The following is a 54,390-nucleotide window of genomic DNA, read 5'->3' as shown; positions in this document are numbered from 1 at the left end:
CGGAAGGCGTCCGTCCACTGCGTCGCCCGGATCTGCTCGGCCGCGGTGTGCCGGGCCGCCCCTTCGGCCATCGCGCGGTTGCGCGGCTCCAGCTCGGCCAGGTCCACCGGCCGGCCGCGCCACTGGCCGACGTTCTCCACCTCGGCGGCGACGTTGTTGGCCACGATCGCGCCGAAGTACAGCGGGAAGGCCGGATCGGCCAGCGGCGCCGGATGGGCCTCCACCACGTCGTGGCCCAGGCTCTCCAGCAGGTGCGCCGCCCCGGTCACCGCCGCGACCAGCTCGGGGGACGCCGGGACGTCCTTGCGCGGGTGGGCGGTCACGAAGCCGATCCGCAGCCGGCCCGGCTCGATTCCCACCTCCTCGGCCAGCGGCCGGGGCAGCGCGGGCGCCACGTACGGGTCGCCCGGCTCGTAGCCCGCGACCAGGTCGAGGGCCGCCGCGGTGTCCCTGACCGTGCGCGTCACGAAGCCCGAGCAGGAGAAGCCGTTCCAGCCCTCGCCCATCCCGGGCCCCGAGCTGACCCGGCCGCGCGACGGCTTGAGGCCGACCAGGCCGCACAGGCTGGCCGGGATGCGAATCGACCCGCCGCCGTCGCTGGCGGTCGCGATGGCCACCATGCCCGCGGCGACGGCCGCCGCCGAGCCTCCGCTGGATCCGCCCGCGCTGTAGGCCGGGTCGTAGGGGTTGCGGGTCGGGCCGAAGGCGACGGGCTCGGTGGTGATCGTCGTGCCCCACTCGGGGGTGTTCGTCCGGCCCAGGACGACGAAGCCGGCCTCGCGCAGCCTGGCCACGCCGTACCCGCTCTGGAGCACCCGGACGCCGTCCAGGGTCCTCGACCCCGCGTTGTACGGCTCGCCCGCCTGGGCCCAGCCGAGGTCCTTGAGCAGGATCGGCACCCCGCGGAAGGGCGCGCTCTCCGGGATGGCGTCGAGCTCGCCGAGCGCCTTGTCGAAGCGGCGGTGCACGACCGCGTTGAGCTCGGGGTCGAGCGCCTCGATCCGCGCGATGGCCGCCTCGACCAGCTCGCGGGGCGAGACCTCGCCCTTGTGGACGGCACGGGCCTGGGCTAAGGCATCCTGTTCGAGCATGGCGGGATCCTCTCTAGCGGGGGGCGAGGGCCCGGACGGCGTCCTGGATCGACACCTCACCGCCCGGGATGAGCGCGAGCACGGGCGTGTCGAGCCCCGCGTCCACGTACTGCTGGACGCGGGCCCGGCAGGTCTCCGCGTCGCCGTGCACGACCAGGGCGTCGACCACCTCGTCGGGCAGCGCCTTGAGCGCGCCCTGCCGGTCGCCGGCCGCCCACGCCTCGTGCATCGGCCGGAGCAGCTCGCCGCGGCCCAGCCAGTCGTGGAAGGCGGCGTAGACCGGCACGTTGAGGTAGGTGGCCAGCATCCAGCGGGCCATCTCGCGCACCTTGTCGACGTCCTCGCTCACGCACACGAACAGGCGGGCGATCAGCTCGGTCTCCGGGCCGATCTCTGCCCGCACCTTGCCGACGTCCTCGGGCGCGAGCCAGTTGGTGATCGCGCCGTCGGCCTCGGCGGCGGCCAGGTGCAGCATGCGTGGCCGGAGCGCGGCGAGCACGATCTTGGGGGCGATCTTCGGCGCGCGCTCCAGCTTGAAGCCCTTCACCGCGAAGGTCTCGTAGGTCTCGCTCACCTTCTCCCCGGCCAGGGCGCGCTTGAGGAAGCGCAGCGTGTCGCGGGTGCGGGCGTACGGCTTGACGAACTCGCCGGCGTTCCACTGCTCGACGATCGCCGGGGAGGAGGCGCCGATGCCCAGCACGAACCGCCCGGGCGCCAGGTCGGCGAGGGTCGCCGCGGACATGGCCAGCAGGCCCGGCCCCCGGGTCGAGACCGGGACGATCGCGCTGCCCAGCCGCAGCTCCGGCGCCCATTCGGCGGCCAGCGCCAGCGGCGTGAAGCCGTCCACCCCGTTGACCTCGGCCGACCAGGCGTCGGTGTAGCCGAGCGCGGCCAGCTCCGTGACGAGCTGTTTCGACTGGGCCAGCGAGCGGTCGAAGAACGGGATCGTCATGCCCCATGCCATGGCCAACCTCCAGAGAGCGGTCCGGTGCCTGCACCATACCAACCGGTATGTAGGGGTGCGCCAGAGCTTCAGCGCCCCCAGAACGGCCCGGCGGAGCACCGGCGACCCCGGAGACGCTCCCAGCCGGCGCCAGGGCCGCACGGGCGTTTCTGGGACGGCTCAGGCCCTGAGCTCCTGGATCGCCGCCAGGAAGTCCTTGGTGATTCCCCGCAACCCCGGCAGATGAGACAACCCCACCAGCCGATCCACCATCGCCACCGAAACCTCGATCAGCCGATACGTCTTCTCGCAGCCCGGCGAATTGTCATGCACCCAGAACAGGATGATCCCCATCGACATCAACCACAGCAGCTCGGGCAACTCCCGCCGCAACTCCGGATCCATCCGGCCTTTCGCCCCCTCGACCACCCGCCGGTAGATCGAGATCGCCGCCTCCCGCACCGGCGAGGACTGCGCGCTGAACGGGCTCAACGGATTGTCCGGCTCGGCCGCGTGCTTGAAGAACTTCACCGCGAACCCGTGATACGGCTCCGACACCTCGACCCACGCCTTGAGCACGCCGCTCAACCGGGCCGCGAAAGCCGTCTCGGTCGCGAGCAGCTCCCGGCAGGCCTCCTCGTGCGCCGCCTGCGCGCGGTCGTAGTACGCCTGGATCAGCGCTTCCTTGGAAGCGAAGTAGTAGTAGGCGTTCCCCACGGAGACCCCCGCCTCGGCGGCGATCGCCCGCATCGTGGTCGCCTCGTACCCGCGCTCCCGGAACAGGCGCAGCGCCGTTTCGACGATCACCTCGCGGGCGTTCCCTCGGGGTTGGGACACACCGCCCAGCCTACCGAAAGTCATGAATTGGCACGGTGATCACGGTCACCTGGCAAAGATCGCCACGGTACAGGAATGAACCACTGTGCGCAGTGGGATTGATGTTTCTGGCGGAAGGGCTATGTCCGCAGAGAAAGCGATAGACATGTGGATACGGCTCCTTGGAGTAACCCTTCTGGGCGCAGTGGTCTCTGTCAACGCACTGGCTTCGGCGGCCTCGGCCGCACCGGTGACACCCCGGCACGACTCGGGACGGCATGCGCCGCCGCCGACCATCCGTACCTACGACTTCTCGGGCGTCGTCCAGGCCGCGCGCTGGTACGCGGGAAAGGTGGCCACCAAGGCCGCGGCCGCTGAGCTCGCCCGGCGACCACGCCCGGCGCCACGGACCGTGCGCGTCTCGCACGGCCACGCCATCCGCGCCCTGAGCTCGGCCGGGTTCCGCTGGAAGTCCAGCGGGCGGTGCGTGGACCGGCGGGTCCGCTGGTGCACCTCGCTGCAGGCGGTCCGGTCCGACACCATCCACGACGCCATCGCGCTCAAGCGGGCCAGCGGGTGCCCGATCATGGTGACCGGCGGCACCGAGGCGGGGCACGCGCCCGGCCACTTCAGCCACGCGCGGGGGTACAAGCTCGACATCGCGCACAACGGGTGCATCGACCGGTTCATCACCGGCAACTATCCACGGGTCGGGGTGCGGAGCGACGGGTCCCGGCTGTATCGCTCACCAGGCGGCACGGTCTTCGCCGACGAGAGCGATCACTGGGACATCCTGTTCCGCTGACCGTTCCCGGCTCGTCGACACCGCCTGCCGTACGGCAAGCACAGGCCCGGCTCGGCCACCGCCTGCCGTACACCCGGAAAAGGCCGAGCCCGGCACCCCTTCTCAGAGGTGCCGGGCTCGGCGGGGACGGTCAGAGCTCGGCCGCGATCAGCTCAGCGATCTCGGCGGCGTTCAGCGCGGCACCCTTACGCAGGTTGTCACCGCACACGAACAGGTCGAGCGTGTTCGGGAAGTCGATCGCCTGGCGGATCCGCCCGATGTAGGTCGGGTCGGTGCCCACCACGTCGATCGGCGTCGGCCACACGCCGTTGGCCGGGTCGTCCACGAGCACGACGGTCGGCGCGGCCTCCAGGATGCGGTGCGCGTCGGCCACGGTGATCTCCCGCTCGAAACGGGCGTGGACCGCCAGCGAGTGGGTGGTGACGACCGGCACCCGGACACAGGTCGCGGAGACCTTGAGGTCGGGGATGCCGAGGATCTTGCGGGACTCGTTGCGGAGCTTGAGCTCCTCGGAGGCCCAGCCGCCGTCCTTGTAGGACCCGGCCCACGGGATCACGTTGAACGCGATCGGCGCGGGGAACGGCGACTCCTCGGTGAGCTTGTTGCCGAGCGCCTTGCGCACGTCACCGGCGGTCGAACCGACCGTACGGTCACCGGCGAGCGCCTCGATCTCGTCGTAGAGCCGCTCCGGACCGGCCACACCGGCGCCCGAGACGGCCTGGTAGGAGGCCACGACGAGCTCGGTGAGCCCGAACTCGGCGTGCAGCGCGCCGATCCCGGCCATCATCGACAGGGTGGTGCAGTTGGGCGTCGAGATGATGTTGCGCGGCCGGTTGCGCACGTCCTGCGGGTTGACCTCGGGCACCACCAGCGGCACGTCGGGGTCCATCCGGAAGGTGCCGGACTTGTCGACCACGATCGCGCCACGCGCGGCGGCGATCGGCACCCATTCCTTCGACACCTCGTCGGGCACGTCGAAGATGGCGATGTCGACGCCGTCGAAGACCTCGGGGGTCAGCGCCTGGACGACCAGGTCCTCGCCGCGGACCGGCAGAAGCTTGCCGGCGCTGCGGGCCGAGGCGACGAGACGGATCTCGCCCCAGATGTCCTCGCGGTTGGTCACCAAGTCACGCATCACGGTGCCCACGGCACCGGTCGCCCCCACCAGGGCGAGAGTGGGCCTGCTCATCGTCCGCTACCTCCGTACACCACTGCTTCAACCTGGTCCGAGTCGAGGTCGAAGGCCTTGTGGGCGGCGGCGACCGCCGTGTCCACGTCACCCTGACCCACGATCACCGAGATGCGGATCTCCGAGGTGGAGATCATCTCGATGTTGACCCCCGCGTTGGCGAGGGCGGCGAAGAAGGTCGCCGTGACACCGGGGTGCGAACGCATCCCCGCGCCGATCAGCGAGATCTTGCCGATCTGGTCGTCGTACTGCAGCGACTCGAAGCCGATCCGCTCCTGGATCTTCTTCAGCGCGGTGAGCGCCGTCGAGCTGTCCGTCGTGGGCAGCGTGAAGGAGATGTCGGTGCGTCCCGTGGCGGCGGCCGAGACGTTCTGCACGATCATGTCGATGTTGACTTCGGCGTCGGCCAGCGTTTTGAAGATGGCGGCAGCCTCTCCGACCTTGTCGGGAACCCCGACAACGGTGATCTTGGCCTCGCTCCGGTCGTGCGCGACGCCGGAGATGATGGGCTGCTCCATCTCGGTTCCTTCGGTGTAAGGGTCGGCCACGACCCACGTGCCTTCCTTGGTGCTGAAAGAGCTGCGCACGTGGATCGGCAGGTTGAACCTGCGAGCGTACTCCACGCAGCGCAGGTGCAGGATCTTCGCGCCGCAGGCGGCCATCTCCAGCGTCTCCTCGTAGGAGATGCGCGGGATCTGACGCGCCGCGGGCACGATGCGGGGGTCGGCGGTGAAGATGCCGTCGACGTCGGTGTAGATCTCGCAGACGTCCGCGTCGAGCGCCGCGGCCAGGGCGACGGCGGTCGTGTCGGAGCCGCCGCGGCCCAGGGTGGTGATGTCCTTGGTGTCCTGCGAGACGCCCTGGAAGCCGGCGACGATGGCGATCTGGCCCTCGGTGAGGGCGTCCTGGATCCGGCTCGGCGTCACGTCGATGATGCGCGCGTTGCCGTGCGAGGAGGTCGTGATGACCCCCGCCTGGGAGCCGGTGAAGGACCGCGCCTCCGAACCCAGGTTGGCGATCGCCATGGCCAGCAGGGCCATCGAGATGCGCTCGCCGGCGGTCAGCAGCATGTCGAGCTCGCGCCCCGGGGGCAGCGGCGACACCTGCTCGGCCAGGTCGAGCAGTTCGTCCGTCGTGTCACCCATCGCTGAGACGATCACGACGACGTCGTTGCCGGCTTTTTTCGTCGCGACGATCCGCTGCGCGACCCGCTTGATGCAGGACGCGTCGGCGACGGACGAACCACCGTACTTTTGCACAACGAGCGCCACGAGAGTCTCCCGGTTTGGACTGTGAACGGCCAGTCTACCGGCGACCTCCCGGACGCCCGCTGAGCCGGACCACTATGTGGACAACGCCTCTTCGGCCACGTCAAGACGGGTGTGCGCGGCCAGAGCCTGCAACGCCCGCATGGCGGCGCCCGCGTGGTTGCCCCAGGTGTTGAAGTAGGAGTACTGCCACCACCACAACGCCTCCAGCGGGCGGCCGGCGCGGAAGTGCCGCAGCCCGTGGACGAGGTCGGCGGCGACCGCGGTCAGGTCGTCGGACAGGCGGTAAGGGGTGACGCCCGTGTCCTTGTACGGGTCGAAGACCTCCGCGTAGTCGTCGACCGCGCCCAGCCGTTCGGCGAGAGCCGTACGGACGCCGTCGAGGTCGGGGTCCTCACCGATCGCCGGTTCGAGGTTGCCCGCCAGGATGACGTCCTTGCTGGCGCCCAGCTTGGCGCCGGCCAGGCTGACCTGGGCGACCTCGACGAGCAGCAGCGACCAGATCGCGTCGCCGCCCTCACCGCAGGCGACCCGGGTCAGACCGTCGATGAAGTCCTGCGCGTGACCTGCGGTCTCCTCCGCGAGCGTGCTCCAGTGGTCAGACATCCAGCAGCCTCCGTCCTTCGAAAGCTCGGCCGAGCGTGACCTCGTCAGCGTATTCGAGGTCACCCCCGACCGGCAGCCCGCTGGCCAACCGTGTCACTTTGATGCCCATAGGTTTGATGAGGCGCGCGAGGTAGGTCGCGGTCGCCTCTCCCTCCAGGTTGGGGTCGGTGGCCAGGATCAACTCGGTCACCCGGCCGTCGGCCAGACGCGTCATGAGCTCCCTGATCCGCAGGTCGTCGGGGCCGACGCCGTCGATCGGGCTGATCGCGCCGCCCAGCACGTGGTACGTGCCGCGGAACTCGCGCGTCTTCTCGATCGCGACGACGTCCTTCGACTCCTCGACGACGCAGATGACGTGCGTGTCGCGCCGCGGATCGCGGCAGATGCGGCACTCCTCCTCGGAGGCGACGTTCCCGCAGGTCCGGCAGAACCGGACCTTCTCCTTGACCTCCAGCAGCGCGTGCGCCAGCCGCTTGACGTCGGCGGGATCGGCCGCGAGCAGGTGGAACGCGATCCGCTGCGCGCTCTTGGGACCGACGCCCGGCAACATGCCCAGCTCGTCGATCAGATTCTGGACGACCCCTTCGTACATGGCCTAGAACCCCGGCAACTGGCCGAGGCCGCCGCCGCCTAGCCCCTGCGCGAGCGGGCCGAGCTTCTCCTGCTGCAGGTCGGCCGCGGCGCGTACGGCGTCGCGGACGGCCGCGATGACCAGGTCGGAGATCGTCTCGGCCGTCTCCTGCGGGTCGGCGGCGTCGATGACGGTGGGGTCGATCTTGAGTTCGAGCAGCTCGCCGGAGCCGTTCACGACCGCCTTGACCAGGCCGCCGCCGGCGGAACCCTCGATCTGCGCGTCGTTGAGCTCCTGCTGGGCGTTCACGAGCTGCTGCTGCATGAGCTGCGCCTGCTCCAGCAACTGCTGCAGGTTGACATCCCCTGGGTTCACCGGTGTGCGCTCCTCGTGGCTCCGACTATTTGCAACTCCCACGAGCCTACGGTGTTTGAGCGCCGCCACGCACTGCGGCACTGAGGTGTCGGCGCGACGGCCGGTCGGCGGGCCTTTTCATGGCCGGGTGGTGCGGGCATTTATGGCCGGGTTCCGGCCCCCCTCCAGCGTCCGGAACCCGGCCAAGCGTCGGCCGGAGCGGCCGCACCATGCCGACGCGCCCAAAGAGAAGGTAGCGACTCCAACGTTGCGCACACGTTGCACTCAAGCAATCACCAAGCGCAATCTCCGGAATCGGTTGCGGCGGCACACCAATCGTCCGATGCTCACACATGTGACTGCCGACCTCGACGAGTACTCACGTCGGCTCCGCAACGCGCACGAGTCCGACGCCCCCTATCCCGGCCCGCGCCCGGAGATCTCCGAATCCTGGGGTCGTTCGTTCCAGGCGGGCGTCAGCATGCAGACCGCCGTCGCCCCGCTGGTCTACGACTCGGGCACCGTCGGCGACGTCCGCCGATCACACCCGCTCGACCCGCTCCTGCCCACGATCACCGGCGCGCTCCGGCGGATGGCCGACGAGACCGCGCACATCATGGTCATCACCGACGCCGGCGGCGGCATCCTGTGGCGCGACGGCCACGCCGCCACCATGCGCATGGCCGACCGCGTCGGCCTCGCCGACGGCCACCTGTGGGCCGAGGGCAGCGTCGGCACCAACGGCATCGGCACCGCCCTCGTCGCGCGCAAACCCGTGCACGTCTACTCCGAGGAGCACCTGCTGCCGGCCCTGCACGTCTGGTCCTGCAGCGGCGCCCCCATCGTCGACCCCGACACCGACCAGGTCCTCGGCTGCATCGACGTCTCCGGCCTGTCCCGCAGCCTCCACCCCGCCACCGTGGCCCTCGTCGGCACCGTCGCCCGGCTCGCCGAGAGCCAGCTCGCCCTGCGCATGTACGAGCGTGACCGCGTCCTGCGCGAAGCCTTCCGGCACCGGGGCGGCGTCCTCATCAGCTCCACCGGCCGCGTCCTCGCCGGCGACCCCGACGGCCGGCTCGGCAACCGCATCGCCGTGCCCGGGCCCGGCGGCTACACCGTCCTGCCCGACGGCGCGCTCGGGCTCCTCGAACCCTTCCACGACGGCTTCCTTCTCTTCCGTCCCCCTGCCGCCGCCGACCCGCCGCCGCTCCGGCTCACCTTCCTCAACGACGGCGCCCCCACCGCCCAGTACGGCGAGCGGACCCTCCTGCTGTCGCCCCGGCACGCCGAGATCCTCGCCCTCCTCGCGCTCCACCCCCACGGCCTCACCGGCGAGCAGCTCTCGTACTACCTGTACGGCGACGAAGGCAACCCCTCCACCCTCCGCGCCGAGATCCACCGGCTCCGTGCCCAGTTCGGCGGCATCGTCGAGGCCAAGCCGTACCGGCTCAACGCCCGGGTCGAGGCCGACTTCCTCGCCCTCAAGGACCTGCTCGCCACCCGCCGCACCACCGCCGCCGTCACCCTGTACGGCGGGCCGCTCCTGCCGCGCTCCGAGTCCCCCGAACTGCGGCGCGAGCGCGACGAGCTGGAGATCCAGCTCCGGGGGTGTCTGCTGGCGTACGGCACGCCGGAGGACCTCTGGACCTACGCCCAGACCCTCAACGGCCGGGAGGACTTCGAGGTGCTCGAACAACTCACCCAGGACCTCCCCGCCCACGACCCCCGCGCCTTGGCCGCCCGCAGCCGCCTCACCTTGGACTGACCGGCGGGTATCGGGCCTTGCGAGATGCCGTAAGGGACCCTCTGGGGGCCGCCGCGACCTGACCGATCTTCGGCCGGCCCCGCTGCTACGTGTGGTCGATCTCCCCGATCACCACGGCGCCCAGTTCCCGCTTGAGCAGTTCCATCCCGCCGACCTCGTCCACATCGGCGTCGGCGTCGTTGAGCGGATCGACCTCATCGGCATCCGCCCCCTTGCCAGGCACAGCATCCGGCCAGGCCGAAGCCCCACCCTTACGCGGCGCAGGCGGTCGCGGCCCAGCCTGTGCAGCGGCCCGCGCAGCCGACCTGGCCGCCGCCAGCCCAGCCCCAACCACCGGCGCACCGGCAGCCGCCCCACCCGAAGCGGAACCACCCGACGCGGGAGCCCCCGAAGCCGAGGAGAACCCGTTCGCCGCCCCCATCGGCGGACTACCAGGATCAGGCTCATCCGGCGCATCCGGCCACGACTCATCCGTCGTCGGCCGAGCCACCGCCTCCGGGGCCACCCCAGAGCCACCGTTCCCCTGCCCAGGGCCACCGTGAGCCGCCCCAGCCGACTGCCCCGGCCCACCCGCGGCCTCAGCACCCCCCGAACCGGGAGCACCCGAACCAGCCCCAGGCCCACCATCCGCCCAACCCACCGAACCCGGCGCGGCCGGCGAACTCACCGCACCCGGAGCACCCGGCGACGAAGGAGAACCCGCCGAAGCCGGCGCGCCCGTAGAGCTCGGAGCGTAGGGGGCCGGCCTAGCCGACCCCCCGGGTTGAGCCCTTGGCGCAGGCGACCCCCCAACCACGGCCTCAACTCGCCAGTGCCCCCCGAGCACATCGTTGAGTACCGCCGCAACAACCGCGTCCTTGCCACCACCGGTGAAGTTCTTCATCGCCCCGACCTGGGTGAACCCAAGCGTGACGATGTTCCCCTCAACCCCCACCACCTGGGCGTTGGTGTTGACGTTCGCCCACACCACGATGCTGCGCGACTTCAAAGCCGCCAGAACCGCAGGCCACTGCGCCTGAATCCCCGCCAGCGCACTCCCACCACCCTGCGGAGCCGGAGCCGGAGCCGGAGCCGGAGCCGGAGCCGGAGCCTGGGGAACAGACGGGGCCGCCGCAGCCGCCCCCGGCCGCACCGCCTCAGGCCAGTCCCCCTCACCTTCGCCTGCCGTACCGGAGCCGGCACCCTCAACCCTGGCAACCACCTCAGCCACCGGAGGCGGAGAAGCAACCGGTGCCGGAGGCTGCGCGGACACCGGCACCTGCGGCGAGATGGCCCCCGAATGGGACGCCCCAGCGGAAGAAGGAGAAGCCTGCAGCGCCACCTGGGAAACCACGCCGCTCCGCTCAAGCCGTTCAAGGCGAGCCAGCAGCGCCTCCTCCCCCTGCGCCGCCCCGGGCAACAGAACCCGCGCACACATCAGCTCAAGCAACAACCGAGGCGAGGTGGCCCCCCGCATCTCGGTGAGCCCGGTGTTGAAGATCTCCGCCGCCCGCGTGAGCTCCGCCGGCCCCATCGAGGACGCCTGCTGAACCAGCCGCTCCAGCTCATCGCCGGGCCGGTCGAGCAGCCCGCTGCTCGCCGCCTCGGGCACGTTGGCCAGGATCACCAGGTCGCGGAACCGCTCCAGCAGGTCGGTGGCGAACCGGCGCGGGTCGTGCCCGCCCTCGATCACCCGGTTGACCGCCTGGAACACCGCCGCGCCGTCCCGGGCCGCGAACGAGGTGACGATCTCGTCCAGCAGATCGCCGTCGGTGTACCCCAGCAGGGACACCGCCCGGCCGTACGTGATGCCCGTGTCGTCGGCCCCGGCGAGCAACTGGTCGAGGATCGACAGCGAGTCACGCGCCGATCCCGCGCCGGCCCGTACCACCAGCGGCAACGCCGCCGGCTCGAACGGTACGTCCTCGGAGACCAGGATCTCTTCCAGCAACGCCTTCAGCGTCGCGGGCGGCATCAGCCGGAACGGGTAGTGGTGGGTACGCGACTTGATGGTGCCGATGACCTTTTCCGGCTCGGTCGTCGCGAAGATGAACTTCAGGTGCGGCGGCGGTTCCTCGACCAGTTTGAGCAGCGCGTTGAACCCTTCGCGGGTCACCATGTGCGCCTCGTCGATGATGTAAATCTTGAACCGCGCGGACACCGGCGCGAAGAACGCCCGCTCCCGCAGGTCACGCGCGTCATCGACACCACCGTGCGAGGCGGCGTCGATCTCGATCACATCCAGGTGCCCCGGCCCCGTCGCGGCCAGCGCCACACACGACTCGCACTCGCCGCACGGCTCAGGCGTCGGACCCTTTTCGCAGTTGAGACTTCTCGCAAGAATTCGGGCACTCGACGTCTTGCCGCACCCACGCGGGCCGCTGAACAGATAGGCGTGGTTGATCCGCCCCGACCTCAGCGCCTGCCTCAGCGGCTCGGTGACGTGATCCTGCCCCTTGACCTCAGCGAACGTCCCGGGCCGGTATTTGCGATAAAGCGCAAGGCTCATGCGACCATCCCGCCTGCAAGGGGTTCAACGAAGAGACCCCCCGCACACCCATCAGAGCCCGCTTATCCTTGCTGCCTTCCGGCCCTGGGGAGGTTCACAGGATGACGCCGCGCGAGGGGTCCCTGAACAGTCTAACGCCGTCCGGCAGTGCTCGGACCCCCGAATTCGTGGTCACTTCACCGCCGGAAGTCCGGTAAGCTCGTCGGCGGAGGATTCGCCTAGTGGCCGAGGGCGCACGCTTGGAAAGCGTGTATAGGGCAACCTATCGGGGGTTCAAATCCCCCATCCTCCGCCAGCCAAGAGGGCCCCTGCCGGGAACACCGGCCGGGGCCCTCTTGCATTGCCCCCGTTTTGTCGGCGCCTGCTGCGATCATGCCGCTCACATCGTCAAACGAGGAGCGATCATGACCGAGGCCCCCGAATCCCCCTGTTTCCCCGACTACGAGACGCTGGGTGAGATCTACTGCGTGTCCTTCGTCCGCGGCATCTCCCCGGAAGAAGCCCTCCGCCGGTTCGGCGTGGACGAGGAGACCCTGGAGGAGGTCGACTTCGACGAGCTGGGCCATCGCTCGGTGGAGGCCATGAGCGAGGACGCGGCCGGTTTCGTCGGCGCCGCCCGGATCGGCGACTGGACCGTGCTCATCGAGCCGGGCGGCTGGCAGGTCGCCGTGGACGAGGACATCTACACGCGGGTCTCACGCGGGACCGAAGTCGTGTCGGTCTGCCGCCACGAGTACGCCGAGGACTCCTTCGCCTACATCGTCGACGGCGCTCCGGTGGTCCACTTCACCCCGGACATGCCGGACGACCGCTCGGGCAGCGACCCCGACCGCTTCGTCGACCAGATGCGCGAGGTCGGGCTGGACCCCGACCACGACATCGAGGGACCGGACATCGTCGACTCACTGGGAAGCGCCTTCGCCTTGGCCGGCCACATCACCGGCCTCCCCACCTCGACAGACCTGCGCACCCTGCGCTTCCTCGGCGCGGACCCCCTCGAAAGCTGAGCAGCTAGCCGGCCACGACCGTGTCGAGCGAGGCAGTCTCCAGCGGGTCCAGGCGCACGCCCTGACCCGTCTGTACGGCATGCATGATCTCCACCTCGCTCAGCGTCGCCCGGCCCACAACCAGCCCACGCCGCTCCTCACACCAGCGCAGCAGCGAGCGAGGCTTGGCGACAGGGGCAGCGAAGTGCACCAGGCTGACGTACCAGCGGTCACGGACCAGCTGATCCCGCGTCTCGTACTCCAGATCATGGACCCCACGCTCCAGAAGACCCTGGGCGAGACGTTGCTGCAGGGTGACGATCGTGTCGCCGACCGGGCGGCCGGCCACCAGGACACCGCCCGGATGCGGCACGATCCCCACCAGGTCGATCTCGATCGGAGACAGCCCCGCGACAGCCGCCCGCAGACACTCCGCGTAGACCAGACGCCGAGGATCATCCGCCGAGATCACCGACCGATAGCGCTCCAGAGCCCTGAGCGTGAAGTGCAGCACCCGCCGGTCATGCACCCACTGCCCAGGCCCCGCCGCAACACCCGCAGAGGCCGCCAGCTCAGCCAGGCGATCCAGAACCTCCCCCGTAGGCCGGAGGATGGCCGAGGCCCCCCACCGCCCGCCTTCGTGCAGCGGCTGCTCCACGAAGGTCTGGCCAGTCTCGATGGCTTTGCGCCCGTCTTCGTACATCTGGGCGAAATCGTGCATCGAGGCATTATGTCAACGCCCTGATCATTTCGCCCGCGTCTTGAACGGCGCGGCCATGACCGCGGCGAGCACGGGAAGGGCGGCGGCGAAGGAGAGAACCGTCTCCCACGGGGTGTGGAAGGAGCCCCGGGGCGGAACCTCGAGGTAACCGACCGGGGCCGTGGCCGGCCACACCAGGAGCATCCCGACCGTCACCCCGATGACGACGCCGGGCAGCGCCCCGCACAGCGTGGCCAGCCCGGTCCGCGTGACCGCCGACAGGCGGAGGGACGGCCTGCCGGTGACGCGCGTGAGAGTGCGGGCCGCACGGCTTCGAAGGCCCGCGCGGCGGCCGGCGACGAGCCCGGCACTGAGCGCGATGGCAGCCGCTGCCGAGACGGGGACGATCCCCCTCGGGGACGGCTGGTACCCCCGCTCGACATGGACGTCCTCCTCGCCCAGGTGCCCCTCGAGCCGCGCCTGCTCCGCCTCGGTCGTGCGGTGGAGGGCGGGGTCGATGATCAGCTCTTCCGGCTGCGGGCGCATGCCCAGCTCGTGCAGGAGCTTCGTCGGAAGGAAGATGCCCTGCGTGGTGCGGTCCGAGGATCTCGCCGGGTAAGCGGGGATGGTCTTGGTCGACAGTGTGTCGTCGGGGTTGGACGGGGCGGGCTTGTATTCGATCGTGATGGCGTCGACTCGGCTGCTCAGGACCGTCGCGCTGAACGATCGGCACGCCCGGCAGCTCCCGCTCGATGGCCGCCCGGACGGGCGCGGCGTCCAGCCAGACGCGGGCGACCAGAGCGCCGGGCCGTGCCTGGGGGCGGTACTCGACCCTGTCCCGCTCGGACTCTGCGGCGGCGACGACGATGACCGTGACGGCGAAGGCGGTCGACATCAGCACGACGGCGATCCGGCCAGCCACGTGGCGCGCGTTCCGGGCCAGGTCGGCGGCCGCGAGCCGGATCACCGGAAAGAGCCGGGAGGTGCCCCTCCGCACCATGGTCAACGCGGCCGGGATGAAGGCTCCTGCGCCGGCGACGACCATCGCGCCTCCCGTGAAGCCGGCCCACTCCGCCATGGCGGTCCCGAAGTCATCGTGGCTCTCGTCGCTGCTCGTCGACCGGGCGATTACTGCCGCCACCGAGAAGCCCGTCACCATCAGGGCCGTCCCCCACCCCCGGATCCGCCACCTCCGGTCGGGGCGATCGGCCGACGCTCTCGCCAGAACGACCGCCAGCCACGAGAGCGCCGCAGGCGCCCCAAGGAACACGCCCACGAACAGGGCGGACATTAAGTCGGTGCCATCATTCGCCGAGCGTACGGAGCCACCTCCGACCGATCAAGGGCGGGCGAACCAGCGGGCCGCTGACGGGGTGAGGAGCAGGATCACCAAGGTCAACGGGAGGAGCAGCTGCGGAAACGCCGCGGCCCAGCGGAAGGGGCCGTCGACGGTGAGGGCGGCGAGTCGGACGGCTTCGCGGAAGGCGACGACCGCGATGATCCCCCACCGCCCCGAGGGCCAGAGGTAGAAGAAGCGGATCAGCAAGATCGTGGTCACGACAAGGGCGATCAGGTAGAGCACACCCGCGACACGGAAGTCCTGGCCCATGGACGCGAGAACGGCAGGGCCGGCCACGAGCCAGACCGTGCTGAAGAGGATCTCGAGCAGCAGCAGGCGACGGCTGACCCGGACGGCCAGGGGCGGGGTCAGCGGTCGAACCAGCGGGCGGCCGGGGTGCGGCTGAGCAGGATGACGACGATGAGCGGGAAGCCCAGGCTGAACAGGTTCCCGATGCCGTTCTGGCCGCCGTCGAGCTCGATGAGCTCGTAGATCCAGGTCAGCACGCTGAAGCCCTCGGCGGCCAGGGCGACGTAGCGGGCCCAGCGCTTGCGGGAGCGGAAGCGGAGGGCGGCGAAGAGGAGGAGCAACAGGCCGAGCAGGGCGGGAATGAGCATCAGCAGCTCCAGCCCCACGCCGGCGCTGAGCAGCGTGGGGATGACGAAGGCCAGGGCGAGCAGCCCGAATCCCACCTGGACGAACATGATCACCCGGGCGGTGGACACCTCCGAGGGGAGGTACTCCTTCGCCGGAGCAGGCGGCGGCAGCTTCGGGGTTTCCGACATTCAAGACCTCAAGGGAGAAAGCGCGACTGGGGGGAGCCTGATCATAAGAGCCGCCCAGCCGGCCCGGCTAGGCCAGCGAGGTCACGAGTTCTCCCTGCTCGAAGCGGCGGACGGCGACGAGCCGGCCGGCGGAGAAGCCCTCCACCCGGATCGGGCGGGAGCCGAGGTCGAGCGAGACCTTGGCGACGCCGTCGACGTCGACCGAGGCCCGGGGGCGGCCGTCGACGTAGACGTCCGCGCGGTCCACGCCCTCGGCGGTGATCTGGAGGTCACCGGTCCCGAGCGTGACCTCGAAGCTTCGCCGTACCCCTCGGGAGAGTTCGGCGCCCGCACGGGCGAACAGGTCACGCGAGCCGTGCAGGACGTCGTCCCGGGTGGTGGCGTGGACGAGGTCGGCGGCCACGCCGAAGTCCTCGATGGCGACGCCGGCGGCCGGGCCGACGCGCAGCAGGCGCATGATGGCGACGGACAGCCCGGCCCCGCCGGGCAGCGGCCGGTAGGGGAACTCGCCGGGCGCGTTGAGGACCTGGAGGAAGGTGGTGTGCTTCCAGACCGCCGCGCCTCCGGCGCCGGTGGTGGGGTCGGTGCCGATGACGGGCCCGAGCCGGTGGTCCTGGAAGCCGGCGGCGAAGATGTCCGCGGCGGAGTAGCTGCGCGCGTCGGTGAGCAGGACGAGCGGCCCGAGGTAGGACTGCGGGACACGGGCCAGGTCGCGCGCGTCGGTGATCGGCAGGCCGGCGGAGTACGGCGAGCCGGTCTCGATGGCCTGTTCCAGCGACGGCACCCAGCCGCCGAGCCAGTCCTGGCTCCGGCAGATGCGCAGGTTGAGCTCGGAGCTGAGGAACTGCAGCGGCTCGGAGGCGAGCGGCCCCGGGGTGAGCGCCTGGAGGCAGAGCTCGGCGGCTTCGGCGTATCCGCCCCCGTTGCCGCGGATGTCGAGGATCACCCCGGCGGGCGGCATCTGGCCGAGCAGCCGGATGAACTCGTTCACGAACAGCGGGATCGCCACGTCCCCCGGCAGGTTGTCGGGGTGGAAGCTGCGGATGCGCAGGTGGCCGAAGTCGCCGCTGGGCGTGGTGAGCACGCGGGCCTCGAACATCTCGGCCAGTTCGCCGCTGACCGGGATGTCGCCGGGGCCGGCGACCACGGTGGCCCCGGCGTCCTGCTGTTCGGCGATGTGCGGGGCGAACAGCAGGGTGCGCAGCCGGGCGAGCTGGCGGCCCTCGATGTCCACCGCGAGCGTACGGCCGGCCCCCACCGAGCCGTCGGCGGCGGCCGGGGCGAGCCCGGCGGGCACGAGCCATTCGGCGGCCACCGCGCCGGGCTCGCCGTCGAGGTCGAGGAAGTCGATGAGGATGAACTCCTCGTCCGGCGGCCCGCCGAAGGCCAGCGAGCGCACGGTGAAGGTGTCGACGGCACGGGCGTGCCGCGCGGCCGGGTTGGCGCCGGGCAGCCGGTCGGCGTAGAGCTGGACCGCCCGGTCCATGGGCACGCCGTTCCAGCGCAGCAGCTCGACCCCGGGACGGAAGCGCCCGGCGGGCGGCGGCCGGCCGTCGGGCGCGTAGAGGTAGCGCCGCCGCCCGCCGGCCGCGAAGTCCTTGATCCGGAAGGGCAGGAAGGCGGCCGCCCCGGAGAAGGGCGCGGGCAGCGAGTAGCGAGTGTGCAGGTCACGCAGCGAGTTGAAGATCGACACCAGCTCGGCGTGGAACTCCCACTCGGGCGTCTCCGGGCGCAGCCGCGCCAGCAGGAGCCGCAGCCGCTGCACCGGGTTGATCGCGTACCGCGTGGTCTTGAGCGGCAGGTTGACGTAGTTGCGCTCCAGCACCAGCAGCGCCTGCTCGGCGATGGCCCGGCGGCCTTCGGGGGCCAGCCGGCCCGCGGTGGCCAGGAACCGCGCCAGCGGGACGGCCGCGACGGTGTCCTGGAGCGTGATGGTTTCCACGGTCATGGCGCGATTGTGGGCACCGGCCCGCCGCGGCTACATGAGTAAGCCCCTACTCAAGCTCAGGCGGCGACGGCCTTCGACCGGTCGGTCGCCATCAGGATCGCCATGCCGCCGAGCACTGAGCCGGTGACGTAGCGCTGGATGCGCAGCCAGGCGGGCCGGGCGGCGAGGAAGGCGGCCAGCGCGCCCGCCGAGATCGCGATGAGCCCGTTGACGGTGGTGGCGACCACGATCTGCACCGAGCCGAGCGCGAGGCTCTGGCCGAGCACGTTGCCCGCCGCCGGGTCCACGAACTGCGGCAGCAACGACAGGTAGAGGATCGCGATCTTGGGGTTGAGCAGGCAGGTCAGCAGTCCCATGGAGAACAGCCGCCGGTTGGAGGCCACTTCGAGCGCCTGCGGCTCGAAGGCCGAGGCGCCACCCGGTCGCAGCGTCTTCCAGGCCAGCCACAGCAGGTAGGCCGCGCCGCCGAGCTTGAGCGCGGTGTAGGCGGCCGGCACCAGCGTGAAGATCGCGGTCAGGCCGAGGCAGGTGGCGGCCAGGTAGAGCGTGAAGCCGAGGAACACCCCCGTCAGCGAGATCAGGCCCGCGCGGCGGCCCTGGGTGATCGACCGGGAGATCAGGTAGATCATGTTCGGTCCTGGCGTCAGCACCATGCCCAAAGAAACCAGGGCAATTCCCAGCAATCCACTCGACATGGGCCAAGCGTAACGAAACACGGAGGGTAATCACGCCATTACCCGGGAACACGGACCGCATGCAGTTCGACGACGATGCCAAGCTCGACCCGTCCCAGATCGAGGACGTGCGGGCGTCCGGTCAGCGGCCGGGCCGCAGCGGCGGTGGCCTGCCCGGCGGCTGCGCCGTACCCATCGGGGGCAAGGGCGGCTGCCTGCTGCTCCTGGTGGCGGTCGCCGCGCTCTTCCTGTTCAAGCTGGTCCCGTCCACGCTGACCGACGAGCCCGCGCAGCCGCAGGGCGGCCAGCAGGTGCCCGCGGCCAGCCCCTCGGGCAACCTCGCCGCCCGCTGCCAGACCGGCTCGGACGCCGACCAGTCGGAGGACTGCCGCATCGTCGGCATCGTCAACAGCATCCAGGCCTACTGGAAGCAGGCCTTCAGCCAGCGCGGGCGCCAGCCGTACACGGCGGCCAAGACCGTGCTCTTCTCCGACCGCGTCCGTACGGCATGCGGCACGGCGGACTCCAACGTGGGCCCCTTCTACTGCCCCGGCGACCAGAAGGTCTACCTCGACCTGTCCTTCTTCAACACCCTCCAGCGCCAGTTCGGCGCGCAGGGCGGCCCGTTCGCCCAGGCGTACGTGATCGCCCACGAGTACGGTCACCACGTCCAGAACCTGCTCGGCACCATGGACCGGGTCGGCAACGACCGCCAGGGCGCCACCAGCGGCGCGGTCCGCCTCGAACTGCAGGCCGACTGCTACGCCGGCGTCTGGGCCAAGAACGCGGTCGAGACCGGCTTCTACTCAGAGCCCTTCACCCAGGCCGACATCGACCAGGCCCTCGACGCCGCCGCCGCGGTCGGCGACGACAGCATCCAGCGCCGCTCGCAGGGCATGGTCGTGCCGGACGCGTTCACCCACGGCACCTCCGCCCAGCGGGCCAAATGGTTCACCACGGGCTACGAGTCAGGTAACCCCAGCCGCTGCGACACGTTCACGGGCGCGATATAGGGCAGTTCCCTCCCTATGGACTTCAGGGACGAAGCCGAACTAGACAGCTCACAAGTTCAGGACGCCGGTCGGGGCGGCGGGTTCCCCGGCGGCGGTCTCGCCATAGGCGGCGGCATCACCGGCATCATCGCGCTCATCGTCGCGCTCGTCTTCGGCGTGGGCGGCGGAGGCGGAGGCGGCGAGGGCGGCCAGCCGGCCGGCGTGCAACCCACTTCCAACCTCTCCGAGCAGTGCCGCACGGGCGCCGACGCCGACCAGTCGGAGAAGTGCCGCGTGGTCGGCGTGGTCAACAGCATCCAGGCCTACTGGCGTGAGGCGCTGCCCGGCTACGAGCAGGCCAAGACCACGCTCTTCTCCCAGGCGGTGCAGACCGGGTGCGGCGACGCCACCTCGGCGGTCGGGCCGTTCTACTGCCCGAGAGACCGCCGCGTCTATCTCGACCTGACCTTCTTCGACCAGCTCCAGAGCCAGTTCGGCGCCAAGGGCGGCCCCTTCGCCCAGGCGTACGTGATCGCTCACGAGTACGGTCACCACGTCCAGAACCTCACCGGCGGCCTCAGCGGCGGCGGTTCGGTCGGCACCGAGCTCCAGGCCGACTGCTTCGCCGGCGTCTGGACCAAGAACGCGGTGGACACCGGCTTCTTCGAGGCCCCCTTCACCGACGCGCAGATCGCCGAGGCGCTCGACGCGGCCGCGGCCGTCGGCGACGACCGGATCCAGGAGCGCACCCAGGGCCGGGTCGACCCCGACTCCTTCACCCACGGCAGCTCCGAGCAGCGTGTCAACGCCTTCAAGACCGGTTACGCGGGCGGCGACCCGAACGGCTGCAACCCCTCGGGACTGCAGTGAGCGCGCGCGAGCGGATTGTCTCCTAAACTCGATGAGGTGATTTTTAAGTTGGTGGGCGACGGCCGCCCCTATCCCGATCATGGGTTGAGCAATCGGGAATGGGCGCAGATTCCGCCTCGGCAGGTGCGGCTCGATTCGCTGATCACCACCAAGGCGATGCTCGACCTGCACTCGTTGCTCGCCGCCGACTCCACGTTCTACGGCGACCTGTTCCCGCATGTCGTCCAGTGGCGCGGCGAGCTCTATCTGGAGGACGGGCTCCACCGGGCGCTCCGCGCGGCCCTGCACCAGCGTTCGATCCTGCACGCCCGCGTGCTGGACATCCAGTGACACCTGACCCGCGGTAACACCTGCGGAAACGCGTCAGGGCCCCTGCCGGAGCAGGGGCCCTGATTCGTCTGGCGGTGGTGGAGGGATTTGAACCCTCGAAGGAGTTGCCCCCTTACGCGCTTTCGAGGCGCGCGCCATCGGCCACTAGGCGACACCACCGTGGAGCAGCTTACCGGATCCGGCGAGCGGCGAAGAACTCCTTGAGCAACCCGGCACATTCCTCCGCCAACACGTCCAGGATCACCTCGGGGCGGTGGTTGAGGCGGCGGTCGCGCACGACGTCCCACAACGAGCCGGTCGCGCCGCCTTTCGGGTCCGCCGCGCCGTACACGATCCGGTCGATCCGGGCGAGTACGGCGGCGCCGGCGCACATGGTGCAGGGCTCCAGAGTGACGACGAGGGTGCAGCCGCCGAGCCGCCACGTCCCCAGCCGGGCGGCGGCGGCGCGCAGGGCCAGCACCTCGGCGTGGGCGGTGGGGTCGGCCGTGGCCTCGCGGTCGTTGCCGGCCTCGGCCAGCACGGCGCCGTCCGGGCCGAGCACGACGGCGCCCACGGGCACCTCGCCGCGCTCGGACGCGAGCCGTGCCTGGGCGAGCGCCAGCCGCATGGCCGCGTCGTAGGTCACCGCAGGCGGTCGAGCTCGTCGGCGAAGCCGAGCTTCTCGGCGATCACCGAGAGGATGTCGGCGGGCAGCACGCCCTCCTCCATGCTCAGCTCCATGAGCTCCTCGGCGCTCATGCCGAGGTCGCTCAGCAGTTCGAGGTCACCGGCCGGGCGGACGCCGAGCTCGGTGGAGTCCTTGTCCGGGACGAAGCCGGCGAACTCCGCGAACAGCTCGCCGAGGCTGGAGGGCCCGACGGCGTGCGCGTCGGAGAGGAAGACCCGCGGCTCCTCCACGCCCCGGTAGCGGGCGATGGCGAACCACTCGTCCTCGACCTCCACGCACAGCAGGGCCAGCTCGTCGCCGGTCAGCCGCAGGGCCTCGCCCGTCGCGTCGCCGAGATCGTCCACGAGCTCGGCGCCGCTGAGATCCACCTCCGCCCCCGACCAGCCGTCGGGGGTGCGGACGAAGGCGGCGGCGAAGACAGCGCTGGAGACCATGGGCCGAGCTCCCGGTTCAGCCGAAAACGGAGTCGATCGCCCGCTCGAAGGGCTCGGAGAAACCCAGCCGGGCGGCGATGCTGGACAACACGTCCTCGGGGTGCAGGTCGATGTCACCGGAGAGGATGCCCAGCTCCATCTCGTCCAACCCGAGGTCCACAAAGATCGACAGGTCGCCCGCGGGCAGCACGGTGTCCTCGTCGAGGATCTCGTCGAGCTCGTCCTCGTCGGGGACCGGCACGTCGAGATACTCCAGCACCTGCTGCGCCAGCGGGAAGTCGAGCGCCGCGGCGATGTCGGAGAGGAACACGTCCACCCTGTCGCCCAGCACCCGCAGCGCCACGAAGAACTCGTCGCCCACCGCGATCAACCCGATCGTGCCGCTCTCACTGGGCTGCTGGCGCAACGCGTGGAGGAGGCCGTGCAGGTCCGACGTCAAGGCCACCGGCAACAGATCGGCGTACCACCGGTCGTCTTCGCGGTAGACCACGATGGCGAAGTCGAGCGCGTCCTCGTCTGTCATTGCCCACCCCCACTGCGCATGGTTTCAGAACCGGCCACTCGTCGTGGGCCGCTCCTGCCAAATTGTGATCAAAACCAGGGACGCGACGTGCCGCCTCCTCCCACACAAGATAGCGTTGTCCCTTATGGAGACCCTTGTCGTCGATCATCCGCTCGTGGCCCACAAGCTCACCACGCTGCGTGATGTCAACACCGACTCGCCCACCTTCCGTCGCCTGGCGGACGAGCTGGTGACCTTGCTGGCCTACGAGGCCACTCGTGACGTCCGGGTGACCGACGTGACCGTGCAGTCTCCCGTCTCCGAGGCCCACGGCGTACGGCTGGCCTCCCCGAAGCCGCTGGTGGTGCCGATCCTGCGGGCCGGTCTGGGCATGCTCGACGGCATGACCCGCCTGCTGCCCACCGCCGAGGTGGGCTTCCTGGGGATGATCCGCAACGAGGAGACCCTCCAGGCGGAGACCTACGCCACCCGGCTGCCCGACGACCTGTCCGGCCGCCAGTGCTACGTGCTCGACCCGATGCTGGCCACCGGCGGCACCCTGGTCGCGGCGATCCGCTTCCTGTTCGACCGCGGCGCCGACGACGTGACCGCGCTGTGCCTGCTGGCCGCGCCCGAGGGCCTGGCCTACATGGACAAGGAGTTCGCCGACTCCGGCCGGCCGATCCGCGTGGTGACCGCCTCGCTGGACGAGCGGCTCAACGAGCACGGCTACATCGTGCCTGGTCTCGGCGACGCCGGTGACCGTCTCTATGGCGTTGTCTGAGTAGCTCTTTCCCTTCACCAAGCTCGCCGCTTCGTTACATACTGTGTTCTCACGGGTACGTACAGTGAGGAAGGCATCTCCTCCGCGTTACTGACGCGGATCTTTGGGAGCACCATGAGCGAGCGAATCGAAGCGGATCCCGGTCCGTATGAAGAGGTGGAGTCGGCGTTGCGCGACGAGTTCGCCGGCGTCCACTCCGCCTCGACGGTGACCCGCTGCGTCGAGGCGGCGCACTACGGGGCGCTGGAGGTCACGGGCTACGCCCACCCCGGCCTGGTGGAGCGCATCGCGCGCAAGCACCTACACGTCCTCGCGCTCGTCGCGAGCGAGCGCGGTTAAAGAAGATCAAGACTTACCGGCGAAGTTACGCTTTACCCGGCCAGTGAGGTGGGTAATGTACTCGGCGGGTGTAGTGGGTAGTAAGTACGGAGGCGACAGTGCAGGTCAAGAAGTATGCCATCTGGGGAGGTATCGCGTTTGTCGCGTACTTCCTCTTCGCGAGGCCCGCGGACGCGGCTGATGCCGTCAGGGGCGCTCTCGACACCGTGTTCAACGCAGCCGACTCTCTCGCGCACTTTGTGACCAGCATCGCATGAGACTTGTGACCCACGGGGACGCTGCTCCGTCGTCGGTCAACCGTTACCTACTCCCCCACGAACAGCCACACATCATGGTGCGGCGACACCCCGCCGTACTACTCCGTCCGGTCGCCGAGGTCTTCGGCGGCCTGATCATCGCCGGACTGCTCAGCCGCTTCTTCGGCGAGGGAAACAGCAGCACCGCACTCGTCGTGGTGTGGTGGCTCTGGTTGCTGTTGCTGATCCGCTTTGTCTGGAAAGTCGCCGAATGGTCAGTTGACTACTTCGTCGTCACGACAAAGCGGATCTTGCAGACGACCGGGCTCATCACCCGCAAGGTCGCGATGATGCCCCTCGGCAAGGTCACGGACATGAGCTTCCAGCGTTCCCTGATGGGCCGCCTGCTCGGTTACGGCGAGTTCATCCTCGAGTCGGCGGGTCAAGATCAGGCCTTGTCGCGAGTGGGGTACATTCCCTACCCCGAAACGCTCTATCTCGAGGTGTGCTCGATGCTATTCCCGGGCGACGACAAGGGTGATGATTAATCCTCTCAGGTAGGGATTTCCTGGCGCGGGGATACCCGATCGGGCCACTTCATGCAATCATTGCGTGTTGTTGACCCTTCCCCGCCCTGAGAGATGAGATGCCGAGTCAGGGAACCATCGGTGACCGCGTCCGCGGACTGCGGCTGAACAGGCGGATGTCTCAGGCCCAACTGGCCGGACCGGACCTGTCTGACAGTTATGTCTCGCTCATCGAGTCGGGTAAGCGCACGCCCACGCCCGTCGTCGCGCGCCTGCTGGCCGAACGCCTCGGCTGCACGACCGAGTTCCTCCTGCACGGCATCGAGCCGCGCCAGCGCATCGACACCGAACTCGGCCTCCGTCATGCCGAGCTGGAGCTGCGTCACGGCGACGCCGCCCTGGCCGCCGAGCGGTTCAACGAGATCGTCAAAGCGGTCGGCGAGGAAAACGCCATGCTCGCCGCCCAGGCCCGGCTCGGCCGCGCCCGCTCCCTGGAGGAGCAGGGCCGCCTCGGGCAGGCCGTCGAGGCCATGGAGCGGCTGCGCGCCGAAGCCTCCGCCCACCCCGAGCGCCTGGCCGACCTGCCGCTGACCATCGCCCTGAGCCGCTGCTACCAGCGCGCCGGCGACCGGTTGCGCGCCCGCGACCTCGGGCTGCACGCGCTCGGCCAGATGTCGCGCCTCGGCGTCGACCAGGGTGAGCTCGCGGTCGACCTGGCCGCCACGCTGATCGAGATCGGCGAGGACAACCCCACTGAAATCGCTTTCCTCAGGCGGGTGCTGGAGACCAACGGCGTTCCCGAGGTTCTGGACCGTTCCGCGGAGATCCGCACGCTGTGGGAGGCCTCCAAGGCCGCCGCAGCCGGTGAGGACTCCGCGCTGGCCGTCCGCCTGGCCGACGACGCCATCGCCGCCGGCCGTCCGGCCCGGCTGGGCCTGCAGCTCGCCCGGGCCGCCATGCACTGGGCGCGGCTGGAGTCGTGCCCGGTGGCCGAGGCCGAGGAACACGTCACCGCCGCCGCCCGCGCCCTGTCGGTCTTCACCGCCACCCGTGGGGAGCTCGGCGAGAGCCAGGTCATCCACGCCCGCGTCCGGCTGCGGGCCGGTGACCCGGCGCGCGCCGGCGAGCTGGCCACCACGGCGCTCGAACTGCTCGGCGAGGCCCCCGGCACGGTGACCGCGCAGGCGCACCTCGTGCTCGCCCAGGTCTCCCTGGGCCTCGGCGCCGACGCCACCGGCTCGCTCACCACCGCCCGCGCCCTGCTGACCGCGCTGGAGGGCCCGCTCTACGGCGCCAACCGGCAGGCGGCCCGCACCTGGCGCGAGCTCGGTGATCTCTTCGGCCAGGTCGGGGCGCGAGCAGACCAGACGTCCGCGTATCGTAAAGCGCTCGAGGCCGCCGGAGTGCGCTCGGCGCTGGCCGGCGTGACCGTCCACGCAACCACCCCTCGTTGACCTCCGGATTTGTCTTTGGGCCCTGGAATAATTAGGGTCTACCAGTCATTGACTCATAGGATGACTGGTTTCCCCGGAGGAGGCGGACTGTGAGTCTGCGTACGGCGCAGCGAGCTTCGCTCGTCGACCAGGTGATCGACCAGCTCAAAGAGCAGATCACCTCAGGTTCGTGGTCGATGAACCGCAAGATCCCGACCGAGACTGTCCTGGCTGAGCAGCTCGGAGTGGGGCGGAACACCGTCCGCGAGGCCGTCCGCGCGCTCACGCACGCCGGACTGCTGGAGTGCCGTCAGGGGGACGGCACCTACGTCCGGGCCACCAGCGAGCTGTCCGGCGCCATGTTGCGCCGCCTGCGCCAGGCCGAGCAGCTCGAGATCCTCGAAGTGCGGCGAGCCCTCGAGGTCGAGGCCGCCCGCCTGGCCGCCACCCGCCGCAACGACGAGGACATCGTCCGCATCGAGGCCGCGCTGGCCGCCCGTGACCGGGCCTGGGAGTCCGGCACCGCCGAGGAGTTCGTCGAGGCCGACCTCGTCTTCCATATGGCGATCGTGCACGCCACCCACAACCTCGTGCTGATCGACCTCTACGAGGACTTCTCCGCCGCGCTGCGCGCCAGCATCACCGCCGCCGGCACCTCGCTCAACAAGAGCTACATCCCGCACGACGCCATCGCCCGCGCCATCGCCGCCGGCGACGCCACCGCCGCCGAGCGCGCGGGGCACGCGTGCATGGAGCACATCCTCATCGCGCTCACCGACCAGGACTGACCCGCCGCGTGCCACGCGCTCCGACGACTCACGGCCGGAGCTGGGCGGCGTGGTCGCGGGCGAAGTCGGCGAACGACCGGGCCGGTCGGCCGACGACGTCGCTGAAGTGGGTCGTGGTGTAGTCGCCCCAGTTGGCGGCGTAGGCCCTGCCGTACTCGACGGAGACCTTGGCGTCCCATTCGGGGAAGCCGGCGCCGAGCATGGCCTCCAGCACGCCCTCCTCCGGCACCGGCTGGTAGGTCGCCCCCACCGCCGCCGCGGCCTGCTGCAGCGAGATGCTCTCGGGGCCGGTGAGCGTGTAGATCCGGCCGGCGTGCGGCGCGGGGTCGGCCAGCACCCGGGCGCCGAACTCCGCGATGTCGCGCACGTCGATCATGCCGAGTCGCCCGTCGCCGAGCCCGCCGTACAGGGTGTCGCCGTTGACCGAGCCGAACAGGTTCTGCATGAAGAAGGCGGGCCGGATGATGGTCCAGGCGATGCCCGAGGCCTGCAGTTCGAGGTCGGACAAGGCGTGCAGGCGGCCGTTGCGGGTGGGCGCGTCATGGGCGGCGCCGATGGCCGACAACCGCACGATGTGCTTGACCCCCGCCTGGCGAGCCGCCCAGACCGCATTGCCGCTGGCGTGCGGCGAGCTGGGGCCCATCGCGGTCAGCAGCCACAGGGTCTCGACCCCGTCGAACGCCTCGGTGAGCGTCTCGGGGTGGTCGAGGTCGCCCACGAACACTTCCACGCCCTCGGGAGCCCTTGCCGGGTCACGCACCAGGACTCGTACATTCTCTGTGGAGGGCAGCGCGCGGATCAGGGCGGACGACACGTTTCCGGTAGCACCGGTGATCAGGATGGTCATGAGAAGACCATATAGTCAGTTTTAGTGACAGTCAATATTAGTGACTAATTTGGAGGCGGCGTGAGGCGGAGCGAGCGCAAGCAGACCGATCCCGACCTGGGGATCCTGGTGGCCCGGTTGCTCTTCGGCCTGCAGCGGGACATGGTCCGTGACCTGGACGACCGGCAGGGGCCGGGGCCGAAACACGGCGCGGTGCTGGCCTACCTGGACGAGGAGGGCAGCCGCGCGACCGACCTGGCGACCCTGTCGGGCCAGCACAAGCAGGTCATCGGCACGCTGATCGACGAGCTGGTGGAGCTGGGCTTCGTCGAACGCCGGCCGGATCCGAGCGACCGGCGGGCCAAGCTGGTGGTGCCCACGGCCAAGGGCGTGGAACGCATGAACCGCTCCGACGAGGTCGTCGCCGGGATCGAGCGACGCTACGCCGAAGCGGTCGGTGAGCAGGAGTTCGCCGCGTTCAAGGCGACCCTGCGCAAGCTGGTGGAGATCAGCCGAGGCGCAGCGACATGACCAGGTAGCGGAAGGCGGGCTGGGCGTCACCCGGCACGTCGGAGACGAGCGCGGGACGCGTCGGCGAGTCCATCGCGATGCGCGCGAACTCCGACTCGACGCCGCTCAGCCCGTCGAGCAGAAAGTGCGACTGGAACCCGATCTGGATGTCGTCGCCCCGCAGCTCGCAGTCGAGCACCTCGACGCCGCGCCCCAGCTCGCCGCCGCCCGCCTGGATCTTGACCTGGCCCTGGGTGAAGGTCAGCCGGATCGCGGTGTTGCGCTCGGCGACCAGCGCGACCCGCTTGATGGCGTCGATGAACGGCGCCACCCGCACGTCGGCCTTGATCGACCAGTCGCTCTGCAGCCGCGCGCGGTAGTCGATGAACTGCTCGTCGAGCAGGCGCACGGTGGTGCTGCGGCCCACGCTCTCGAAGCCGGCCACGCCGCCGCCCATGGCGATCGCCACCTCGCCGCCGCGCAGCGACTTGGCCACCTCGACCAGCACGCGTGCCGGGACCATCGCCGAGACCGCCGCGTCGGCCTGCGCCGGACGCCAGGTGAAGTCGCGGGCGGCGATGCGGTAGCGGTCGGTGGCCGCCATCGCGACCTCCGCGCCCTCGATGTCCACCCGGATGCCGGTGAGCATCGGCAGCGTGTCGTCCCGGCTGGCGGCGGGGGCCACCTGGCTCACCGCCGAGGCGAAGACGCCGCCGCCGATGTGCCCGATGACCGGCGGCATCTTGGGCATGGTGGGGAAGTCCTCGACCGGCATGGTGACCAGCCCGAACTCGGCCGACCCGCAGGTCAGCACCGCCTCGGCGCCCTCGGTCACCAGCTCGACGCTGTCACCCGGCAGCGCACGGGTGATCTCGGCCAGCAGCTTGCCGGGGATCAGCACGCTGCCCCGCTCGGAGACGTCGGCGTCGACCGTGGCCTGGGCCGAGACGTCGTAGTCGAAGGCCGAGAGCGTGAGCTCCTCGCCCGCCTCCAGCAGCAGGCCGGAGAGCACCGGCGCGGCGGGGCGGCTGGGCAGGACCCGCGCCGCCCAAGCCACGGCCTCGGCCAGCACATCGCGACTCACCCGAATTTTCACGTGATCTACCCCTTCGTCCAGCGGGCCATGAGAGAAAAATATCTGGCCCCACCGACAGAAGCGGGAGTCAGCCCCGGCTCAGCGGCCCCTCAGGCGTGCGCGCGCCCCCAGGCTAGCCGCGGTTGGCAGCGTTCAGGTACGCCAGAACGGCCAGTACCCGGCGGTTGTCGTCGTCGGACGGCACGAGGTCGAGCTTGCCGAAGATCGAGGCGGTGTGTTTCGCCACCGCGCTCTCGCTCAGGAAGAGCCGCTGCGAGATGGCCGCGTTGGAACGGCCCTCGGCCATCGCCTCCAGGACCTCGCGCTCGCGCGGCGTCAGGCTGCCCAGCGGCTCGTCGCGCCGGTTGCGCGCCAGCAGCTTGGCGATCACCTCCGGGTCCATGGCGGTGCCGCCGGCCGCCACCCGGCGCACCGCGTCCACGAACTGGCCGGCGTTGAAGACCCGGTCCTTGAGCAGGTACCCGATCGCGCCCGCGCCGTCGGCGAGCAGCTCGCCCGCGTAGAGCTGCTCGACGTGCTGGGAGAGCACCAGGATCGGCAGGCCCGGGATGCGTTCGCGGGCGGCGAGCGCGGCCTGCAGGCCCTCGTCGGTGAAGGTGGGCGGCAGCCGTACGTCTACGATGGAGACGTCCGGCCGCAGCTCGATGAGGGCCTTGTACAGCTCGGGGCCGCTCTCGACCGCGGCCACGACGGTGAAGCCGTGCGCCTGCAGCAGGTGGACCAGGCCGTCGCGGAGCAGGTAGAGGTCCTCGGCGACGAGCACGCGGTTCACGCGCGCACCGCCTGGGCCGACAGCAGCGAGGCGAGGACGTACATGGAGGCTCCCAGCAGGATCATGAAGACGATCATCGGCCATTGCCACGGCTCGGGCAGGTGCAGGGCCAGGAACCACGACTTCTCCGGCACCGCCAGTGCCTTCAGCACCCCGGCCACGATGCCCTGAGGAAAGGTCGGCAGCCAGGCGGTCAGCCAGCAGGTGGCCACCACGATCGCCTTCCACCTCGGCATCCGCGGCAGGGCGCTCGCCCAGTGGTCGGACAGCACCTTCGGGAACTCCAGCGTCACCGTGGTCGGGCCGCCGGGCGGGCTGTTCAACGCGACCACGCCGTCGAAGGCGGCCAGGCGGCGCTCGATGCCGTACAGGCCGCTGCCGTTGTCCGGGTCGGCGCCGCCGTGGCCGTCGTCGGTGACGGTGATGCGCAGGTCGGGGCCACGATGGCTGACGTCCACCCGCACCGAGGTGGCGTCGGCGTGCCGTACCGCGTTGTTGAGCAGCTCGCTGACGGCGAAGTAGGCGGCGGCCTCGACCGGCGAGGAGGGCCGCTGGGCCAGGTCCACCGTGACCTCGACCGGGAGCGGGCAGTCCAGCGCGAGCGCCCGGACGGCGTCGGCCAGGCCGCGCTCGGCCAGCACCGGCGGGTGGATGCCGCGGACGACGCGGCGCAGCTCGACGAGCGCCTCGGCGGAGGCCTCGCGGGCCTTGACGACCAGCGCCCTGGCCGCGGCCGGGTCCTTGTCGACGAGTTCCTCGACGGCGCCGAGGGTCAGGCCGAGCGCGACCAGGCGGGCCTGGGTGCCGTCGTGCAGGTCACGTTCGATGCGCCGCATCTCGGCCGCCTGCGAGTCGTTGACCAGGCTGCGCACCTGGGTCAGGTGCCGCACCTCGCCGGCCAGCCGGCTGCTCTCGGTGTGCCCGAGCAGCAGCTCGGCCCATGCCCGGTAGACCCGCAGGCCGCGGCCCGGAACGAGCAGCAGCATCGGGGCCATCAGCACCTTGACCGGCGGGTCGAGCAGCAGCCAGAACGCGTCCCGCCAGGTCTGCGGGTCGTGCAGCAGCCACTTCCAGCGGTTGTTCCAGGCCGGGATACGCGGCGTCTTGTAGAGCGTGCGGTCGGAGCGGTACCAGCCGTCGGCACCGGGCCGCGGCGGCGGGGGCGGCGGCCGGTACGGCGAGGCGATCCCGGCGATCCGCCGGGTGCGCTCGGCCAGCCGGCGGATGGCCATCGCCTGCGGCGGGAACAGGAAGACCAGGCCGAGCCCGAAACACAACACCAGCACCACCATGGACATCGCCAGGACGACGACCTGCACGACGATCATGGCGAGGAGGGAGAGGACCCGGGGCATGTCCCAAGTGTCCTCGATGTCGCCGCCCATCCGGTATTGCAGCTAGGTACACCCTTCCCGGCACCCAGCCGCATACCGGGGACCGAGCGCGCTTCCTAGCGTTCTGGCCATGGCCCTCATCGAAGTCACCAAGCTCCACAAGCGTTACGGCGACCACGTCGCGGTCGACGACGTCAGCTTCTCCGTCGCCGAGGGCGAGATCTTCGGCGTGCTCGGCCCGAACGGAGCGGGCAAGACCACCACGGTCGAGTGCCTGTCCGGGCTGCGCTCGCCCGACGGCGGCACGATCCGGATCGCCGGGTTCGACCCGCTCACCGAGCGGCGCGAGATCCGCCGCATTCTCGGCGTCCAGCTCCAGAGCTCCGAACTGCCGGAGAAGATCAAGGTCTGGGAGGCGCTGGAGCTGTTCGCCTCCTTCTACGGCGAGCGACCCGGCGACCTGCTCGACCGGGTGGGGCTGACCGCCAAGCGCGAGGCCTACTTCGGCAAACTGTCGGGCGGCCAGAAGCAGCGGCTGTCCATCGCGCTGGCCCTGGTCGGCCGGCCCCGCGTGGCGATCCTGGACGAGCTGACCACCGGGCTCGACCCGGCGGCCCGCCGCGAGACCTGGGACCTCATCCGCGAGGTGCGCGACTCCGGCGTGACGATCGTGCTGGTCACCCACTTCATGGAGGAGGCCGAGCGGCTCTGCGACCGGCTCGCGGTGATCGACGCCGGGCGCGTGGTCGCCGTGGACAGCCCGGTCGGGCTGATCGACCGGGTCAACGGCGAGCAGCGGCTGCGTTTCCGCCCGTCCGGCCCGTTCGACGAGTCGGTGCTGCGCGGCCTGCCCGAGGTGACCGGCCTGGCCCGCGACGGCGCCCAGATCGCGGTCACCGGCACCGGCAACCTGCCGCACGCCGTCACCCTCGCCCTGGCCTCGGCCGGGATCGTCCCCACCGACCTGCGCATCGAGCAGGCCACCCTCGACGACGCCTTCCTCGCGCTCACCGGAAAGAAGCTGGCATGAAGCAGATCCTCATCACCGAGACCAAGCTGCACCTGCGGGAGCCCTGGTCGATCCTGTTCACCCTCGGGCTGCCGCTCACCCTGCTCGTGGCGCTCGGCCACATCCCCGACCTGAGCAAGCCGGACCCGAACCTGGGCGGCGAGCGCTTCGTCGACGTCCAGTTGCCGGTGTCGATGATGTTGCTGGCGTTGTGCACGGTGGCGTTCAACGTGCTGCCCGGCGTGCTGGCCACCTACCGCAAGCAGGGCGTGCTGCGCCGGATGTCGACCACGCCGGCCAGCCCGGCGGCCATGCTCACCGTGCAGTTGCTGATCAACACGGCCCTCGGCGCGGTCGCCGTCGTGGTGCTGCTGGCGGCCGGCCGGCTGGTGTTCGGCTCGGCGCTGCCGTCCGGGGTGGCCTTCGTGCCGGTGCTGCTGCTCGGCACCGCGGCGCTGATGGCGATCGGGCTGCTCATCGCCGCCGTCGCGCCCAGCGCCAAGTCGGCGCCGCTGATCGGGACGGCGGTGATGTTCCCGCTGCTGTTCATGGCCGGGATGTGGATCCCGCGCGACGTCATGCCGGCGGCGCTCAAGACGATCAGCGACTACTCCGTCGCCGGGCCGTTCGTGCAGGCCCTGCGCGACACCTGGTCTGGACAGCCGCCGCAGCTCGCGCACCTCGCGGTGGTCGCCCTGGGCGTGCTGCTCTTCGGCGGCCTCGCGGTCCGGCTGTTCCGCTGGGAGTGAGCGCGCTAGCGGGCGTAGGCCGGGGCGGCGCCGCGCACGTTGGTCATGAGCGCGTAGACCGAGCTCGACGCGGTGACGAAGAGCCAGTTGCGCTTGAGCCCGCCGAAGACCAGGTTCGAGCACTTCTCCGGCAGCAGGAAGCGGCCGATCAGCGTGCCGTCCGGGTCGAAGCAGTGGACGCCCTCGTGCGTCGCCGCCCAGACCCGGCCGGTGTCGTCGAGCCGGATGCCGTCGAAGCTGCCTGCCGTACAGTCGGCGAAGACGCGGCTGCCGCTCAGCTCGCCGGTCGCGGCGTCGACGTCGAAGACGCGGATGTGCTTGCGGCGGGTGTCGACGACGTAGAGGAGCGACTCGTCCACCGAGAAGGCCAGGCCGTTCGGGCGGATGAAGTCGGTCGCCACGGCGGTCAGCTCGCCGGTGGCCGGGTCGAGGCGGTAGACCTGGTCGTTGCCGATCTCGCTCTCGGCGCGGCCCGGCCCCTCGTAGTCGCTGGTGATGCCGTAGCTCGGGTCGGTGAACCAGATGCTGCCGTCGGAGCGCACGACCACGTCGTTGGGGCTGTTGAGGCGCTTGCCCCGCCAGCGGTCGGCCAGGACGGTGATCGAGCCGTCGGCCTCGGTGCGGGTGACCCGGCGGTTGCCCTGCTCGCAGGAGACGAGCCGGCCCTGGGCGTCGAGGGTGTGGCCGTTGGTGTAGCCGGCCGGGCTGCGGAAGACGCCGACCGCGCCGGTCATCTCGTCCCAGCGCATCATCCGGTCGTTGGGGATGTCGCTCCAGACCAGGTAGCGCCCGGCGGGCACGTACGTCGGGCCTTCGGCCCAGCGGCACCCGGTCGCGATGCGCTCCACCCGCTCGTCGCCGCCGACGCCCTCGAAGCGCGGGTCGAGAGCTTCAAACACGGCCACCATGGATTCCATCCGGAAAACCTCCTCGTTCACCGGATAGCATATGGCAATGGACGAGATCGACCGAACGCTGATAGGCCTCTTGCAGGAGGACGCCACCCGCTCCTACGCCTCGCTCGGCGCGGCGGTGGGCCTGTCCGGGGCCGCGGCACACGAGCGGGTGCGCAAACTGCGCGAGCGCGGGGTGATCCGGCGGACCACCGTCGAGGTCGACCCGGCCGCCGCCGGGCGCGGCGTGCTCGCCTACGTGCTGATCGAGGGGAACACCTGGATGGGCGGGACGGCCGACGCCCTGCGCGCGATCCCGGAGGTCGAGGAGGCGCACGTCATCGCCGGGCCGGCCTCCCTGCTGGCCAAGGTCCGTACGGCGAGCACCGCCGAACTGCAGCAGGTGCTCAGGCGGCTGTTCGAGGTCGAGGGCGTGTCCAGCACGCAGACCATCGTGGTGCTGGAGAGCTTCTTCGAACGCGGCGTCCACGTCCCGCCGCTCTAGACTCCTGAGATGGCCGTATTCGCGCACATCAGCGACATCCACATCGGCGCCACCGACCAGAGCGTCCCGCGGACCGAACGGGTGCTGCGCCACCTCAACGAGCTGCCCGGCCGGCTCGACGCCATCCTGGTCACCGGCGACATCGCCGACCACGCCCTGCCGGAGGAGTACGAGATCGCCCGCGCGCTGCTCAAGAGCGACGTGCCGGTGATCGTCTGCCCCGGCAACCACGACCAGAACCCGGAGGCTTTCACCGCCGCGCTGGGCCCGGTCAACCAGGCGCTGCGGCTGCCGGACCTGACCATCGCGCTGGCCGACTCCAGCCTGCCCGGCCGCGACGACGGCTACCTCGGCGACGAGGCCCTCGCCTGGCTCGACGGGGTTCTCGGCGAGCGCCCCGACCTGCCGGCCTTCGTCGGCTTCCACCACCCGCCGATCAAGCTGGGCGTGCCGTACGTCGACTCGATCATGCTCCAGGCCGTGGAGCGGCTCGAAGCCTTGCTGGTCCGGCATGCCAACGTGGCCGGCGTGCTCACCGGGCACGCGCACACCAGCGCTTCCGGCACGCTAGCCGGGCTCCCCGTGATCGTCGCGCCGGGCGTGCTGTCCACCGGCCTCACCCCGGTCGAGACCAGCGGGCGCGTCCCGGTCTCCTACGACCTCCCGCCCGCCTACGCCCTGCACGTCTTCGAGGGCGGGCGCCTGGTCACCCACTTCCGGCCGGTGCTGTGATGTCCCAGGTCCCGTGGAACAGCAAGGAGCTGAGCGTCGGCCAACTCGCCGAACGCAGCGGCATCGCCGTCTCTGCGCTGCACTTCTACGAGTCCAAGGGGCTCATCACCAGCCGGCGGACCGCCGGCAACCAGCGCCGCTACCACCGCGACACGCTGCGCCGGGTGGCGTTCGTACGGCTCGCGCAACGCCTCGGCATCCCGCTCAACACCATCAAGGACGCCCTGGCGACCCTGCCGGACGGGCGCACCCCCACGCGCGGCGACTGGGCCCGCCTGTCGGCCGCCTGGCGCACCGAGCTCGACGACCGCATCGAGCAGCTCCAGCGGCTGCGCGACGACCTCACCGACTGCATCGGCTGCGGCTGCCTGTCCCTCGACCGCTGCGCCCTGGCCAACCCGTTCGACCGGCTCGGCGACCAGGGGCCGGGCGCCCGCAGGCTGGACACCCGGCTCAATCCCCCCGCCGGGTCAGCCCTTCCTGGGGACGACCATGATCGGGCGTCGTGCGTGGTGGAGCACGTGGTTGGAGACACTGCCGAGCAACACTGACGCCACCCCGTTGAGTCCACGCGAACCGGTCACGATCACCGAGGCGTCGATCTCGTCGGCGGTGTCCAGGATGGTGCGCCAGATCGACTCGGTGTCGGCCACCGCCCGGGCGCTCACCTCGGTCAGCCCCGCCTGCTTGGCCAGCTCAGCGCCCTCGGCGGCGTTGTGCTCGGCCGCGGCCTTCGACTCGGCCGACGGATCGGCGGCCAGCAACGCGGCGCCCGCGGCCGGGTAGTGCCGCAACTGGACCAGCAAGGGTTCCCACACCGACAGGACGACCACCGGCTCGGGCTTCAGGTGCTTGGCCGCGTACTCGATGGCCGCCTTGGCGTCTTCAGAACCGTCATATGCGATCAAAATACTCATATCTGGTGGAGCACCGCGACGATCACGTTTGTTTCCCGGCGGGCTGTCTGATGGGTCACACGAGCTCGGCCAGCGAGGTGATCACCGTGATCCCCTCTTCGACGTGCGTCCCGCCGGCCTTGCGGTCCAGCCAGTAGGCGCGCAGGCCGGCCGCCTTGGCGCCCAGGGCGTCGACGTCGTACTTGTCCCCCACGTAGGCCACCTCGCCGGGCTCCAGCCCCAGCAGCTCGCACCCGGCCACGAAGATGCGCGGGTCCGGCTTGGCGCAACCGTACTCGTGGGAGCAGAGGATCACGCTCTCCTCGAAGAACCCGCTCAGCCCGATCGCGCTGAGCTTGCCGCGCTGGTGCTCGATGGAGGAGTTGGAGATCAGGCCCAGCCGGTAGCGCCCGGCCAGCGCCTCGAGCGCCGGGGCCGCGTCGGGGAAGGCGGACCACTTCTCGTTGCGCCGGGCCGCGTACCCGGCGAACCACGCGTCCGGATCCTCGGCCTCGATCCCGAGCTCGCCCAGGAAGCGCACGGTGCGGAGGCGCTGCTGCTCCTTGAAGGTGACCTCGCCGGCGAGGAACCGCGCGTACTCCTCCTCCATGATGTCCCGCCACCTGGCCACCGCCGCCTCCGGCGAGGGGAAACGCCCCAGCAGGCCTTCGGCGGTCAGATGGCCGACGACGGCCGAGTGCTCGGAGCTGGTGTAGTCGAAGAGCGTGTCGTCGATGTCGAAGAGCATGCCGCGAATCGTCACGCGGCCACCCTAGGACCTGACCGCGTAGCTCCCGAGCGAGGGCTCCATCAGCTCGAACACCTCCCGCGCCGCCGCCCCGACGACCTCGGCGATGCGCGCGTTGTCCACCCCTTCCAGGGTCAGCTCCATGATGCGCTGCAGCAGCACCCGGTACGGAGCGGCCAGTTGCACCGCCACCAGCCGGGACACCGTGCCCTCCGCGTCGCCCGTCTCGGCGGCCAGCAGCCGGGCGAGGGCCTCCTCTCGCTGCTCCATCAGCTCCCGCAGCCGGGCCACCAGCGTCGGCGAGTCCACGATCATCCGCGCGAAGCCGTCGCGGGTGAAGCCGAGCATGGGATCCTGCCGCTCGGCCGCCTCCAGGAAGACCCGCCTGAGCGCGGCCAGCGCCGACTCGCCGGGCGCGCGCTCGGCGACGATGGCCGCCAGCGTGGCCACGAACTGCTCGTGGTGGTCGAAGGCCAGGTCCTCCTTGCGGGCGAAGTAGTTCGTGACCGTCTTCTTGGCCACCCGCGCCGCCTCGGCGATCTCGGCGATCGTCGTCTGCTCGAAGCCCTGGTCGATGAAGAGGCGGGTGGCCTTGTCGGAGATCTCCTGGCGGGTCTCGCGCTTCTTCAGCTCACGCAGGCCGAGCATTTTTACGTCGGACATAAATTTCCTCTTGACGATCCGATGCTTCGGTCGTAATCTTACCATCGTCGCAAGTTTCGCTCAATGGAAGGCGCTGTATGCCAGAGTCGATTCGGATCAAACTTCCGGACACCATCACCGACGCCACCGCTCGCCTGCACACGCCACGGTTGCCGCGCCGCTCCGCCGTACCGGCTCTTGACCAGAGCCCCGCACCACGGCCACACCTCCCGCGCCGCACCGCCGCAGTCCCGCGCCGCGCCGCCTACTGACCCGGCCCACCACCAGCCAGGAGCCGACCTGACCGTTTCCCGCACCACCGCCGCCCGCCGCACGTCCGCTCACCTTCGGGAGGTCCCCATGGCAGCCACCACCACCGCGACCCCGACCGCGACCGCCGACCCGGTCAAGGACTACCTCAAGCAGATCGGCAAGATCCGGCTGCTCGACGCCCAGCAGGAAGTGGCGCTCGGCGAGCGCATCGAGGCCGGCCTGTTCGCCCAGGACCGCCTCGACCGCGAGTCCGCCGGCCTCCCGGCCCAGGACCGCGCCGACCTCGAGTGGATCGCCGCCGACGGCCGGCTGGCCAAGGACCAGATGATCGAGGCCAACCTGCGCCTGGTCGTCTCGATCGCCAAGCGCCAGACCGGACGCGGCCTGCCCATGCTGGACCTGATCCAGGAGGGCAACCTCGGGCTGATGCGGGCGGTGGAGAAGTTCGACCACAAGCTCGGGCTGAAGTTCTCCACCTACGCCACCTGGTGGATCAAGCAGGCGATCGGCCGCGCCCTGGCCGACCAGTCCCGCACGATCCGCATCCCGGTGCACATGACCGAGCTGATCAACAAGGTCAACCGGGCGCAGCGCGACCTGTTCCACTCGCTCGGCCGCGAGCCCTCCAACGAGGAGATCGCCCTCCAGACCGAGCTCACCGCCGAGCGGGTCAAGGAGATCAAGAGCTACGCCCGAGAGCCGATCTCGCTGAGCGTGCAGATCGGCGACGAGGGCGAGACGGAGCTCGGCGACCTCATCGAGGACGCCGAGGCCGGCGACCCCAGCGAGGTGATCGGGCACGACCTGCTCCGCGAGGAGCTGCGGGACGTCCTCGCCGGGCTCACCGAGCGCGAGGCGGGCGTCATCGCCCTGCGCTTCGGCCTGGCCGACGGCCAGCCCAAGACGCTGGACGAGATCGGACGGGTGTACGGCGTGACGCGGGAGCGGATCCGGCAGATCGAGGCGAAGACGATGAGCAAGCTCCGCCACCCCAGCCGGTCGATCACGCTTCAGGACTACCTGGCCTGACCGGCTGCGTGGGTTCCGGCATCAACCGATCGGTTGATGCCGGAATCCACCACCCAGCTCACTGTCCGGACGATCCGCCACCCTTCGTCCCGGCGCGATGCTCAAGGCATGCCAACCAACCGGGAGCCCGCCCTCCGCACCGCCGGGCTGCGCAAGGTCTTCGGCGACCACGTGGCCGTCGCCGACCTCGACCTCACCGTCCCCGCCGGATCCTTCTACGGCCTGGTCGGCCCCAACGGCGCCGGCAAGACCACCACCCTGGCCATGGCCGTCGGCCTGCTGCGCCCCGACGCCGGCAGCGCCGAGATCTTCGGCGTCGACGTCTGGCGCGACACCGTCCAGGCCAAGGGCCTGATCGGCGTGCTGCCCGACGGCAACTCCATGCCCGAACGGCTCACCGGCCGCGAGGTCCTCACCTACCTCGGCCTGCTGCGCGGCATGGACCCCGCCGTCGTCGCCGAGCGCACCGACGAACTCCTCCAGGTCCTCGAACTCGACTCCGCCGAGCGCACCCTGGTCATCGAGTACTCCACCGGCATGCGCAAGAAGATCGGCCTGGCCGTGGCCCTGCTGCACGCGCCCCGCCTGCTCGTCCTGGACGAGCCCTTCGAGGCCGTCGACCCCGTCTCCGCCGCCACGATCCGGGCCATCCTGCGCCGGTTCACCGCCAACGGCGGCTCGGTGATCATCTCCAGCCACGTCATGGCCCTCGTCGAACAGCTCTGCGACCACGTCGGCGTCATCTCCGACGGCCGCGTTATGGCCGCCGGCCCCCTGGACGAGGTCCGCGGCTCCGGAACCCTGGAAGACGCCTTCGTCGAACTCGTCGGCGCCCGCACCGGCGGAACGGAGGGGCTGGCATGGCTCACCTCCTGACCCCCCGCCCGGCCGCCCTGGCCCAGCACATGATCCGCCTGCGGCTCACCCTCATGCGCAACACCCTGCGCGGCGACAACGCCACCAACCTCTACACCGGCGTCACGGTCGGGCTGGCCCTGGCCATCGGCACGATCGTCGTCGCCGTCCTGTGGCCCGCCCACCTGCCCCTCACCCTCGCCGCCTGGCTCTCCGGCTGGATCTTCGGCCCCATCCTCATCGGCGGCGGCAACGAGGCCCTGCGCCCCGAGTACTTCTCCATGCTCCCGGCCCCGCCGCGCCGGATCGCGGCGGCCCTGCTCGCCGGCGCCTTCGCCGGCCCCGCCCCCGCGGTCAACCTCCTCGCCCTGCTCTCACTCCCCGTGTACGGCTGGCGCTACGGCCCCACCGGCGTGCTCATCGGCCTGGTCGCGGCCGTCACCACCCTCGTCACGATGATCATGCTCTCCCGCGTCATCATCGCGCTCATCGGACTGTTCGTCCGCTCCCGCGCCACCGCGGCCGCCGTCGGCATCGTGGTCGGCACCGCCATCGCCCTGTGCAGCAACGGCTGGGCCCTCGTCATCGCCCTCGGCGGCTCCGACAGCTGGATCCAGCGCCTCCTGCGCGCCCTGCCCTCCGGCTGGGGCGTGGCCGCGATCGAGGCCTCCTGGCCCGTCGCGCTCGCCATCCTCGTCGGCGGCGTCGTCGTGATCGCCCTGCTGCTGGCCGCCTGGTCCGCCCTGCTGGCGCGCCGCGTCGTCTCCTCCGCCCGAGGCGGCGTCCCGCCCCGCCGCGGCGCACCCCGGCCCCTTCCGGCCACCACCAGCGGCGCCCGCATCACCGCCGCCAAGGAACTGCGCGCCTGGTGGCGCGACCTCGTCCGCATCCAGCTCCTCGCCACCGCCTTCTCCTACGCCCTGATCACCCCGCTGCTGCTGGTCACCATCGACGCCTGGATCATGGTCCCCTTCATCGGGCTCATCGCGATCGTGATGGCCGCCGCCAGCTCGGCCAACCTCTACGGCAGCGACGGCACCGCCCTCTGGCTCACCCTCATGACACCCGGCGCCGAACGCGCCGACGTCCGCGGGCGGCAACTGGCCTGGCTGCTCGTCATCGGCCCGGCCGCAGTCGTCCTGTCCCTGGCCGGCACCCTCGTCAGCGGGGAGACCTGGGCCTGGCCGTGGGTGCTCGGCCTGCTCCCCGCCCTGCTCGGCGGCGGCGCCGGCGTCATCGTCCTGCTCGCCGTCACCTCGCTGGTCCCCGGCACCGACCCGCACAAGCGCGGCGGCAACCCGCTCAGCACCGGCGCCGACGAGACCGCCGAGACCAGCCTCGCCTGGCTCGTGCTCTTCGCCGTCCCCGCCACCGCCCTGCCCGCGGCCGGCGCCATCCTCCTCGACCCCTGGGCCGGCGTCGCCACCGGCCTGCTGACCGGCGCGCTCAGCGCCTGGGGCCTCGGCAGGATCGCCTACCGCCGGCTGGAGAAGCGCGGGATCGAGCTGCTCAACCTGATGAAGTACGGCCCGCCGCCCCAGCCGGCCGAGTCCGCCACCGCCGAGCTGCCGCTCGTGCACCGCATCGGCGTCACCTTCTGCTACGCCATCGCCTGGCTCCCGCTGTTCCCGCAGGGGCTCGTGCCGATGTTCATGAAGATCTTCGGTGTCGAGGAGCCCGTGTGGTTCCTCGCGCTGCACCTCCCGCCGATCTGGCAGTGGCCCACCATCATCTTCATGATCGCTCTGGGACTGCTCATGTACGGCTATGCCATCCTTCTCCCCATCCGCCTAAACTCCTCCTCAACTGCTGCGACCAGGTGAAACCCGTCCATACCTGACAGGAGGGGTAGCCCCCGATGAACGATCCCTTCCCCCCTTCCCAGTGGGAACGACGCTTCGAGCGGCTCGTGGAGATCGTCCCCTTCGTCACCCTCGCCGCCTCCCTGGCCATCAGCCTGGCCACGCCCGACCAGCCGACCGGCGGGGTGCTCCGTACGCTGGCCTTCACCGCCCTGGCCCTCGCCTGGATCCTCGGCGCCCGCCTCCTCGTACCCGCCGAGGTGCGCGGGCGCCGGGCCTTCGTCAGCGTTCACTTCGCCGGCGTCCTGGCGACCGCTGCCCTGCTGTCCTTCCACGACCCGATCTTCGTCATCTACTGCATCTCCGGCTTCTTCCTCGCCGCGAACTTCGCCCCCTCCAAGTGGACCTTCGCCGCCGTCGCCGCCACCTCCTGCATCGTGTACGGCTCGACCCTCGACTGGTCCCAGGCCACTGTCCAACTCGTCGCCTTCCACCTGGCGATCGTCGCCGTCCAGACCGTCGCCATCGGCGGCGGCGCCATCGCCGGCATCCGCATCGAGGACCGGCAGCGCAAGTACCGGAAAGCGGTCACCGACCTCCAGACCGCCCTGGAGGAGAACGCCGACCTGCACGCCCAGCTCCTCACCCAGGCGCATCAGGCCGGCATCCTCGACGAACGCCAGCGCATGGCCCGCGAGATCCACGACACCCTCGCCCAGGGCCTCACCGGCATCATCACCCAGCTCCGCGCCGCCCAGCGGGTCGAGAACGCCGACACCCACGTCGAGCTCGCCCTGAACCTCGCCCGCGACAGCCTCACCGAAGCCCGCCGCTCCGTCGCCGCCCTCCAGCCCCACCAGCTGGAGAACGCCCACCTGCCCGACGCCATGACCACCCTGGCCCGCAACTGGTCGCAGACCACCGGCGTGGACCTGCACGTCGAGGTGACCGGCGACCGGGTCCCGCTCAGCCCCGCCATCGAGGTCACCCTCTTCCGTGTCGCCCAGGAAGCCCTGGCCAACGTCGCCAAGCACGCCGGCGCCACCCGGGCCGGGCTGACCCTCTCCTACACCGGCACCCTCGTCCTCCTCGACATCCGCGACGACGGCATCGGCATCCAGGACACCCACGACGGCAAGGGCTTCGGCCTCAGCAGCATGCGGCAGCGGCTGCGTGGCGTCGGCGGCTCCCTTGAGATCGAGAGCACGCCCGGCGAAGGCACCGCCATCAGCGCCACCGTCCCCGCCCTCCAAAGCACCCCCGCTCACAGGGGTACCCCCACCCCCGGAGAAGACGCCGCCCCCGCAGGAGACACCGTCCCCGCAGGAGACACCGCCCCCGCCCTCGAAGGAAACCCCCAGTGATCCGCCTCCTCATCGTCGACGACCACCCCATCGTCCGCGACGGCCTGCGCGCCGTCTTCGAAGCCGAACCCGACCTAGAGGTCGCCGGCGAAGCAGCCAACGGCCGTGAGGGCCTCGACCGCGCCGCCGCCCTCCAGGTCGACATCGTCCTCATGGACCTCCGCATGCCGGAGATGGACGGCGTCACCGCCATCACCGCGCTGCGCCGCTCCCACCCGCACATCAAGACCCTCGTCCTGACCACCTTCGACGGCGACTCCGACGTCCTGCCCGCCATCGAGGCCGGCGCCACCGGCTACCTCCTCAAGGACGCCCCCACCGACGAACTCCTCCGCGCCGTCCGCGCCGCCGCCGCCGGCGAACCGGTCCTGTCCCCCTCCGTCGCCGGCCGCCTCATGGGCCAGGTCCGCAAACCCGCCAAGGTCGCCCTCACCGACCGCGAACTCCAGGTCCTCACCCTGGTCGCCGACGGCGCCTCCAACCGCCAGGCCGCCGCCAAGCTCTTCATCAGCGAGGCCAGCATCAAGACCCACCTGCTCCACATCTACGACAAACTCGGCGTCCGCGACCGCGCCGCCGCCGTCGGCGAAGGCTACCGCCGAGGCCTCCTCACCTGAGCGTTCCGCCGGAGGTCAGTCCTGAACCTGGCCTCTGCCTGGGGTCCAGTGGAAGGGCGCGTATGCCTGGGTCAGTGCTGGGCCATGTCCACGAACCGGCTGTAGTGACCCTGGAAGGCCACCGTCACCGTCGCGGTCGGACCGTTACGGTGCTTGGCCACGATCAGGTCCGCCTCACCCGCCCGCGGCGACTCCCGCTCGTAGGCGTCCTCCCGGTGCAACAGGATGACCATGTCCGCGTCCTGCTCGATGCTGTTGTGGACCGAGATGCCGTTGGCCACGAAGTTGTGGGTGCCGAGCACGGTCGCGTCGTAGACCGGCTGCTCTCCCAACGGCTCGACGCTGTCGACCTCGTCCCAGAACACGTCGTTGGTGGCGAGCAGTTCCAGGTCGGAGGCGTCGAGCACCTGCGCGATCCGGCCGACTCGCTCCCGGCTCGGCGCGCGCTTCCACACCGCCGACCCGCTGTGCTGGACGTTCATCGCCGCGGAGAACTCCCGCTGCGTCATCTCCCGCTGCGACAACACCCCGCGCACCCGGTCCCACACTTCCGTGGGGATCGTGTCGACATTCGTGTTCGGGGTCACGCCACGCAGCCGGTCGGCGCACAGCCGGGCCATCTCGCCCCGTCCGCCGAATACGCCGATGTCGTCGAGGAAGCGGAGCTGGTTCTCCGCCCCGGTGATGACGAGCTGGTACCCGGGCCGGTGTTCGCCCTTGCGGACCACCTTCACCCGGGTCATGACGTTGAAGCGCAGCAGGAGGCGCGCCACGTCATCGATGAGACGCCGGCTGGTCGAGGCGTAGTAGATGCGGGCCTGGCCCTGCTTCTCGTCCCACCAGACGCACCCATCGGTCGCCCACAGGTGCCGCAGGAAGCTCGCCGCCTGGAGCTTGGGGAGGGCGAAGAGGCCCTCGGGCAGGAACTTCTCGTGGCTCCTGAGCCCGAACAGGCCCAGCCCGTCGAGCCAGGCCGCCACCGGGTCGCGCCGGCCATGCGTCAGACGGAAGGGCGCGGGCAACCGCAGCGACGTGCACCGCGCCGCCTCGTGCTCGTCGCGGACCGCCGTGATCCCGAAGCGCCGGGCCGCCGCCTCGGTCACCGCCCTGAGATTGGCTTCATCGGTGCTCGCGTACCGGATCGGCTGCCGGCGCACGAAGAACCCGTCCCCGATCAGATGCGCCAGCAAGACCAGCTCGTCCTCGTCCCAGGACTTCAGCTCAAGCGGCGGTGGCACGTGCCGCGGCACGGCGACCCGAGTGCCCGCCACGAGATCGCCGATCGCTTGCCAGCCGTCATAGGTCAGGAACGGATGGTTGGCCGTCGCCTCCACCTCGCGGCCCGACCGCAGGCGAACCCGGTAGACCTGCTTGACCCCGCTCGGGAAGACGTGCGTCATCGTGCGCGGCACCAGCTTGAGCCGCTCGTCCAGCGACCACACCGGGACGTCCCGCGCGCCCGCCTCCAGCAGTTCGCTCAGCGTGACCTCAGCACCGGTGTCGGCCCGCATGATCCGCGTGCCGGCCGTCAGGCAGCCCGACTCACGCAGGTCGCTCACCGCCGGGCGCTTGTCGGCTCGCTGCTCCGGACCACGGTTGAGCTGCGACATCGCGATGACCGGGACCTCGAGCTCCTTGGCCAGCAGCTTGATCGACCGGGAGATCTCGGAGACCTCGTTCTGGCGGCTCTCGGTCTTCTTCGGCGAGCTCATGAGCTGGAGGTAGTCGATGACCACGAAGCGCAGGTCGTGCCGCTGCTTGAGACGGCGGCACTTGGCGCGGATCTCCATCATCGACATGTTGGGCGAGTCGTCGATGAACAGCGGCGCCTCGGCGACCTCGCTCATCCGCCGGGCCAGCCTGGTCCAGTCGTCGTCGGTCATCGTGCCGGACCGCATCGAGTGCAGCGCCACCCGGGCCTCGGCCGAGAGCAGACGCATGGTGATCTCGTTGCGCGACATTTCCAGGGAGAAGATGACCGTGGTCATCCCATGGCGAATCGCCGCGGAACGGGCGAAGTCGAGGCCGAGGGTGCTGTTGTGTGTCGGGATGCACGTCCGGCCGGCGAGGTACATGTGGTCGGCGTTGTCCACCTCGACGCAGCGCACCGGCACCGAGGCCACCGGGCGGACGTCGACGATGTACCGGGTCCTTGTGGACGGATGCGCTGACTGCCGCTGGCGGGCGGCCTTGCGGCTGAGGCGGAAGACCGGGTCCACCGTGGTGAAGTTGATCAGGTAGGCCGTTGACGACTCCGGGGTGCGCCCCGCCACGGACTTGGTCCGCAGGCCCGCCTTGTAGCCCAGGCTGAGGATCAGCTCGTGCACATCATGGGCCAGCCGCTTGCTGGTCACACCGAACTGGATCTGGCCGGACGGACTGACATACCCGTCGGAGTCGAGCAGCCCGGCCAGCAACGCCCGGCGCTGCGCCTCAGAGGCGCGCAGATACCGTGCCGGGATGTGCTTGTCCCCGAGCACGCCCAGCGAGCGAAGGATGCCCTGGACGGTGCCGTGGTCGTCGTGGCAGGCCTGGCAGCGCCGCAGGCCGCTCGAGGGGCCGCCACAGTCGGGGCAGGTGGGTGTGGGCACCGGTTCGGAGACGAAACGGGCTCGGCCACCGCAGGACCGTCCGCAGGTGCGGACCTGCGTGGTCTGCGGCACGAAAGCGGCACCGCAGACCACGCAGGCGCGAGCGGCCGGCTTCTCGTCCTCGGGGAGGGTGAGCTGGTAGGCGAGCGAGGTGCCGACCCGCTTCACGCGAAGGCCCTCGGCTGCCAGGTTGGTGACGATCTCCGGGTCCGTCGTGGTGATCCGGGCGCTCGCGGAGGCGCCGTCGCCCAGCCACAGGCCCAGGACGTACGGCGAGAGCGGCAGGTCCTGCTCCGGCAGCTCGAAGGGAGCGGCCACGGCGACGGCGTGGTTGGGCCTCCGGTCGGGACCGCACCGGAGGGTGCGTGCGATCTCCTCGGTGGTGACGACTTCCGGGTGGGCGGCACGGGCGATGGCGTGGATGGGGGTGGCGGTCCGCTGGTGAAGCGCGCCGAGCAGTTCGACCGCCGGGTTGGCGGGGGTGCGCCTGGTGTAGCTGCGCACTCTGCCGCCCACGGCGGGCACCTTGTCGGAGATCCCCACACCCTTACCCACCGGGCGGAGGACGTGGCTGAGCTCCTGCCCGACCATCCCCACGGCCACGCGGTCCGCGCCGAGGGCGTCGGCGTAGGCCTGCCGTACCCGCTGGGCGGACGCCTCGGGCCAGGCGAGGCGGGGCGGCGGCTGGCGGCGGGAGGCCCGGGTGGTGGTGCGCCACTGGTGCTGGGCGTCCGCGACGATGACCGTGCCGTCGCTGAACTCGACCTCGTAGCACGGCCTGCCGTGCATGACCTCGGTGGCCGCGACGACGCGGGTCGGCCGGCCGTCGGCGCCGATGAGCTGGTCACCGACCCGCACCTCGCCCATCGTGGTCCAGCCGGTCGGGGTCGGCAGCGGGGTGTCGAGTGCCAGGGCCTTGCCCATGGCGGGGCGGGCGGCGACGACGATCATCTGGCCCGGGTGGAGGCCGTTGGTGAGCTGGTCGAGGTCCTGGAAGCCGGTCGGGACGCCGACCATCTGGCCGCTACGGCTGCCGATGGCCTCGAGTTCGTCCAGAGCGCCGGGCATGATCTCGGCGAGGGGGATGTAGTCCTCGGAGGTACGGCGCTCGGTGACCTTGTAGATCTCGCCCTGGGCCCGGTCGACGAGGTCGTCGACCTCCTCGTTCTGCCCGCCGTACCCGAAGGAGACGATACGGGTGCCGGCCTCGATGAGGCGGCGGAGGATGGCCTGCTCGCGGACGATACGGGCGTAGAAGCCGGCGTTGGCGGCGGTGGGGACGACGGCGGTGAGGGTGTGGAGGTAGGCGGCGCCGCCGACGCGGGCCATCTCGCCGCGCTTCTGCAGCTCGTCGAAGACGGTGACGGCGTCGGCGGGCTCGCCGCGGCCGTAGAGGTCGGTGATGACGTCGTAGATCATCTGGTGGGCGGGCCGGTAGAAGTCGTCGCCCCGGATGAGCTCGATGACGTCGGCGATGGCGTCCTTGGACAGCAGCATGCCGCCGAGCACCGACTGCTCGGCCTCGATGTTGTGCGGCGGGGTGCGCTCGAAGGAGGGGCCGGACGGTTCCTCGTCCACGAGATCGACCCCCTTTCGAACAAACTCTCGATAGCACTCTAAGCAGCGCGAGTGACAGTTTCGCGGCACCTGAGGCAATCGGCAACGCGACCTGTGGACAAGGCTGTGGTCAAGCTGTGCAGGGGGTGGGGACGGGCTGTGGAACGTCCTGGGGATAACTCCGGCCGATCATCCACAGCACCGATGTGACCAGGGCAGATACTATCCACTCCCTGTGGAGGAAAGAAAGTTGAACCGACACGCCGAGTAAGGGCCATACTAGTCCTATGCCCATTACAGCCAGGGACCGCGAGATCCTGCGGCTTGCCGTACCGGCCTTCGGCGCCCTGGTCGCCGAGCCGCTCTTCCTCATCGCCGACTACGCCATCGTCGGCCATGGGCTGGGCACGACGGCGGTGGGCGCGCTGGGCGTCGCGGGCGCGGTGCTGACCACGGTGGTCAACCTGTGCGTGTTCCTGGCCTACGGCACGACGGCCTCGGTGGCCCGGCTGACCGGCGCGGGCCACCTGGACCGGGCGATGCGCAGCGGGGTGGACGGGCTGTGGCTGGCGATCGGGATCGGCGTGGCGCTGATCGCGCTGGGCTGGCCGCTGGCCCCGGCGATCGTGGAGCTGTTCGGCGCCGCGCCGGACCAGACCGCCATGGCCGTCACCTACCTGCGGATCAGCCTGCTCGGCACCCCGGGCATGCTGGTGGTCCTGGCCGGCACGGGCGTGTTGCGCGGGTTGCAGGACACGGTGACCCCGCTGGTGGTGGCGATCGGCTCGTTCGTGCTGAACGCTGTGCTGAATGCCTGGTTCGTCCTGTGGATGGACTGGGGAATCGCCGGCTCGGCCTGGGGCACGGTGATCGCCCAGACGCTGGGGGCGGCGGTGTACCTCGTGGTGGTGCTGCGCCGCGCGCCGACGTGGCTGCCGGACCTGCGGGGCATCAAGGCCGCGGGTTCGGCGGGGCTGGCGTTGCTCGTCCGTACCATCTGCCTGCGCATCGTGCTCCTGGTGGCCACGGTCGTCGCCACCCGGATGGGCCGTCCCGAGCTGGCCGCGTTCGCCATCGCCTCGCAGATCTGGTCGTTGCTGGCCTTCGCGCTGGACGCCATCGCGATCGCCGGGCAGGCCATCACCGGCCGCAGCCTGGGCGCCGGGGACGTCGCCGAGACCAGGGCGGCGTCCAGGCGCATGGTGGTGTGGGGCGTGTGGTCGGGGGCGGTGCTCGGGCTGCTCGTGCTGGCCGTACGCCCGCTGCTGCCCGGTCTGTTCGCGGCGGACGCCCAGGTCACGGCCGAGCTGCTGGCCGTACTGTGGCCGGTGGTGCTCTTCCAGCCGCTCTGCGGCGTGGTGTTCGTGCTGGACGGCGTGCTCATCGGCGCGGGCGATCAGCGCTACCTGGCATGGGCCGGGATCTGGAACACGATCGCCTATCTGCCGGCCGCCGCGGTGGCGGCGTGGAGCGGCAGCCTGGTGGTCCTGTGGTGCGCGCTGGGCGTGTGGATGCTCGCCCGGCTGGTGGCCCTGGGGACCCGCGCCCGCGGCCGCGCCTGGCTGGTTACGGGGGCGTAACCCTGCCGTGCTTGCTAGTTGGCCGAGTGGTAAGGCACTGTCCATGAAACGAGGCTTCAGCTAGGCGTGCGTGCCGATGGGCGGGTGGTGTGTCGTGACCACGATCCTGCGTCGGCTGCCGCCCGGTGAGGTGACCGGGTTACGCACCGGCGCCCGGCACCGCCTCGACGAGGCCTACCGTCCCAGTGATCTCGTCGTGCTCGGCCTGGGCGTGATGATCGGCGCCGGCATCTTCAGCATCGCCGGCCGCCAGGCGGCCACCACCGCCGGGCCGGGCGTGATCCTCTCCTTCATGATCGCCGGCATCGCGTGCATGCTGGCCTGCCTCTGCTTCGCCGAGATGGCCTCGGCCATCCCCTCCTCCGGCAGCGCCTACACGATCACCTACGTCGTCTTCGGCGAGGTGTGGGCGTGGATCATCGGCTGGGCGCTGGTGCTGGAGATGCAGCTCGCCGCCGCGGTGGTCGCCGACATCTGGTCGTCGTTCGCGGTGCGCGCGGTCACCGATCTCGGGCTGAGCGTGCCCGCGCCCGCGGTGACCTCCAAAGTGCTGACGGTCGGCATCCTGCTGGCTCTGTCCGCGCTGGTCATCCTCGGCACCCGGATCGGGCTGCGGGCCCTGTGGATCATGGTCACCGCCAAGCTGGTGGCCATCGGCGCGGTCATCGTGGTCGGCTTCCTGAACTTCGACCCGGCCAACCTGGGCGATTTCGTGGTCGATCCCAAGCCGTCCTCCGCGCCGCCGGACACGATCATCGACTTCGTCCTCGGCACGAGCACGACCTTCGGCTGGGTCGGCGTCTTCGCCGCGGCGCCCGCGATCGCCTTCGCCTACATCGGCTTCGACATCGTCGCCACCGCCGCCGAGGAGGCCGCCGACGCGCCGCGCACCATCCCGCAGGGCATGATCCGCAGCCTGGTCGTCGCGACGCTCATCTACATCGGCGTCGCCCTGGTCATGGTCGGCATGGTCCCGCACACCGCCATCTCGGTCGACGCGCCCCTGCCGAGCGGCTTCCGGCAGGCCGGCGCGGGCTGGATGGTCCACGTCGTCAACGTCGGCGCGGTGCTCGGACTGACCACGGTCATCCTGGTGCTGATCGTCGGGCAGACGCGCGTGCTGTTCTCCATGGCTCGCGACGGCCTGCTCCCCCGCCGCCTGGCCGGGCTCAGCCGCTACCGCTCCCCCGCCCGGATCACCGCGCTCATCGGGCTCATCGCCATCGGCCTCGCCCTCTTCGCCCCGCTGCCCGCGCTGGAGGAGCTGGTCGTGATGGGCACCCTGTGCGCGTTCCTGGCGGTCTCCGCCGGGGTGCTGGTCATCCGGCGGAGCCGTCCGGACCTGTCGGGCGACTTCCGCGCCCCGCTGCACCCCTGGGTGCCGATCCTCTCGTTGCTGGCGATCCTCTGGCTCATGGTGAACCTCAAGGTCGCGACCTGGGCGTCCTTCGCGGTGTGGATGGCGTTCGGACTCGTGGTCTACCTCGTGTACGGCAGGCGCCACAGCCTCCTGGCGACCCCGCGCGCGGCAACGGGCCGGGGCCGGCACCGCCGCTAGAACCGCCCCGACTCCAGCACGCTGCGCAGGAACTCACGGGTGCGAGGCTGCTCGGGATCGGTGAAGATCCGCTCCGGCGCCCCCTTCTCCACCAGCACGCCGTTGTCGAGGAAGCAGACCGTGTCCGCGATCTCCCGGCAGAAGCTCATCTCGTGCGTGGTCATGACCATGGTCATGCCCGTCGCCTTGAGCTCCCTGATCACCCCGAGCACCTCGACCACCAGCTCCGGGTCGAGCGCCGAGGTGATCTCGTCCAGCAGCAACAGCGTCGGCTGCGTGGCCATCGCCCGGACGACCGCCACCCGCTGCTGCTGCCCGCCGGAGAGCTGGTCGGGGTAGGCGTCCGCCTTGCCCTCCAGCCCGAAGCGCGCGAGCAGCGTCCGGGCCTGCTCCTCGGCCGCCTTGCGCGTCACCTTGTGCACCTGGCGCGGCGCCAGCGTGATGTTGTCGAGCACGGTCATGTGCGGGAAGAGGTTGTAGGCCTGGAAGACGATGCCCAGCCGCTTGCGGACGTCGTCCACGTTCACCCGTGGGTCGGTGATCTCCTTGCCCTCCAGGTAGATCGCGCCGTCGTCCACCTCCTCCAGCAGGTTCACGCAGCGCAGGAGCGTCGACTTGCCCGAGCCCGACGCGCCGATCAGGCAGACCACCTCGTGCGAGCGCACCTCCAGGTCGATGCCCTTGAGCACGTCGTGGCCGTGGAAGCTCTTCCGCAGCCCCTCGATCTTCAGGACACTCATGCTCCGCGCCGCCTCTGCGATCGAGCCGCCAGGTAGTCGGTGAAGCGCGCCATCGGGATCGTCAGCAGGACGAACAGCAGCGCCGCGACCAGGTACGGGGTGTAGTTGAAGGACTTGGCGGTGTGGATCTGCGCCTGCCGCAGCGCCTCGATCGCGCCGATCGTCGCCACCAGGGCGGTGTCCTTCTGCAGCGACACGAAGTCGTTCAGCAGCGGCGGGACGACCCGGCGCACCGCCTGGGGCAGCACGACGAAGCGCATCGTCTTGCCGTACGACAGGCCGAGGCTGCGGGCGGCGTTCACCTGGCTCGGGTGGATCGAGTCGATGCCCGACCTGAAGACCTCCGCGACATAGGCCCCGTAGGAGAGGGTCAGCGCGATGATGCCCAGCGTCGCCTCATCCGTCGGGATGCCCTGCAGCCGCAGCGCCGGCAGGCCGAAGCCGACCAAGTAGATCAGGAGGATCGTCGGGATGCCGCGGAAGATGTCGGTGTAGGCGATCGCCAGGCAGCGCAGCGGGAAGAAGACCGGCGCCTTCAGCCCGCGGGCCAGCGCCACCAGCAGGCCGACGATCAGGATCAGCGGCTCGGCGATCAGGAAGATCTTGATGTTCAGCAGGAAGCCGTCGAGCACGTCCGGGAGCGCGGCCACGAACTTGTCGACGTTGAAGAACGTCTCCTCGACCCGCGGCCAGCCCGGGGAGTTCGTGACCCCCCAGACCACCAGGACCAGGAAGATGATCGTCGAAACGGTCGCGGTCGACGCCGAGCGCATGCCGCGCTGCCGCTTCAACCGCTCCCGTTCGACCTGCTTGCCGCTCTTGACCCAGCTCGCGCCGGGCTTGCCGGCCGTACTCACTTCAGCTCGGGAGCACCGGCCGCAGCGCTCAGCCACTCCTGCTCGATCTTCGCCAGCTCACCCTTGGACTTCAGCGCCTCGACGGCCTTGTCCACGCAGCCCTTGAGCGCCGTGCCCTTCTCCATGACCAGGCCGAACTCCTCCGGCGTGCCGCCGGTCGAGGAGAACTGGCCGACGATCGTGGAGTTCTCCACCTGCGCCGCGGTCACGTAGAACGCGGTCGGCAGGTCCACGACCAGCGCTTCCACCTGGCCGTTCTTCAGGCCGTTCACCGCGTCGATCTGCTCGTTGTAGACCTTGGGCTGGTTGCTCGGCTGGATGCCCTTGCCGACCGCGTCGAACGAGGTCGTGCCGATCTGGACGCCGATCTTGGCGTCCTTGAGCTCGGCGAGCGTCTGCACGTTGGCGTACTTGCTGCCCTTGATGGCGACCACGGCCTGCTTGACGGTGTAGTAGCCCTTGCTGAAGTCGACCGCCTCCGAGCGCTCGGGGGTGATCGAGACCTGGTTGATGTCGAAGTCGAACTTCTTCGGGCCGGGCGCGAAGGCGGTGTCGAACTTCACCGTCTGCCAGACGATCTCGTCCCGGTCGAAGCCCAGCTCGCCGGCGACCGCGAACGCCACGGCGCTCTCGAACCCCTGGCCGTTGCTGGGGTCGTCGTCCTTGAACCACGGCTCGTAGGCGGGCTTGTCGGTGCCGATCGTCAGCTTGCCCGGGGTGATCAGCTTGAGCTGGTCCTTCGTGCACGCCGTGCTCGGCGCGGCCGCCGGGGCCGACCCCGTCGCGGTCGCGGACGTCGTGCCGCTCCCCGTGTTGTCCGCAGGGGCACAGGCCACCGCCGCCAGCGCGAGCACGCCGGTTGCGATCAGCAGTGAGGGACGGGCCATGGTTCAGCCTCCTGAAGGACATTTCGGGAACTCCGGAATTCTACGCCAGCCCGCTCGGGAATCTGGCCCCACCTGGGCTGTTGACCCTTCGGTACGGCGGAGCCCCCGATTACGGACATCGGACTTCCGGGCTTTTGACCGATGTACGGCCGGCACCGGGCAGCCGAAACGCGCGACGCCCCGGGCTCCCCCTCGGGCCCGGGGCGTCTCTGCCCAGCGGTGGACGTGGCGATCAGCCGAACATGCCCGGCTGGTAGTCACCCGCCGGCTGCTGGATGATGACGTTCGCCCGGTTGAAGGCGTTGATGACCGCGATGAGCGACACCAGCGCCCCGAGCTGCTCCTCGTCGTAGTACTTGGCCGCGTTGGCCCACACCTCGTCCGACACCCCGCCGGCCGCGTCCGCGATCCGGGTGCCCTCCTCGGTCAGCTCCAGCGCGGCCCGCTCCGCGTCCGTGAACACCGTGGCCTCCCGCCACGCCGCCACCAGATGCAGCCGCGTGACGTCCTCCCCGGCGTGCATCGCCTCCTTGGTGTGCATGTCCGTGCAGAACCCGCAGCCGTTGATCTGGCTCGCGCGCAGCTTCACCAGCTCCTGCGTCGCATGCGGCAAGGACGACTCCATGACCACCTTGTTCGCGGTCACGATGTGCTTGAGGGCCTTGGCGGCGACCGGGTTGGTGAAGAGGTTCAGGCGGGCTTCCATGACGTGCTCCTTGCCGTTTTGACGCTGCTTCCACGTTTACGACGAGATGGCACGCTTCCCTGTGACACGCCCCAATGTGACGTCCGTCTCCCTGCCGTCCCTTTCGGTAGCCCACGCGCCCCGGTCGAGCTCCCGCAGAATCCTCGACGGCCTTCCCACCCTCCGGGCCGCCTGGCTTCTAGGGCGCCTCCACCCCCGAGATCCGGTACTTGCTCACCTCGGCTCCCCTGATCTCCGCCACCTGCTCAGCCTCCGGCCCCTCACCCCGGAACCGCTCCAGGTCCTCATCCGACTCCCACCGCTCGTAGACGTTGATCCGCCCCGCCTCGACCAGATCCGCCGACACCGAGAAGTCCAGACATCCGGGCGCCCTCCGTGCTTGCTCGACCACCTCGACACAGGCCGCCAGATAGGCGTCCCTGGCCTCGGCATCCACATCCAACGTGCCAGCGATGATGATCACTCAAGCCTCCGCAGCTCCCAGCCGAATCACCTACGATCCCCACCCTGACCCACAGAAGGAACGAGTGCCGCCACCCACTCCCGATCAGCATCGGTGATCTCATCGTCAACCCAGGCGAACGGACACCCGTCGGCCCACGCCACCAGGGCCCTGGTCTTCCAGCAGAGCCCGAACCACCGGTCCTGCCGTTCGTCCTCCTCGCAGGGCTCGGGCCAGTGGACGACTGGCAGGCGTGGCAACCCGATCCGCGGCGCGATCGGCGCTCCAGGCCATCGCCGAACGGCAACAGCGGCCCATCCACATCAAGGAAGAGCAGCAGGCGCACTTGGGGGCGGTCAGGCCTTGACGTCCGGTTCGCCTCCGGCCAGGACGTCGCGCTCTGAGCGGGCTCCGGCCCGCACGAGGTCGACGCTGACCAACGTAGTGGCCGTGACACGCTGCCCGGCGGCAACCGAGCCCAGCTATGGGTGGCTCCAACCGTTCGCCGTTTCTCCCGACTGAAGGTGCCCCGCCGAACTCGCCCCGGAAATCGCCCCAGTCACGGGGAGCGCGAGGGGCCGGCAGGCCCC

General features: G+C 70.4%; 57 protein-coding genes, 2 tRNA genes and 1 other RNA gene (1 of these 60 only partly in view). 26 read left to right on the top strand and 34 right to left on the bottom strand.

Annotated features, from left to right (window positions below; genetic code table 11):
* The 3 genes from AB0I67_RS27000 to AB0I67_RS26990 form a co-directional block, all read right to left on the bottom strand.
* Positions 1 to 1,091, bottom strand: the 5' portion of a protein-coding gene (locus AB0I67_RS27000; protein WP_357928522.1) for an amidase family protein. The gene continues 316 nt to the left of window position 1, outside the view; the window shows 1,091 of its 1,407 coding nt (coding positions 1-1,091); the start codon lies at positions 1,089 to 1,091; the stop codon falls past the left edge of the window.
* A gap of 13 nt (positions 1,092 to 1,104) precedes the next feature.
* Positions 1,105 to 2,043, bottom strand: a complete 939-nt coding sequence (locus tag AB0I67_RS26995; RefSeq protein ID WP_357928519.1) for an LLM class F420-dependent oxidoreductase — start codon at positions 2,041 to 2,043, stop codon at positions 1,105 to 1,107.
* A 171-nt stretch (positions 2,044 to 2,214) separates the two neighbouring features.
* Entirely contained in the window at positions 2,215 to 2,871 is a 657-nt protein-coding gene (locus tag AB0I67_RS26990) for a TetR family transcriptional regulator (RefSeq protein WP_357928517.1), read from the bottom strand.
* Between the two features lie 184 nt (positions 2,872 to 3,055).
* Here AB0I67_RS26990 and AB0I67_RS26985 point away from each other — a divergent pair, with 184 nt between their 5' ends.
* Positions 3,056 to 3,655: a hypothetical protein gene (locus AB0I67_RS26985; RefSeq protein ID WP_357928514.1), complete on the top strand. Its 600-nt coding sequence runs from the start codon at positions 3,056 to 3,058 to the stop codon at positions 3,653 to 3,655.
* Between the two features lie 130 nt (positions 3,656 to 3,785).
* Here AB0I67_RS26985 and AB0I67_RS26980 read toward each other — a convergent pair whose 3' ends face one another.
* From AB0I67_RS26980 to AB0I67_RS26960, 5 genes are all read right to left on the bottom strand, one after another.
* The gene (locus AB0I67_RS26980) at positions 3,786 to 4,844 is read right to left on the bottom strand and encodes an aspartate-semialdehyde dehydrogenase (RefSeq protein WP_357928512.1); all 1,059 of its coding nucleotides are present in this window, start codon (positions 4,842 to 4,844) and stop codon (positions 3,786 to 3,788) included.
* Positions 4,841 to 6,115: an aspartate kinase gene (locus tag AB0I67_RS26975; RefSeq protein ID WP_357928509.1), complete on the bottom strand. Its 1,275-nt coding sequence runs from the start codon at positions 6,113 to 6,115 to the stop codon at positions 4,841 to 4,843. The genes AB0I67_RS26980 and AB0I67_RS26975 overlap by 4 nt, the downstream gene beginning before the upstream one ends.
* Before the next feature lie 72 nt (positions 6,116 to 6,187).
* Positions 6,188 to 6,718, bottom strand: coding sequence for a DUF5063 domain-containing protein (locus AB0I67_RS26970; protein ID WP_357928507.1), 531 nt, complete (start codon positions 6,716 to 6,718; stop codon positions 6,188 to 6,190).
* Positions 6,711 to 7,310, bottom strand: a complete 600-nt coding sequence (recR, locus tag AB0I67_RS26965; protein WP_357928505.1) for a recombination mediator RecR — start codon at positions 7,308 to 7,310, stop codon at positions 6,711 to 6,713. Before recR ends, AB0I67_RS26970 begins: the two co-directional genes overlap by 8 nt.
* 3 nt (positions 7,311 to 7,313) lie before the next feature.
* Positions 7,314 to 7,664, bottom strand: coding sequence for a YbaB/EbfC family nucleoid-associated protein (locus tag AB0I67_RS26960; protein ID WP_357928502.1), 351 nt, complete (start codon positions 7,662 to 7,664; stop codon positions 7,314 to 7,316).
* A gap of 334 nt (positions 7,665 to 7,998) precedes the next feature.
* Here AB0I67_RS26960 and AB0I67_RS26955 point away from each other — a divergent pair, with 334 nt between their 5' ends.
* A complete protein-coding gene (locus AB0I67_RS26955) occupies positions 7,999 to 9,408 on the top strand; it encodes a GAF domain-containing protein (RefSeq protein WP_357928500.1) in 1,410 nt (469 codons plus the stop codon).
* Positions 9,409 to 9,493: 85 nt separating this feature from the next.
* Here the strand turns inward: AB0I67_RS26955 and AB0I67_RS26950 are convergent, their stop codons facing one another.
* Both AB0I67_RS26950 and ffs read right to left on the bottom strand, forming a co-directional pair.
* Entirely contained in the window at positions 9,494 to 11,896 is a 2,403-nt protein-coding gene (locus AB0I67_RS26950; RefSeq protein ID WP_357928498.1) for a DNA polymerase III subunit gamma and tau, read from the bottom strand.
* A 28-nt stretch (positions 11,897 to 11,924) separates the two neighbouring features.
* An RNA gene (ffs, locus tag AB0I67_RS26945) (signal recognition particle sRNA small type) lies at positions 11,925 to 12,020 on the bottom strand.
* Positions 12,021 to 12,103: 83 nt separating this feature from the next.
* On the opposite strand from ffs, the gene AB0I67_RS26940 reads away from it, so the two are divergent.
* Positions 12,104 to 12,191, top strand: a tRNA-Ser gene (locus tag AB0I67_RS26940).
* A 109-nt stretch (positions 12,192 to 12,300) separates the two neighbouring features.
* Positions 12,301 to 12,903 carry a DUF6461 domain-containing protein gene (locus AB0I67_RS26935; protein WP_357928496.1) on the top strand — a complete coding sequence of 201 codons (603 nt, stop codon included), beginning with the start codon at positions 12,301 to 12,303 and terminating at the stop codon, positions 12,901 to 12,903.
* A 4-nt stretch (positions 12,904 to 12,907) separates the two neighbouring features.
* On the opposite strand, the gene AB0I67_RS26930 is transcribed toward AB0I67_RS26935, so the two are convergent.
* The 6 genes from AB0I67_RS26930 to AB0I67_RS26905 form a co-directional block, all read right to left on the bottom strand.
* A complete protein-coding gene (locus AB0I67_RS26930) occupies positions 12,908 to 13,603 on the bottom strand; it encodes a hypothetical protein (RefSeq protein WP_357928494.1) in 696 nt (231 codons plus the stop codon).
* A 24-nt stretch (positions 13,604 to 13,627) separates the two neighbouring features.
* Entirely contained in the window at positions 13,628 to 14,128 is a 501-nt protein-coding gene (locus AB0I67_RS26925) for a hypothetical protein (RefSeq protein WP_357928491.1), read from the bottom strand.
* Between the two features lie 793 nt (positions 14,129 to 14,921).
* Complete coding sequence (locus AB0I67_RS26920; protein ID WP_357928488.1) at positions 14,922 to 15,218, bottom strand: hypothetical protein; 297 nt, start codon at positions 15,216 to 15,218, stop codon at positions 14,922 to 14,924.
* A 71-nt stretch (positions 15,219 to 15,289) separates the two neighbouring features.
* Entirely contained in the window at positions 15,290 to 15,706 is a 417-nt protein-coding gene (locus tag AB0I67_RS26915; protein ID WP_357928485.1) for a hypothetical protein, read from the bottom strand.
* A 67-nt stretch (positions 15,707 to 15,773) separates the two neighbouring features.
* Positions 15,774 to 17,654, bottom strand: a complete 1,881-nt coding sequence (locus tag AB0I67_RS26910) for a S41 family peptidase (RefSeq protein ID WP_357928483.1) — start codon at positions 17,652 to 17,654, stop codon at positions 15,774 to 15,776.
* Positions 17,655 to 17,710: 56 nt separating this feature from the next.
* Entirely contained in the window at positions 17,711 to 18,307 is a 597-nt protein-coding gene (locus AB0I67_RS26905) for a LysE family translocator (RefSeq protein WP_357928946.1), read from the bottom strand.
* 101 nt (positions 18,308 to 18,408) lie between these two features.
* On the opposite strand from AB0I67_RS26905, the gene AB0I67_RS26900 reads away from it, so the two are divergent.
* From AB0I67_RS26900 to AB0I67_RS26890, 3 genes are read left to right on the top strand one after another with little or no spacing between them, the layout of a single operon-like run.
* Positions 18,409 to 19,341, top strand: coding sequence for a neutral zinc metallopeptidase (locus tag AB0I67_RS26900; RefSeq protein WP_357928481.1), 933 nt, complete (start codon positions 18,409 to 18,411; stop codon positions 19,339 to 19,341).
* Positions 19,342 to 19,356: 15 nt separating this feature from the next.
* The gene (locus AB0I67_RS26895) at positions 19,357 to 20,190 is read left to right on the top strand and encodes a neutral zinc metallopeptidase (RefSeq protein ID WP_357928479.1); all 834 of its coding nucleotides are present in this window, start codon (positions 19,357 to 19,359) and stop codon (positions 20,188 to 20,190) included.
* Positions 20,191 to 20,226: 36 nt separating this feature from the next.
* Complete coding sequence (locus tag AB0I67_RS26890; RefSeq protein WP_357928477.1) at positions 20,227 to 20,520, top strand: type II toxin-antitoxin system VapB family antitoxin; 294 nt, start codon at positions 20,227 to 20,229, stop codon at positions 20,518 to 20,520.
* A gap of 69 nt (positions 20,521 to 20,589) precedes the next feature.
* Here the strand turns inward: AB0I67_RS26890 and AB0I67_RS26885 are convergent.
* The 4 genes from AB0I67_RS26885 to AB0I67_RS26870 form a co-directional block, all read right to left on the bottom strand.
* Positions 20,590 to 20,679 (bottom strand) — tRNA-Ser (locus tag AB0I67_RS26885).
* A gap of 10 nt (positions 20,680 to 20,689) precedes the next feature.
* Positions 20,690 to 21,127, bottom strand: a complete 438-nt coding sequence (tadA, locus tag AB0I67_RS26880) for a tRNA adenosine(34) deaminase TadA (RefSeq protein ID WP_357928944.1) — start codon at positions 21,125 to 21,127, stop codon at positions 20,690 to 20,692.
* Between the two features lie 14 nt (positions 21,128 to 21,141).
* Positions 21,142 to 21,621, bottom strand: a complete 480-nt coding sequence (locus AB0I67_RS26875) for a tRNA adenosine deaminase-associated protein (protein ID WP_357928474.1) — start codon at positions 21,619 to 21,621, stop codon at positions 21,142 to 21,144.
* 16 nt (positions 21,622 to 21,637) lie between these two features.
* Positions 21,638 to 22,144 (bottom strand): tRNA adenosine deaminase-associated protein, encoded by a 507-nt coding sequence (locus AB0I67_RS26870; protein ID WP_357928472.1) that lies wholly within the window; start codon positions 22,142 to 22,144, stop codon positions 21,638 to 21,640.
* A 124-nt stretch (positions 22,145 to 22,268) separates the two neighbouring features.
* Between AB0I67_RS26870 and upp the strand changes: the two genes are divergently transcribed.
* The 6 genes from upp (at position 22,269) to AB0I67_RS26840 (ending at position 26,230) form a co-directional block, all read left to right on the top strand.
* Positions 22,269 to 22,907: a uracil phosphoribosyltransferase gene (gene upp / locus AB0I67_RS26865; protein WP_357928468.1), complete on the top strand. Its 639-nt coding sequence runs from the start codon at positions 22,269 to 22,271 to the stop codon at positions 22,905 to 22,907.
* A gap of 114 nt (positions 22,908 to 23,021) precedes the next feature.
* The gene (locus AB0I67_RS26860) at positions 23,022 to 23,246 is read left to right on the top strand and encodes a hypothetical protein (RefSeq protein WP_357928466.1); all 225 of its coding nucleotides are present in this window, start codon (positions 23,022 to 23,024) and stop codon (positions 23,244 to 23,246) included.
* A gap of 98 nt (positions 23,247 to 23,344) precedes the next feature.
* Positions 23,345 to 23,503, top strand: a complete 159-nt coding sequence (locus AB0I67_RS26855) for a hypothetical protein (protein WP_357928463.1) — start codon at positions 23,345 to 23,347, stop codon at positions 23,501 to 23,503.
* A complete protein-coding gene (locus tag AB0I67_RS26850) occupies positions 23,500 to 24,030 on the top strand; it encodes a PH domain-containing protein (RefSeq protein ID WP_357928460.1) in 531 nt (176 codons plus the stop codon). Before AB0I67_RS26855 ends, AB0I67_RS26850 begins: the two co-directional genes overlap by 4 nt.
* 98 nt (positions 24,031 to 24,128) lie before the next feature.
* Positions 24,129 to 25,463: a helix-turn-helix transcriptional regulator gene (locus AB0I67_RS26845; RefSeq protein ID WP_357928457.1), complete on the top strand. Its 1,335-nt coding sequence runs from the start codon at positions 24,129 to 24,131 to the stop codon at positions 25,461 to 25,463.
* An 89-nt stretch (positions 25,464 to 25,552) separates the two neighbouring features.
* The gene (locus AB0I67_RS26840; protein ID WP_357928455.1) at positions 25,553 to 26,230 is read left to right on the top strand and encodes a FadR/GntR family transcriptional regulator; all 678 of its coding nucleotides are present in this window, start codon (positions 25,553 to 25,555) and stop codon (positions 26,228 to 26,230) included.
* Between the two features lie 28 nt (positions 26,231 to 26,258).
* Here AB0I67_RS26840 and AB0I67_RS26835 read toward each other — a convergent pair whose 3' ends face one another.
* Positions 26,259 to 27,077 (bottom strand): SDR family oxidoreductase, encoded by an 819-nt coding sequence (locus AB0I67_RS26835; RefSeq protein WP_357928453.1) that lies wholly within the window; start codon positions 27,075 to 27,077, stop codon positions 26,259 to 26,261.
* 60 nt (positions 27,078 to 27,137) lie between these two features.
* On the opposite strand from AB0I67_RS26835, the gene AB0I67_RS26830 reads away from it, so the two are divergent.
* Positions 27,138 to 27,587: a MarR family winged helix-turn-helix transcriptional regulator gene (locus AB0I67_RS26830; RefSeq protein WP_357928450.1), complete on the top strand. Its 450-nt coding sequence runs from the start codon at positions 27,138 to 27,140 to the stop codon at positions 27,585 to 27,587.
* Here the strand turns inward: AB0I67_RS26830 and dnaN are convergent.
* The 3 genes from dnaN to AB0I67_RS26815 form a co-directional block, all read right to left on the bottom strand.
* Positions 27,565 to 28,662 carry a DNA polymerase III subunit beta gene (gene dnaN / locus AB0I67_RS26825; RefSeq protein ID WP_357928448.1) on the bottom strand — a complete coding sequence of 366 codons (1,098 nt, stop codon included), beginning with the start codon at positions 28,660 to 28,662 and terminating at the stop codon, positions 27,565 to 27,567. The genes AB0I67_RS26830 and dnaN overlap by 23 nt on opposite strands.
* Before the next feature lie 112 nt (positions 28,663 to 28,774).
* Positions 28,775 to 29,434, bottom strand: coding sequence for a response regulator transcription factor (locus AB0I67_RS26820; protein ID WP_357928445.1), 660 nt, complete (start codon positions 29,432 to 29,434; stop codon positions 28,775 to 28,777).
* Entirely contained in the window at positions 29,431 to 30,789 is a 1,359-nt protein-coding gene (locus AB0I67_RS26815; RefSeq protein WP_357928443.1) for a histidine kinase, read from the bottom strand. Before AB0I67_RS26815 ends, AB0I67_RS26820 begins: the two co-directional genes overlap by 4 nt.
* A gap of 109 nt (positions 30,790 to 30,898) precedes the next feature.
* Here AB0I67_RS26815 and AB0I67_RS26810 point away from each other — a divergent pair, with 109 nt between their 5' ends.
* On the top strand, positions 30,899 to 31,798 hold the full coding sequence (locus tag AB0I67_RS26810) for an ABC transporter ATP-binding protein (protein WP_357928440.1): 900 nt from the start codon (positions 30,899 to 30,901) through the stop codon (positions 31,796 to 31,798).
* Complete coding sequence (locus tag AB0I67_RS26805; protein ID WP_357928437.1) at positions 31,795 to 32,526, top strand: ABC transporter permease; 732 nt, start codon at positions 31,795 to 31,797, stop codon at positions 32,524 to 32,526. Before AB0I67_RS26810 ends, AB0I67_RS26805 begins: the two co-directional genes overlap by 4 nt.
* A gap of 5 nt (positions 32,527 to 32,531) precedes the next feature.
* Here the strand turns inward: AB0I67_RS26805 and AB0I67_RS26800 are convergent, their stop codons facing one another.
* The gene (locus AB0I67_RS26800; RefSeq protein ID WP_357928435.1) at positions 32,532 to 33,443 is read right to left on the bottom strand and encodes an SMP-30/gluconolactonase/LRE family protein; all 912 of its coding nucleotides are present in this window, start codon (positions 33,441 to 33,443) and stop codon (positions 32,532 to 32,534) included.
* Between the two features lie 37 nt (positions 33,444 to 33,480).
* Between AB0I67_RS26800 and AB0I67_RS26795 the strand changes: the two genes are divergently transcribed.
* Genes AB0I67_RS26795 through soxR form a run of 3 tightly spaced genes read left to right on the top strand, consistent with a single transcriptional unit; the run spans position 33,481 to position 35,207 of the window.
* Entirely contained in the window at positions 33,481 to 33,924 is a 444-nt protein-coding gene (locus AB0I67_RS26795; protein ID WP_357928432.1) for an Lrp/AsnC family transcriptional regulator, read from the top strand.
* A 9-nt stretch (positions 33,925 to 33,933) separates the two neighbouring features.
* Entirely contained in the window at positions 33,934 to 34,656 is a 723-nt protein-coding gene (locus AB0I67_RS26790) for a metallophosphoesterase (protein WP_357928429.1), read from the top strand.
* A complete protein-coding gene (gene soxR, locus AB0I67_RS26785) occupies positions 34,656 to 35,207 on the top strand; it encodes a redox-sensitive transcriptional activator SoxR (RefSeq protein WP_357928427.1) in 552 nt (183 codons plus the stop codon). The genes AB0I67_RS26790 and soxR overlap by 1 nt, the downstream gene beginning before the upstream one ends.
* Here the strand turns inward: soxR and AB0I67_RS26780 are convergent.
* The 3 genes from AB0I67_RS26780 to AB0I67_RS26770 are packed head-to-tail and all read right to left on the bottom strand — an operon-like array spanning position 35,127 to position 36,963.
* Positions 35,127 to 35,573, bottom strand: coding sequence for a universal stress protein (locus tag AB0I67_RS26780; protein ID WP_357928424.1), 447 nt, complete (start codon positions 35,571 to 35,573; stop codon positions 35,127 to 35,129). The genes soxR and AB0I67_RS26780 overlap by 81 nt on opposite strands.
* Before the next feature lie 55 nt (positions 35,574 to 35,628).
* A complete protein-coding gene (locus AB0I67_RS26775; protein WP_357928421.1) occupies positions 35,629 to 36,315 on the bottom strand; it encodes an HAD family hydrolase in 687 nt (228 codons plus the stop codon).
* Positions 36,316 to 36,324: 9 nt separating this feature from the next.
* Positions 36,325 to 36,963: a TetR family transcriptional regulator gene (locus tag AB0I67_RS26770; protein WP_357928418.1), complete on the bottom strand. Its 639-nt coding sequence runs from the start codon at positions 36,961 to 36,963 to the stop codon at positions 36,325 to 36,327.
* A gap of 339 nt (positions 36,964 to 37,302) precedes the next feature.
* Between AB0I67_RS26770 and AB0I67_RS26765 the strand changes: the two genes are divergently transcribed.
* The 5 genes from AB0I67_RS26765 to AB0I67_RS26745 all read left to right on the top strand — a co-directional run bounded on the left by AB0I67_RS26765 (position 37,303) and on the right by AB0I67_RS26745 (position 42,882).
* Entirely contained in the window at positions 37,303 to 38,244 is a 942-nt protein-coding gene (locus AB0I67_RS26765) for an RNA polymerase sigma factor (protein ID WP_357928415.1), read from the top strand.
* A 108-nt stretch (positions 38,245 to 38,352) separates the two neighbouring features.
* Positions 38,353 to 39,120: an ABC transporter ATP-binding protein gene (locus tag AB0I67_RS26760; protein WP_357928413.1), complete on the top strand. Its 768-nt coding sequence runs from the start codon at positions 38,353 to 38,355 to the stop codon at positions 39,118 to 39,120.
* A complete protein-coding gene (locus tag AB0I67_RS26755) occupies positions 39,105 to 40,922 on the top strand; it encodes a hypothetical protein (protein WP_357928410.1) in 1,818 nt (605 codons plus the stop codon). The genes AB0I67_RS26760 and AB0I67_RS26755 overlap by 16 nt, the downstream gene beginning before the upstream one ends.
* 35 nt (positions 40,923 to 40,957) lie before the next feature.
* Positions 40,958 to 42,265 (top strand): sensor histidine kinase, encoded by a 1,308-nt coding sequence (locus AB0I67_RS26750; protein WP_357928407.1) that lies wholly within the window; start codon positions 40,958 to 40,960, stop codon positions 42,263 to 42,265.
* Positions 42,262 to 42,882, top strand: a complete 621-nt coding sequence (locus tag AB0I67_RS26745; RefSeq protein WP_357928404.1) for a response regulator transcription factor — start codon at positions 42,262 to 42,264, stop codon at positions 42,880 to 42,882. The genes AB0I67_RS26750 and AB0I67_RS26745 overlap by 4 nt, the downstream gene beginning before the upstream one ends.
* 71 nt (positions 42,883 to 42,953) lie before the next feature.
* Here AB0I67_RS26745 and AB0I67_RS26740 read toward each other — a convergent pair whose 3' ends face one another.
* Positions 42,954 to 47,051, bottom strand: coding sequence for a replicative DNA helicase (locus AB0I67_RS26740; protein WP_357928401.1), 4,098 nt, complete (start codon positions 47,049 to 47,051; stop codon positions 42,954 to 42,956).
* 266 nt (positions 47,052 to 47,317) lie between these two features.
* Here AB0I67_RS26740 and AB0I67_RS26735 point away from each other — a divergent pair, with 266 nt between their 5' ends.
* Complete coding sequence (locus tag AB0I67_RS26735; RefSeq protein WP_357928398.1) at positions 47,318 to 48,610, top strand: MATE family efflux transporter; 1,293 nt, start codon at positions 47,318 to 47,320, stop codon at positions 48,608 to 48,610.
* A 94-nt stretch (positions 48,611 to 48,704) separates the two neighbouring features.
* Positions 48,705 to 50,168, top strand: coding sequence for an amino acid permease (locus AB0I67_RS26730; protein ID WP_357928395.1), 1,464 nt, complete (start codon positions 48,705 to 48,707; stop codon positions 50,166 to 50,168).
* On the opposite strand, the gene AB0I67_RS26725 is transcribed toward AB0I67_RS26730, so the two are convergent.
* The 5 genes from AB0I67_RS26725 to AB0I67_RS26705 all read right to left on the bottom strand — a co-directional run bounded on the left by AB0I67_RS26725 (position 50,165) and on the right by AB0I67_RS26705 (position 53,821).
* Positions 50,165 to 50,908: an amino acid ABC transporter ATP-binding protein gene (locus AB0I67_RS26725; protein WP_357928392.1), complete on the bottom strand. Its 744-nt coding sequence runs from the start codon at positions 50,906 to 50,908 to the stop codon at positions 50,165 to 50,167. The two genes, AB0I67_RS26730 and AB0I67_RS26725, sit on opposite strands and share 4 nt — an antisense overlap.
* Positions 50,905 to 51,765, bottom strand: coding sequence for an amino acid ABC transporter permease (locus tag AB0I67_RS26720; protein ID WP_357928389.1), 861 nt, complete (start codon positions 51,763 to 51,765; stop codon positions 50,905 to 50,907). The genes AB0I67_RS26725 and AB0I67_RS26720 overlap by 4 nt, the downstream gene beginning before the upstream one ends.
* Positions 51,762 to 52,652, bottom strand: a complete 891-nt coding sequence (locus AB0I67_RS26715; RefSeq protein ID WP_357928386.1) for an ABC transporter substrate-binding protein — start codon at positions 52,650 to 52,652, stop codon at positions 51,762 to 51,764. Before AB0I67_RS26715 ends, AB0I67_RS26720 begins: the two co-directional genes overlap by 4 nt.
* A 232-nt stretch (positions 52,653 to 52,884) precedes the next feature.
* Positions 52,885 to 53,358: a carboxymuconolactone decarboxylase family protein gene (locus AB0I67_RS26710; RefSeq protein ID WP_357928384.1), complete on the bottom strand. Its 474-nt coding sequence runs from the start codon at positions 53,356 to 53,358 to the stop codon at positions 52,885 to 52,887.
* A 178-nt stretch (positions 53,359 to 53,536) separates the two neighbouring features.
* Complete coding sequence (locus tag AB0I67_RS26705; RefSeq protein WP_357928381.1) at positions 53,537 to 53,821, bottom strand: antibiotic biosynthesis monooxygenase family protein; 285 nt, start codon at positions 53,819 to 53,821, stop codon at positions 53,537 to 53,539.
* Positions 53,822 to 54,390: the final 569 nt, after the last annotated feature.

The sequence above is a fragment of the Nonomuraea sp. NPDC050310 genome, assembly GCF_040655795.1.
Taxonomy (GTDB): domain Bacteria; phylum Actinomycetota; class Actinomycetes; order Streptosporangiales; family Streptosporangiaceae; genus Nonomuraea.
Note: the sequence above shows the minus strand (reverse complement) of the source record. Positions and strands in the feature narration are given on the sequence as shown.

Excerpts from the sequence above, each read along its gene's own strand:
- AB0I67_RS26995 (WP_357928519.1), bottom strand. The coding sequence starts at position 2,043 with ATGACGATCCCGTTCTTCGACCGCTCGCTGGCCCAGTCGAAACAGCTC.
- AB0I67_RS26980 (WP_357928512.1), bottom strand. The coding sequence starts at position 4,844 with ATGAGCAGGCCCACTCTCGCCCTGGTGGGGGCGACCGGTGCCGTGGGC.
- AB0I67_RS26970 (WP_357928507.1), bottom strand. The coding sequence starts at position 6,718 with ATGTCTGACCACTGGAGCACGCTCGCGGAGGAGACCGCAGGTCACGCG.
- recR (WP_357928505.1), bottom strand. The coding sequence starts at position 7,310 with ATGTACGAAGGGGTCGTCCAGAATCTGATCGACGAGCTGGGCATGTTG.
- AB0I67_RS26950 (WP_357928498.1), bottom strand. The coding sequence starts at position 11,896 with ATGAGCCTTGCGCTTTATCGCAAATACCGGCCCGGGACGTTCGCTGAG.
- AB0I67_RS26935 (WP_357928496.1), top strand. The coding sequence starts at position 12,301 with ATGACCGAGGCCCCCGAATCCCCCTGTTTCCCCGACTACGAGACGCTG.
- AB0I67_RS26930 (WP_357928494.1), bottom strand. The coding sequence starts at position 13,603 with ATGCACGATTTCGCCCAGATGTACGAAGACGGGCGCAAAGCCATCGAG.
- AB0I67_RS26925 (WP_357928491.1), bottom strand. The coding sequence starts at position 14,128 with ATGCGCCCGCAGCCGGAAGAGCTGATCATCGACCCCGCCCTCCACCGC.
- AB0I67_RS26915 (WP_357928485.1), bottom strand. The coding sequence starts at position 15,706 with ATGTCGGAAACCCCGAAGCTGCCGCCGCCTGCTCCGGCGAAGGAGTAC.
- AB0I67_RS26910 (WP_357928483.1), bottom strand. The coding sequence starts at position 17,654 with ATGACCGTGGAAACCATCACGCTCCAGGACACCGTCGCGGCCGTCCCG.
- AB0I67_RS26905 (WP_357928946.1), bottom strand. The coding sequence starts at position 18,307 with ATGGTGCTGACGCCAGGACCGAACATGATCTACCTGATCTCCCGGTCG.
- AB0I67_RS26900 (WP_357928481.1), top strand. The coding sequence starts at position 18,409 with ATGCAGTTCGACGACGATGCCAAGCTCGACCCGTCCCAGATCGAGGAC.
- AB0I67_RS26895 (WP_357928479.1), top strand. The coding sequence starts at position 19,357 with ATGGACTTCAGGGACGAAGCCGAACTAGACAGCTCACAAGTTCAGGAC.
- tadA (WP_357928944.1), bottom strand. The coding sequence starts at position 21,127 with ATGCGGCTGGCGCTCGCCCAGGCACGGCTCGCGTCCGAGCGCGGCGAG.
- AB0I67_RS26875 (WP_357928474.1), bottom strand. The coding sequence starts at position 21,621 with ATGGTCTCCAGCGCTGTCTTCGCCGCCGCCTTCGTCCGCACCCCCGAC.
- AB0I67_RS26870 (WP_357928472.1), bottom strand. The coding sequence starts at position 22,144 with ATGACAGACGAGGACGCGCTCGACTTCGCCATCGTGGTCTACCGCGAA.
- upp (WP_357928468.1), top strand. The coding sequence starts at position 22,269 with ATGGAGACCCTTGTCGTCGATCATCCGCTCGTGGCCCACAAGCTCACC.
- AB0I67_RS26860 (WP_357928466.1), top strand. The coding sequence starts at position 23,022 with ATGAGCGAGCGAATCGAAGCGGATCCCGGTCCGTATGAAGAGGTGGAG.
- AB0I67_RS26850 (WP_357928460.1), top strand. The coding sequence starts at position 23,500 with ATGAGACTTGTGACCCACGGGGACGCTGCTCCGTCGTCGGTCAACCGT.
- AB0I67_RS26845 (WP_357928457.1), top strand. The coding sequence starts at position 24,129 with ATGCCGAGTCAGGGAACCATCGGTGACCGCGTCCGCGGACTGCGGCTG.
- AB0I67_RS26835 (WP_357928453.1), bottom strand. The coding sequence starts at position 27,077 with ATGACCATCCTGATCACCGGTGCTACCGGAAACGTGTCGTCCGCCCTG.
- AB0I67_RS26815 (WP_357928443.1), bottom strand. The coding sequence starts at position 30,789 with ATGCCCCGGGTCCTCTCCCTCCTCGCCATGATCGTCGTGCAGGTCGTC.
- AB0I67_RS26810 (WP_357928440.1), top strand. The coding sequence starts at position 30,899 with ATGGCCCTCATCGAAGTCACCAAGCTCCACAAGCGTTACGGCGACCAC.
- AB0I67_RS26805 (WP_357928437.1), top strand. The coding sequence starts at position 31,795 with ATGAAGCAGATCCTCATCACCGAGACCAAGCTGCACCTGCGGGAGCCC.
- AB0I67_RS26800 (WP_357928435.1), bottom strand. The coding sequence starts at position 33,443 with ATGGAATCCATGGTGGCCGTGTTTGAAGCTCTCGACCCGCGCTTCGAG.
- AB0I67_RS26795 (WP_357928432.1), top strand. The coding sequence starts at position 33,481 with ATGGACGAGATCGACCGAACGCTGATAGGCCTCTTGCAGGAGGACGCC.
- AB0I67_RS26790 (WP_357928429.1), top strand. The coding sequence starts at position 33,934 with ATGGCCGTATTCGCGCACATCAGCGACATCCACATCGGCGCCACCGAC.
- soxR (WP_357928427.1), top strand. The coding sequence starts at position 34,656 with ATGTCCCAGGTCCCGTGGAACAGCAAGGAGCTGAGCGTCGGCCAACTC.
- AB0I67_RS26780 (WP_357928424.1), bottom strand. The coding sequence starts at position 35,573 with ATGAGTATTTTGATCGCATATGACGGTTCTGAAGACGCCAAGGCGGCC.
- AB0I67_RS26770 (WP_357928418.1), bottom strand. The coding sequence starts at position 36,963 with ATGTCCGACGTAAAAATGCTCGGCCTGCGTGAGCTGAAGAAGCGCGAG.
- AB0I67_RS26765 (WP_357928415.1), top strand. The coding sequence starts at position 37,303 with ATGGCAGCCACCACCACCGCGACCCCGACCGCGACCGCCGACCCGGTC.
- AB0I67_RS26760 (WP_357928413.1), top strand. The coding sequence starts at position 38,353 with ATGCCAACCAACCGGGAGCCCGCCCTCCGCACCGCCGGGCTGCGCAAG.
- AB0I67_RS26755 (WP_357928410.1), top strand. The coding sequence starts at position 39,105 with ATGGCTCACCTCCTGACCCCCCGCCCGGCCGCCCTGGCCCAGCACATG.
- AB0I67_RS26750 (WP_357928407.1), top strand. The coding sequence starts at position 40,958 with ATGAACGATCCCTTCCCCCCTTCCCAGTGGGAACGACGCTTCGAGCGG.
- AB0I67_RS26735 (WP_357928398.1), top strand. The coding sequence starts at position 47,318 with ATGCCCATTACAGCCAGGGACCGCGAGATCCTGCGGCTTGCCGTACCG.
- AB0I67_RS26725 (WP_357928392.1), bottom strand. The coding sequence starts at position 50,908 with ATGAGTGTCCTGAAGATCGAGGGGCTGCGGAAGAGCTTCCACGGCCAC.
- AB0I67_RS26715 (WP_357928386.1), bottom strand. The coding sequence starts at position 52,652 with ATGGCCCGTCCCTCACTGCTGATCGCAACCGGCGTGCTCGCGCTGGCG.
- AB0I67_RS26710 (WP_357928384.1), bottom strand. The coding sequence starts at position 53,358 with ATGGAAGCCCGCCTGAACCTCTTCACCAACCCGGTCGCCGCCAAGGCC.